This window comes from Nocardia sp. NPDC058633 (assembly GCF_042717045.1).
GTDB lineage: Bacteria > Actinomycetota > Actinomycetes > Mycobacteriales > Mycobacteriaceae > Nocardia.
In genome coordinates, this window is the sequence record NZ_JBHXRA010000008.1 from 115,344 (window position 1) to 171,387 (window position 56,044).

Consider the following 56,044-nt stretch of genomic DNA (forward strand, 5'->3'; position numbering starts at 1 on the left):
GTCGCCGCGGCGCGCACCTCGCCGTGCGCACGCAGATACGTCTGAACCGATACCCGCAGGTCAGCCGCGTGGGCTCGGTCATAGGCATCGAGCGCGGCCAGGCGTGGATCGTGCAGGCGCGGGCGCTCACGGATCAGTTCCATGATCTCGGCCAGCAACACCGCGGTTCTGGCATCGGCCAGCGTGGCGACCCGACTGCCCGAGGGGTCGGCGACCGGACTGTCCAGCACCCGGTCGACCTCCGTGCGCGCCGCGGCCACCGCGGTCAGATCCACGACCGGTGCGGCGATCGCGGCCCGCACGAGGAGTTCGCGCGTCTGTTCGAGCTGGGCGACCAGCTTGCGCACCCACGAGCCGACGCTGCGTTCGGAGTGATAGGCGGGCAGCAGGACATAGACCCGATCTCCGATCGACTCGGTCACCGAGTCGTCGCGGAAAGCACTGGCGTGCAACCGGATCAAGCCACTCGACGCGGTCGGCCCCGCGGCGGGACCGACCGGGGCGAAGCCGATCACCGCGGCCGGGCCGGTGATCGGCAGGTTCAGCGCGGCGGCGACGGATGGCACGTCGACGCCGTCGCCGTGCGCACCGAACAGCCTGCGCACGAGCAATGCCTCGGTCGACGGCGCGTCCAACCGCCGCGCGATGATCCTGGCCGCCACCGCCGACGCGCCACGCAGCACCTGCGCCGCGTCGGGGCGCAGCGGTCCGGCGCCCTGCTGCAACCAGATGGTCCCGAGCATCCTCGAATGCGTGCCGCCGGTGCCACGCCGGATACCGACGACGAGTCTGCGACGGATATCGAGCTCAGGATGTTCCGGCACGTCGACGACCTCGTCGCCGCGACGCACCCGGTCGAACACGCCCCACTCGCGCAGAATCCGCAGGTAGTCGCTCGGACCCTCCCGACCGAGGATGGATTGGATGCGCAACTGATCGGCAGACGCGTCCGAGGCCGAGTAGGCCAGGACGCGCGACTGGGGATCCTCGATCGAGACCATGCCGCCGGTTTCCCTGGCCACCACCTGGGCCAGCCCGAACAGATCGGTGTCGGGAGCGAGGAGGTCGTGCTCGTCGGACGCCGCGCGCTGACCGGGCGAGCGGGCCAACATCCGGCGGATCAGCGAGAACACCTGGTCCCAGCGTGCCTGTCGATGGACGTGCACCAGCGCGACGCCCGCGGCCTCGGCGGCGGCGCGCACCGCGGGAGAGTCGTTGGCACTCTTGGTCATCAGCACGCGCGGCCGCTGCGCGGGGTCGCGATCGCCGATCTCGCGCAACCAGCGCGCGGTCGCGGCGGCATCGACTCCGACGAGCAGGTACACCTCGGGCAGGGCGCCCTCACCGTCGAGGTGTTCGGGCAGGTCGGCAGGCTCGGCCAACGCGACTGTTCGGATTGCGACCTCTTCGCCCGCGGGCGCGTCGACCAGGGTGGCGACGGTGTGGTCCAAGGCGACGAGCAACTGGCGCAGTGTGGTGACCCCGTCGGACATCGAGCACCTCCGGTTTTGGCTGATCGGACAAGCAACCGCCCGATTCTTCATCCGATCAGATGATTATGACCGCTGCGTATCGGTGTTGACTACGTCACATCCCGCTATCCGCCACGACGCAGGAGCCGCACCCATGGACGCCATCGCGACCACCCCGCAGCCGGTCAACGAACCCGTCGGCACCTTCGCTCCGGGAAGCCCGGAACGCAGTCGCCTGCGGACCGCGCTCGCCGAGTTGTCCGCCTCCCCCACCGAGATCACCCATGTGATCGGGGGCCGCCACCTGCCCGGTGAGGGCCCCAGCTTCGACGTGGTCCAACCCCATCGCCACGCCGCCGTCCTCGGCACGCTGCGCGACGCGAGCACCAGCGAAACCGCCGCCGCGGTCGAGGCCGCCTGCGCCGCCGCACCCGCCTGGCAGGCGATGTCGTTCGACGATCGAGCCGCGATCTTCCTGCGCGCCGCCGATTTTCTCTCCGGACCGTGGCGCGAAAAGATCGCGGCCGCGACGATGCTCGGGCAATCCAAGTCCGCCTATCAGGCCGAGATCGACGCACCGTGCGAACTGATCGACTTCTGGCGGTTCAATGTGTCCTTCGCACGCGAGATCCTCGCCGGCCAGCCGATCTCCTCTCCGGGGATGTGGAATCGGATGCAGTACCGCTCGCTCGAGGGGTTCGTCTACGCGGTGACACCGTTCAACTTCAGCGCGATCGCGGGCAACCTGCCCACCGCGCCCGCGCTGATGGGCAACACCGTGGTGTGGAAGCCTGCCCGGAGCCAGGCGGTGGCGGCCTACCTGACCATGCGGCTACTGGAAGCGGCCGGGCTGCCACCCGGGGTGATCAACCTGGTCAACGGACCGGGCCCGGCGATCTCCGATGTCGTGCTGGCCGACCCGCGGTTGGCCGGCGTGCACTTCACCGGGTCGACGGGCACCTTCCAGCATCTGTGGCGCGCGGTGGCACAGCGGTTGGACAGCTACCGCACCTATCCGCGGCTGGTGGGCGAGACCGGTGGCAAGGACTTCGTGCTCGCGCACCCGTCGGCCGATCCGGCGGTGCTCACCACCGCGTTGGTGCGCGGCGCGTTCGACTATCAGGGCCAGAAGTGTTCGGCCGCTTCGCGCGCGTTCATCCCGCGTTCGGTCTGGGCGGCGATGTCGGAGGACCTGATCGAGCGGACGTCGAACCTGCGCTACGGCGACGTCACCGACTTCACGAATTTCGGTGGGGCACTGATCGATCGGCGCGCCTTCGACCGCAACACCGCCGCACTCGAGCGCGCGAAGGCCACGCCGGGCCTGACCGTGGTGGCGGGCGGACACAGCGACGACAGTGTCGGATGGTTCGTCGACCCCACCATCGTGGTCGGTGACGATCCCAGCGACGAGGTCTTTCGCACCGAGTACTTCGGCCCGATCCTGGCGGTGCACGTCTACGACGACAACACCCCGAGCGCCTTCGCCGACGCCATGGACCTCGTCGACACGGGCAGCCCCTACGGCCTCACCGGCTCGGTCATCGCGACGGACCGCACCGCGATCGCCGAAGCGACCGACCGACTCACCTTCGCCGCGGGCAACTTCTACATCAACGACAAACCCTCCGGAGCGGTCGTCGGCCAGCAACCGTTCGGCGGCGCACGCGCATCCGGCACCAACGACAAGGCCGGTTCCCCGCAGAACCTGCTGCGCTGGACCTCCGCGCGCACGATCAAGGAAACCTTCGTTCCACCCACCGAACATCGCTACCCCCACCAGGCGCCGGAGGTCGACTGATGTCCGCGCTGCTGCGTTCGACCATGCTCGCCGCCGCGCGCTCGACGCGCCTGGAACGCACCGTCACCCGGCTGCCGGTCAGTCGAGCGGTGGTGGCCCGTTTCGTCGCGGGCACCAGCACCGAACAGGTGGTGCGCGCCAGCGAAACGCTTTTGCGCTCAGGGCGTTTCGTCAGTATCGACTACCTGGGTGAAGACACCACCGATCTGGCGAGCGCCGAGGCGACCGTCGCGCAATACCGGACGTTGATCACCGCGCTCGGCCGTCTCCCCCAGTCGGACGTGACGACGGGAGCTGTTCGGCCGCTGGAGGTTTCGGTCAAGCTCTCCGCACTGGGGCAAGCCCTGCCGCAGGACGGTCACGCGATCGCCCGCGAGCACGCCCGCCAGATCTGCGCCGCCGCCGCGGCCGCCGGGATCTGGGTCACCGTCGATGCCGAAGACCACACCACCACCGACTCGACGCTGTCGATCGTGCGCGAGTTGCGCACGGACTACCCGTGGCTGGGCGCGGTCCTGCAGGCCTATCTGCGCCGCACCGAGGACGATTGCCACGCCATGGCGGGCCCGGGGTCGCGTATCAGGCTGTGCAAAGGCGCCTACGACGAACCCGAGTCGGTCGCCTTCCGCGACAAGGCCGAGGTCGACGCCTCGTACCGGCGATGCCTCGGCATGCTCACCGCGGGCGCGGGCTATCCGATGATCGCCTCGCACGACCCGGCAGTGATCACCGCCGCCGAGGCGGGCGTCCGCGCGGCGCAGCGCAAGACCGAGGAATACGAGTACCAGATGCTGTACGGCATCCGCGCCGACGAACAGCAGCGACTCGCCGCCGCGGGCAACCATGTTCGCGTGTACGTCCCCTACGGTGACCAGTGGTACGGCTATTTCGTGCGCAGGCTGGCCGAAAGGCCCGCCAACCTCGGGTTCTTCCTCCGCGCTCTGGTGGGCGGGCGCGGAAAGTGACGAGTTTTCGCACCGATCGTCGCCGCTGAACATTATTCACTCTCGATGCCAGGGGCCGTGCGTGGCGGTGTACTCGGATGCGCCCACCGTGACGCGGCGGTGTGCGCCGATGAAAGGAAAACGCGGATGTCTTTCGCAGAGTTGCGCACCCAGGCGTTGCGCCGCAAACCACTGGTCGAGGTCGACGACGAGACCCCGAGTGACGAGCGGCTCGCCAAATCGCTCGGACTCTGGCAGCTCACCGCCATCGGCGTCGGCGGCATCATCGGCGCGGGCATCTTCACCCTGGCGGGCTCGGTCGCGCACTCTGTCACCGGCCCGGCGGTCCTGATCTCGTTCCTGATCGCCGGTGTCGCCAGTGCCGCGGCGGCGCTGTGCTACGCCGAATTCGCGGGCATGGTCCCGAAGGCAGGCTCGGCCTACACCTATGGCTACGTCTCGCTGGGTGAGCTCGCCGGTTGGTTCATCGGCTGGGATCTGCTGCTCGAGTACATCGCGGTGGCGGCGGTGGTCGCGATCGGTGTGTCGGGCTACTTCGGGTTCCTGCTCGACCAGGTCGGACTGACCCTGCCGGAGTGGATGCTCGGCGCCCCCGATACCGGGGACGGCCGAGTGGTCGACCTGTTCGCGGTGCTGTTCTGTCTCGGCACCGCGTGGGTGCTCTCCCGCGGTATCGGCAGCGTCGGTCGATTCGAGACGGTGGCGGTCGGCATCAAGGTCGCCCTGGTGGTACTCATCGTGGTGCTCGGTGTCTTCCACATCGACAGCGCCAACTACGACCCCTACTTCCCCTACGGCACCGGCGCGGTGTGGACGGGCGCGGCGACGGTGTTCTTCGCGGTCTTCGGTTACGACGCGATGAGCACCGCGGCCGAGGAATCCATCGACGGGCGCAAGCATCTGCCGAAGGCGATCATCTACTCCCTCGCGATCGCCATGGTGCTCTACGTGCTGTGCACGCTCGTGCTCACAGGCATGCAGAAATACACCGAAATCAGCCCCACCAGCGGTTTCTCCACCGCTTTCGAGTCGGTGGGGATGCCCGGCGTCGCCAACATCATCGCGGTCGGCGCGATCGTGGGCATCATCACGGTGGTACTCACCTTCATGCTCGGCGTCACCCGGGTGTGGTTCGCGATGAGCCGCGACGGGCTGCTGCCCATCTGGTTCGCCAAGACCCATCCCACCCGCAAGGTGCCGACCAGGGTCACCTGGATCGTCGGCTTCGGCGCGGCGATCCTGGCCGGTGTGCTGCCGATCAACACCGTTGCCGAGCTCACCAATATCGGCATCCTGATGGCCTTCATCGTGGTGTGTATCTCGGTCATCGTGTTGCGGCGAACCAGGCCCGACGCTCCGCGCTCGTTCCGGCTGCCGCTCATGCCCGTGATCCCGCTGATCGGGATCGGCTTCTCGGCCTACCTGATCTGGTCGCTGCCGTCGGAGACCTGGGTGCGGTTCGCCGGTTGGCTGGCAGTCGGCCTGATCGTGTACTTCGCCTATTCGCGTAAGCACTCGGTGATGAACCGGACCGTTGCGGAGCCGAGCAGGTAGTCGTCGACGGATTGTGCTGTGATGGGCCGATGAGATCGGAGCAGGACACCGCAGCGGCGGGCGCGAAGCAGGCGCGCACGCCGCGCCGTCGGGATCCGGCGAAAACGCGCGAAGCCATCATCGATGGTCTGCTCGCCGCCGTCACCGCGGGCGACTTCGCACCGACCGCACGCGAGATCGCCGCCAGGGCGGGCAGTTCCGAGCGCAGTGTTTTCGTCCATTTTCCCGACCGCGAAGCCCTGCTGGTGGCCGCGGCCGAGCGCCAGTCCGAGATGGTCGAGGCATGCCTGGTGACCCCGGACCCGTCGCTTCCGCTGACCGAACGGATCGCGGTCGCGGTCCGGCAGAGCGCCGCGATCTTCGATCTGCAACGCGTACCCCGCCTGCCCGGCCTGCAGGAATCGCGCACGATCGACGCGATCGACGCACGGCTGCGACGTACCGACGCACACATCAGGGCCGTGCTGGCCACGCTGTTCGCGCCCGAACTGTCCCGACCCGGCGGTGCGCTCGACGACGAGCTGCTCGATCTGATCGACGGCGCCCTCGCCTGGCCGATGCGCCACCATCTGCAGGATCGACGCGGGCTGTCGCGCGAGCGAGCCTCGGCGACGATCGAGCGCGCGGTGCGCTCGCTACTCGCTCAGCACTGACCCCGGTACCAACACCCGCTTGAGGATCTTGCCGGTCTCCCCGCGCGGCAGCGCCGTCAGGAACGTGACGTCGCGCGGGACCGAGAATCGGCTCAGGCGGTTGCGGATGTAGGTCCGCACCATGTCCGAATCCAGGCCCGCCCCTTCGCGTTTCACCACGAACGCGGCGAGCCGCTGGCCGAACTCCCGGTCGGGAACGCCCACGACCGCGACCTCGCTGATCTGCGGCAGGTGCGCGAGCGCCTCCTCCACCGGGCGCGGGAAGACGTTCTCACCGCCGGAGATGATCATCTCGTCATCGCGGCCCGCCACGAACAAGCGTCCCCCGGCATCGAGATAGCCGAGGTCGCCGGTATCGAGCATGCCGTCGGCCTCCTCCGGCGGCGCCGCGTTGACGTAGCCGTCGAAGAGCATGTGGTTGGCGACGAAGATGTGCCCGGTGGAACCGACCGGCACCGGACGCAGGTCGGGACCGAGCACCGCGACCCGGGTGCCCAGCGGCGGACGGCCCGCGGTGGTGGGCGATACCCGCAGGTCGTCGGGGGTGGCGACGCTGGCCCACGACACCTCGGTCGAGCCGTACACGTTGTAGAGCACGTCGCCGTAGCTGTCCAGGAATCGCAGTACGGTCGCTCCGGCCAGCGGCGCGCCGCAGCTGATCACGTAGCGCAGACTCGACAGATCCACGCCCGCGCGGACCTCGTCGGGTACCTCGAGCAGACGTTCCACCATCGTCGGAACCACGATCAACGTGGTGATCCGGTGTTCGGCGACCGCGCGCAAACAGTCCATCGCGTCGAAACCGTCGGACAGCACGACAGTGGCGCGCAGGGCGGTGCTGAGCTGCAACCCGGCCAGACCCCAGGTGTGGAACAGCGGCGCCGGGATGAGCATGACCTCCTCCACCCGCAGCGGGATCCGCGAGAGCAGCGCCGCGATGGTGCCGAAGCCCTTGGCGTGCGGGCGGCGCGCGCCCTTCGGCGAACCGCTGGTGCCGGAGGTGAGCACGATCAGCCTGCCGGGGTGCGCGGGCACCGGGAAGTCGGTGTGCGCCTGGGCGATCAGGTCGTCGACCGTCGTGCGATCGGGGTCGGGTGGACAGTCGTCGGTGGTGTAGCGCGGCACCTCGCTGTGCAGGTAGCGGATCAGTTTTTCCAGGGCGCCGTCGACGAAGACCGCGCTCAGCCGGTGCCGCTGCACGATCTCCTCGATCCGCCGCCCCGACAATCCCGCGTTGAGCAGCGCCACGTCGACGCCGAGCTTGCCCGCGGCGACCATCGTTTCGACCATGCCCGCGTGATTGCGCGCCAGCAGGCCGATCGCGTCGCCCTTGCGCAGACCGATCGAGTACATCGCCGCGGCCAACGCGGTGGATCGGGTGTCGATCTCGGCGAAGGTGCGGTGTCCGCCCGCATCGATCAGCGCGAGCCGATCGGGGTCGTACGCCGCTCCCGCCGCATAACCGCCGGCGAGGTTGAAACCCCACTTCGACAGCGAGCGCAGCTGTCGCACCATCGACACCGGCTCGGGCCGCATGAGCCCGGTGGCCGCGATGCTGCGAGCCACCCCGGCATTGCGGCGCACCATCGAGCGTTCGGCGTTGACCACCACCGAGGAACGGGTGCCCGCGATCGAGTCGGCGGTACGGCGCAGTCCGGCCTTCACCCAGTCGGTGACCAGCGAGTTGCCGCCCTGCTCGATCAGCGGATGAACCCGCGCGGTGGCGAAGAGGGTGATATCGAGTCGGGTCCGCTCCTGATCGCCACGCAAGCGGATCGCGGCGAAGCTACCGAGCACCGGGCTGCGCAGTTCGAAACTTTCGTACCAACGGCCGATGACGAGAATGAACTCGTGGGTCCGGATACCGCCGCTCGCCGATCCGACGCGCACCTGCCAGTGGACCGCACCGTCGGGGCGTTCCACCGGTTCGCAGCTGCCGATGCCGGTGAACATCCGTGGATAACTCTGGGGATCGAGCAGCACATCCCACAACGCTTGCCGCGCGATGGTGAAATCCGCGCTCACATCGATGACGTCAGTGACCAAACTCCGTGCTCTTCCCGTCGGCCTGTTCGACCCAGCTGGTCGGCGGGCAAAAATGGGCGCGGCGGCCGTTACCACCTCGCGGGTCGCCACGCTACCCGGCCGCGGCGCCCCGTCATCAAGAATCAGACAAAACCGGTGGTTCGGGGTCGTTTCGGCCGGACTTTGGTTTGTGCGCCACACCTTTCGACATCGTCGATGTGAAACTGTCCAATCACTTGCACACCACCCGAGGATGCCGAAGTATTGCTGGCAGTACCGACCCGATCTGCCCGAGTCGCCGTGACCCACGGCCCGACGAGCGAAAAGGTGTGGACATGACTGCGAGCTGGCCGAGTTCGATGGACTCCTTCGACGACATCTTCCAGCGGTTCTTCGGTTCCGGAATGTCGTCGAAGCCGCCGGTACAACGAATCGATCTGGGCAGGATGATGACCGACAACGCGAAGTTGCTGGTCGGTACCGCCCGCGAGGCGGCCCAGGAATGGGGCAACCCCGAGATCACCCCCGAGCACCTGCTGTACGCGGCCACCGAAGCAGAACCCGGACGCAGCATCGTGGCCGAGCTCAGCCTCGATCCCGACCAGGTCGCCGAGCAGATGCAGGACTATCTCGACACCGGCCTGCCCACCGAGAACGGCCTCGCCGACATCACGCTCAGCCCCGCCACCAAGGTCGCGCTGCGCGCTGCCCAGCGACAAGCGGCCCAGGCCGGCAGCAGCTACCTCGGCCCCGAGCACATTCTGCTCGGCATCGCCTCGCTGTCCGACAGCGTGGCGGCGCAGGCGCTGGTCGCCGGGATCGCGGCCACCCAGAGCGGCGGTGTGCCCGCGCCGGGAACCCCGATGGCGACAGCGCCCTCGAAGCGTCAGCAGCCGGAATCCGGCACCCCCACCCTGGACGAATACGGCCGCGACCTCACCGCCGAAGCCCGCGAGGGCCTGATCGACCCGGTGGTCGGGCGCGCGGAGGAGATCGAGCAGACCATCGAGATCCTGTCACGGCGCCGCAAGAACAACCCGGTGCTGATCGGCGATCCCGGGGTCGGTAAGACCGCGATCGTGGAGGGGCTGGCCCAGCGGATCGTCAACGGGGACGTGCCGCTCACCCTCGCCGACCGCCGCGTGATCGCACTCGATGTGGGTTCCTTGGTCGCGGGCAGCAAGTATCGCGGCGAATTCGAGGAGCGGCTGACCAAGATCCTCGACGAGGTCCGCGCGCACAAAGACGAGCTGATCATCTTCATCGACGAGTTGCACACCATCGTCGGCGCCGGTGGCGGCGGCGAGGGCTCGATGGACGCGAGCAATTTGCTCAAGCCCGCGCTGGCCCGCGGCGATCTGCACGTCGTCGGCGCCACCACCATCGACGAGTACCGCAGGTACATCGAGAAGGACGCCGCGCTGGAACGCCGATTCCAGCCGGTGATGGTGTCGGAACCCTCGGTGCAGGACACCATCGAGATCCTGCGTGGTCTGGCCGATGTGTACGAAGAGCACCACCAGGTGCGCTACCGCGACGAGGCGCTGATCGCGGCTGCGCAACTGTCGGATCGCTACATCACCGACCGCTTCATGCCCGACAAGGCGATCGACCTGATCGACCAGGCGGGCGCGCGGGTCCGGCTTCGTTCGGGCACCCCGGATCCGGAAGTGAGGGCCAGGGACGAGGCGATCGCGCGGTTGTATCGCGAGAAGGACGCCGCGGTCGACAACGAGGACTACGAGAAGGCCAAGGCGCTCAAGGCCGATATCGCTGCCGCCGAGGACGAGCTCGAGGAGTCCGGCGCGACGTCGTCGGAGCCGATCGTCGATGTCGTCGACATCGCCGAAGTGATCTCACGGCGGACCGGGATCCCGGTGGCCGATCTCACCGCCGAGGAGAAGCAGCGTCTGCTCCAGCTCGAAGACGTCCTGCACAAGCGGGTGATCGGCCAGAACGAGGCGATCGTGGCGATCGCCGAGGCCGTGCGCAGGGCCAGGGCCGGGCTCGAGGATCCGAACCGGCCGATCGGGTCGTTCCTGTTCCTCGGACCCACCGGTGTCGGCAAGACCGAGCTCGCCAAGGCTCTGGCCGAGGCGGTCTTCGGCGACGAGGACCGGCTGATCCGGTTCGATATGAGCGAGTTCCAGGAGAAGCACACGGTCTCCCGGCTGGTCGGTGCCCCGCCCGGATACGTCGGCTACGACGACGCCGCGCAGCTCACCGACAAGGTGCGCCGTCAGCCGTATTCGGTGATCCTGTTCGACGAGGTCGAGAAGGCCCACCCCGATGTGTTCAATGTGCTGCTGCAACTGCTCGACGACGGCCGGGTCACCGATTCCAAGGGCCGTACCGTCGACTTCAAGAACACCATCGTGATCATGACGTCCAATATCGGATCGCACGTGATCCTCGAGGCTCCGCCCGGCGACCTCGACTCGGTTGTCCCCGCGCTCGAAGAGCTACTGCGACAACACTTCCGGCCCGAATTCCTCAACCGGATCGACGAGCAGATCGTGTTCCACCGTCTCGACTCCGAGCAGTTGGAACAGATCGTGGAACTGATCCTGGATCGCACACGGCGAAGGCTCGCCGCCCAGGACATCGAGCTCGAGATCAGTCGGTCCGCGGTGGACTGGTTGAGCGAGCGCGGTTTTCGGCCCGAGTACGGTGCGCGACCCTTGCGCCGCACAGTGCAGAAGGAACTCGACAACCGGGTTTCGCGGTTGCTGCTCGACGGCAGCCTCGAACCCGGCGACACGGTGAAGGTCGATACCGCGAACGACGATCTCGTCGTCACCGCGGTGAGCCCGGGAGGCAAGGCCGACACCAACGGCTCGGCGGCCGCGCCGAAGAAGGCGGCGAAGAAGCCCGCCAAGAAATCCGTGGGCAAGAAGGGCGAGAACAAGAAACTCGCGCGCGAGTAGCGGATGGACAAACTGTGGCCGGGTTCGTGCGAACCGGGCCACAGTTCGTCGCGGGATCACCCCCCGGTGACCACGCAGGATTCCCCGAAGCGGAAACCCCGGCCCACCGAGACGTTCGCGCTACTGGCGATGCCGTCCTGGACAGCGGTCAGCGCGTGCGCCCCGGCGTAGGACGGCACCCAACTGAACATGGCGACGCCATCGGTGGGGGCGACCACCGCCAGGAGTTCGCCGTTGTCGTAGAACGCGACAGGAATGATGCCAACGCTGAGCCTGGCCAGCAACTGATGGGTGCATCCGGTGCCGTAGTTGGTTGCCGAGCCGACGCTCAAATTGGGTTTCACGGTCAACTCCGAAACACCGGCCGAAGCCGTGGGTGCGCCGAGGGTCGTGGCCAGCATTGCCGTCCCGATGGCCGCGACGGCGATGGCGAATTTCCTGTCACTCATATTTCTCACGTCCTTGTGGTGCGGGGCCGACCGAACGCGAGGCCGGCGAGTCGGTCCCCATCCTCACCCCATAGCGGGACCGATGGTGGGAGAACACACAAACCGTTTCGCCGACCTCGTCGGCGCCGACTACACCCGAGACCAGAGGGCGGGCGTATTCGGCGGTGTCCAGTTCGGGTCGTGCACTGTGTGCGCCTGCCTGCAGCTATAGGTTGCGCCCTGGTAGGTGACCTTGTCGCCGATGGCGTAGGTGGCGCCGTGGCGCCAGGGTGATCCGGCGGGGGTGGCTGTTGTCGTCGGATGCTCGTGCCCGGGAGTCGTCGTCACCGGCGGCTTCGTGGTCGTAGCAGGTGGTTTCGTGGTCGTAGCAGGCGGCGTGGTGGTGGCGGGCGGGGTACTGGTGGTCGGCTGGGAGGTAGTGGGCTTCGGGGTGGTCGTGGTCGGAGGTGTGCCCCCGCCTGCCCCGACCTCGAGATCGACGCAACTGTAGAAGGCCGCGGCCGTATCACCGATATTCCACACCGCACGCAATTTCTGGCGGCCGGAATATTTCGACAAATCGACGGTATGGGTCACTTCCATGGACGGCTGTTCGTTTCGCCCGTCGAACACCGCGACTCTGGTATTTCCGATGAAGTATTCCCAATTCATCGTCCGATGGTTCGCGGTGTTCTTCCAGGTGAACCTCGCGCTGCCGGAGACTTTTTGCGGAACCCAACCGAGGCTGTCGTCGTCGAGCTCGGGATACTTGTTCGCACTGCAGTTGGTAAGACCCTTCGGCCCCTCGACACTCTGGGGCTCGTATTTCACCGCGCCGCAGGGCACGAGGCCACGGGCGCATTGCTCCTGCCTACTCGCGGGCCCGGTTATCCAACCGTGGGCATTCGCGCTACCGGCAGGCACCAACGCGGTAACGAGGGGCGCCAACGCCATTGCTCCGGCGAAGAACAGAATTCGACTTCTCACTATCAATACTCCTTGGAAACGCACACGGAGGACGACAGGGGCCGGCTTGCCGTCCGAGAAACATTTCGAGCGATGACACTGAACACTTCGATATCGAACTGTGACCCCGAACATTAGGGTGACGAAGATCAACCGTCAACCGTTCCAGTAGCGAAAAATATTGCTACCTGCTGGTATTCACAGGCCGTTTCGCAGCAGTGCGAATTCAGCGAACAACTCCGTTCAGAACCAACCGGTATCGATCCATGGCAAACGATTGGCTAATCTCGCAGCTATTCAGGGTGTACAGATTTGCCAGAAGTTGTCGATAGGTAGCCGTGTCGGAAACAAGCCGTCTTACCGTTCGAGTGTGGGCACCCGTAGCAGAGGCCTGGCGAACTTTGCGCGACTCCTCCAAAATCGGCCGGAGGCCGTCCCGAATCAGCCGAGGAAGGCGAGGATTGCGGAGGTGATCCTGCGTAGCGAGCCCGCCCCTCCGGCGCTCGATGAGCGCGGCGTCGGCGGCCGAGCACAGTTCCCGCATTCGACCAGGGCGCTCGGACGCTCGGCCGGATTGAGCCGTGCCGCGCCCTGCCACGAGGCGACGTCGTCCGCACCGTGTCACGCTCGCAGCGCGAACCCAACTCGAGGCTGCCACCTTCCTGACGCGGCATCGCTCTGCCCGAGACGATGGCTCGCGGCCGACACCGTGGCCGCTGGCCGACGCCACGGCGGAACGCCACCTGGTCGAACGATTCGTCGGGCCCAACCTCCGTGCGGGGTGGCTCCCGGCGAGGACGCGGCTCAGCCGCGGTGATGGCGACTCTCGTAGGCAACGCGCTCGATGTCGGTCCGACGGCGTTCGGCCTCGTTCGCCAGCTCGGGATCGAAGCCATGGCTGACCAGGCGGTGCCGCCGGTACACGTAGACCAGCGCCACGGTGAAGTAGACCAGTGGCAGATACAGCAGCGCCATCATCGACAGCCCTATCCACAGCGGGCCTGGCACCAGCAAGAACAGGCACAGCACCGGTAGCACGGGCACCAGGAAGCGCATCAGGTATCGGCGGGTCGCGCCGGGGCCGGTGAGGTCGGCCAGCACCCAGTCCGCCATCGAGGGCGGCAGGGTGCCGCCGGTGATGTAGCGAACGCGCTGCCAGATATTCGGGGTCGAGTCGCTCATTGCTGCTCCCTCACGTCGGATGCGCGTCGCGCGGCGGCATTCACCCGGCCGAGGACATCGCGCAATTCTTCCAGATCCGCCAGGCTCACACCGAGGCGTGCCACGACGGCAGGCGGGATCCGCTCGGCTTGTTCGCGCAGGTCACGGCCAGCCTCGGTGAGGTCGATGTGCAGCGTGCGCTCGTCGTGTGGATCGCGGCGGCGGGTGAGGAGACCGGCGGATTCGAGCCGCTTGAGCAGCGGTGACAACGTCGCGGAGTCGAGCTGGATCGCCTCGGCGACCGCCTTCACCGACATCGGCGCCTCACCCCACAGGGCGAGCATCACCAGATACTGCGGATGTGTCAGGCCGAGCGGTTCGAGCAGCGGCCGGTAGACCGCGAGCACCGATCGATTGGCCACCGCCAGGGCGAAGCACACCTGCCGGTCGAGCCGCAACGGATCCTCGAGCTCTCGCATCGTCCACCACCTTCCTTGGTCCACACACTATTATGCCACTAATAGTTAGTGCAATAACTATTAGTGGCGTCACAGGTGGGCGGGCGATGCGCGTCAGTCCTCGTCGACGACCAGTGGCTCCCCGGCTGCGGCGCGGCGCACCTTCTCGCGGCCGTTGTCCTCCTCGGTACGGCCCTGACGCCAGTAACCCGTGAAGGTGATCGCGCGCTTGTCGACACCACGGTCGCGGACGAGAGTGCGCCGGGTGAGCTTCACCAACTCGGCCTCACCGGAGATCCACGCGTAGGGCGCGCCCGCGGGGAGCTCGGCGGCGCGGACCGCGTCGACCACCGCGTCGCCGTAGCGACGACCACCTCGATGCACCCACTCGATCCTCACGTCACCACGGGTCTCGAACCGCTGCTCGTCGGCCGGGCCGTCGACCTCGATGAACGCCCGCACCGGCGCACCCGCATCGAGGCGTTCGATGATCGCGCCGATCGCCGGAACGGCGGTCTCGTCACCGACGAGCAGCTGCCAGTCGGAATCACCGGACGGTGCGTAGAGCGCGTGCGGCGGGCAGAGCAGGCCGATCTCGTCGCCCGGCGCCGCGGTCGAAGCCCAGCCCGAGGCAGGGCCCGCGTGCTCGGCGTGCAGGGCGAAGTCGATGTCGAGCTCACCGAGTTCGGGCCGCTGCGCACGGATCGTGTAGGTGCGCATCGGCGGGCGAATCTCATCAGGCATCGCGAGATACCGCTGGTACCAACTCATTACGCTGCCCGAGGCATGCAGGGGCGGCGGGACGAGGGGACGCGGCCGACCCTCGAGCGGGAAGAAGAGCTTCGTGTACTGGTCGGGCCCGACGTCGGCGAGCGCGGCCGGGTCCTGACAGCCGAGGGTTACCCGCACCATGCGCGGCGTCAGCCGTACCGCGCGACGAACCCTCGCCGGCGCGTAGACCATGGCCGGTCGTTTCACAGTCCCAGTCGTCATTAGGCCAGGCTAACCTATTTATGAGCAGAAGAAATAGTCCACTGCCGACAGCAAGGCCCTCATTGAGCTACCCGATTGCCGCGCGGACAGCAACGACATCCTCGCTCGAGGCGCGACCTGCGCCAGATCCGCGTGCGGGCGGATTCAGGGCATCGGCAGTGGCGGTGTCTTCGGGAATGTCACCGGCAACGCCGCGAGCGACCGATGGAACGGGCCTGGCCGCCATACCAGCTCCTCGACGGGCACGGCCAAGGTCAGTTCCGGGAGCGCGTCGAGCAATTGGTCGATCGCGTCCTGCACGATCAAGTAGGCGACCGGTTTGGCCGGACAGCCGTGCGGACCCGCGCTCCAGGCCAGGTGGGCCCGGTTGTCGACGACATCGCGCCCGGCGATGGCCGGATCGTTGTTGCACGCCGACATGCTGATGACGACCGGTTCGTGCGCGGGCAGCCAGGTGTTGTCGACCAGGATCGGCTGACGCGGGTAGGTCATGCAGAAATTAGCCAGCGGCGGGTCGGTGAACAGCACTTCGTCGAGCGCGTCGCGCGTGGACAGGCTGCCGCCGAGCACATCTCCCGCGAACCGGTCATCGGTGAGCATCAGCCGCAAGGTGTTGACCACCAGGTTCAGCATCGGCTCGATACCCGCGCCGTAGAGCACCAGCAGTTGGTGCACCATCTCCTCGTCGGTCAGGGCCGCCTGGTGCTGGAGCAGGCGGGTGGCGACATCGTCGCCGGGCTCGCGCTGACGCAGCCCCACCAGATCCGCCAGCGCGGAGGCGAGCAGGTTGTTACCCGCCTCGGCGTCGTCGCCTTCGAAGATCTGCGCCATTCCGGTGGCGACCTGCTGGCCGATCTCGGGGGTGCACCCGAGCATCGAGTTCAGCGCCTGGAACACCAGCGGAAACGCGTACTGACTCAACAGGTCCGCGGACCCGATTGAGCAGAAGCTGTTGATCAGCGGAATGGCGAATTGTTCGACGGTGCTGTGCATCGCGTACAGATCCACCCCGGCGATCCCTGCGACATTGGCCTGCCGGTACCGGGTGTGCTCGGCGCCGGTGGTGCGCAACGCGGCCGGACGGAATTGCAGCATCGGCAGGACAGGGCAGTCCAGCGGGATATCGCGTTCCCACATCCGTGGGTCGGCCGGGAAGTGCTCCGGATCGTTGAGGATGCGCACGGCGGTGTGATAGCCGATCACCAGCGTGGCCCTGATGCCCGGCGACAGCTCCACCGGCACCACCGAGCCGAACCGGCTCCGCATCCGCTGGTAGGCCGCCTGCGGATCCGCGGCGAACTCGGGTGCCCACATCGCCACCCGTTCGTCGGCGGCGATATCGACCGTCATGACGCTGTTGCTTCCTGTCTGCGAAAAAGGTATTCCGCCAACGTGATCAGTGCGCGCAGGCCCTGATCACGGCGACGTGCGTCGAGTGCGATCACCGGGGTCTCCGGGGCGAGGTCGAGTGCCTCGCGCACTTCTTCGAGTGGGTAGCGGCGGAATCCTTCGAATTCGTTCACCGCCACCGCGTACGGCACACCACGCTGTTCCAGCGCCGAGAGCACGTCGTCGGCCTTCTCGATGCGCCGGGTGTCGACGAGCACCAGCGCGCCGAGGGCGCCGCGAGCCAGTTCCTCCCACAGCGGGGCGAACCGTTCCTGGCCCGGTGTGCCGAACAGGTACAGTGCCAGTTGGGGATTCAGGGTGATGCGGCCGAAATCCAGGGCGACAGTGGTGGAAACCTTGCTGCCCAACCCGGCCATGTCGTCGACACCGATGCTGGCCTCGGTGATCGTCTCTTCCGTCCGCAGCGGCCTGATCTCGGAGACGCCGCACACGAAGGTGGTTTTGCCGACACCGAAATTACCTGCGACCAGGATCTTCACCGACCGTGTCACGGTTTCCGCGACGTAGTCGACCTCATCCCGCGATGGCGCGGAGGCCATGCAGCACCTCCTTGATCAGTGCGAGTTCCGGCTTCACCTGTGCCGGGGTGGGGCAGTGCAGGTGGCCGCTGTCGAGCAGATCGGAGACGATGATCTTCACGACGGAGGCGGGCAGGTCCAGATAGGCCGACAGTTCGGCGATCGAGAGTGCGCCGCGGCGGCTGGTGAGCGCGAGCAGGCGGCGCTCGTCGGGGCGGTGATCGGGACGCGCGTCCTCGACCGCACGGACCAGGGTCACCAGGTCCAGGTCATAGGAGGCACGCACCCGTCCGCCGGTGCGTACATAGGACCGCACCAGGTCGGGATCGCGCCTGCCGCGGCTCAATTCCTCCCGCCTAGGCGGGGTGCGCTACCGATCTCGTGACCGACACGCGAGGCGAGTTCGTTCATCCGATGCGCCACCAGGGCGACGTCGACATCGGCGGTCGTGGCGACGCCGAGCAGGGCGCCCGCACCGGCGGCGGTGATCATGATCATGCCCTCGTCGTACTCGGTCATGTTCTGACGCACCGTGTTCGACGGGCCGCCGCAGAATTCCCCGAGCGCCTTGCCGAGCGAGCGCAGACCGGAGGCGGCCGCGGCGAAGCGTTCGGCGTCGTCCTTGACCACGCCGCGGGAGTGGGCGATGCGCAGCCCGTCCTCGGACAGCAGTACCGCGAAGCGGACCCCGGGGATCTCGAGATCCTCGAGCAGCCACGCCAATCGGTTGGTGCTATCGGCTACCGGTGTGCTCATCGGCTGTTCCTTCCGTGGTTCGCTCGGCCGCAGCGGCGCGACCGCTGCGGGATCCGCTGCGCCAGGCAGCGGCGAGGTCGGGGCGCGCCTGCCCCGACTCGGTCGTTACCCCCGCCGAATCCGGGGCAACTGGTCTGCGGCGGCGCTTGGGCAGCCCGCCGCTGGTGATCTCGTGGACATCGGCGCCCGGCGATTCGATCTCGGCGACCGGAACGGGAATGTGCGCGGGCGCGGCGAGTTCGGGCTCGGGCAGCCGCGGCGCGTCCCCGCTCACCAGCAGCGCCGACGGCACGTACACCATGGCGCGCATACCACCGAAGATATTGGGCCCGTCGACGTGCACGGAGAATCCGTAGCGCCGGGCAAGCGCCGCGATGCCGGGGAAGCCGACCTTCGGCGCGGGACCGAGATCGTGGATATCGACCGGGCGTTCACCGCTGAGCACCAGGCGCGCGTCCTCGAGCTGCTCGGGACTCATTCGCATGCCCGCGTCGTCGATGATGACGGTGACGCCGTGATGGCCCTCCTGGAACCCGATCTCGACGAACGACGACGGCGGCGAATAGCGCAGTGCGTTGTCGAGCAGGGTCGCCATGGTGTGTACGAGCGGCTCGACCGCGCGGCTGATCACGATCCGGTCGGACTGCGCCGCCCGCACGCGCAGGAATTCCCTGACCCGCCCGGTGGCGCCGCCCGCCACGTCGGTGAGCGACTGCTGGGGCCACCGACGACCGGGCAGGCCGCCGGAGACGATGACATAGGACTGCGCCTGCCGGATCATCTGCTGCACGGTGTGGTCGATCCGGGTGAGTGTCTCGTAGATCGCGTCGTCACGATGTTCGCGCAGGGCGGCACTGACGACCTGGCCGAGGTCGGTCCCGAGGCTTACCACCGAGGTACCGAAGGAACGCACCGCGGCGCTGGTGGCCGCCCGCGACGATGCCGAGAGCTCCTCGCGGGTCTGCTCCTGCGCGGCCTGTACCTCGCTCGCGCGGCGCTGCTCGACATAGCGTTCGACCATCGCTCTGGTTTCCTCGGTGACCACACGCAGATCCTCGGCATGCCCGGTCGCGATCCACTGCAGGGCTTGGCCGAACTGCGAATCGCCCAGTTCCACCGGCAGATCCACGGCGACCGACGGGATCTCGTGCCTGCGCACGGCGGCGGTGATCGCGGGCAGCGTGGTCTGCGCGAGCTGCATCAACGCGTTCTCGCAGGCGAGGCGTTCACGGATGGCGGCGTCGGCCCGCTGCCGCTGTCGGCGCTCGTTGCGCATGGCCAAGACACTGACCGCGATCGCGAGCAGTAACAGCGGCGCACCGATGACGAGCAACAGCACCGCGATTCCTGAGTTCATCAGATCTTTCGTCGTCCTCGACCACGCGACGCTGTTGCCGGTGGCCCTCGCCGGCCGGCCCGCCGAGGCATTTCACTGTCGCCGCGGGGCGATTCGGATACCCGATTCACACGCCCCAGTTCCAGCGACCCGCACACATTAGCAGCACGACCGACAATTGCGACGTGGATCATGCTGTCCGGCATCATAATTCCGCCCGAAACGCACCGAACTCCTGGACGGTTGATCTATTCTGGTTTGCTATGCCTCGAGCCGCCTCTTGCGGAACCCCGGGTACCGGATAATATCCCCGGCGTGGCGAAACTGAAGCTCTCCGTCGACGTCCCCGTCCCGCCGGACCAGGCCTGGGCGCACGCGTCCGACCTCCCCCACCTCGGTGATTGGCTCACCATTCACGAAGCGTGGCGCGGCACGCTGCCCGAGGAGCTGACGACGGGCACCGTGGTCATCGGCATCGCGCGCGTGAAAGGCTTCCGCAACAAGGTCACCTGGACGGTGCGCACCGCGGAGCCGCCGCGCAAGCTCGCCCTCACCGGCACCGGTATCGGTGGCACCAAGTTCGGCCTCGGCCTGCTCGTCGAGCCGAGCGGCACCGGATCCAAGGTGAGCGTCGACATCGATCTGGGCGGCGCACCGCTGTTCGGCCCGATCGGCTCCGCCGTCGCGAAAGCGCTGCGCGGCGATATCGAGCGCTCCCTGGAGATGTTCGTCAAACTCTACGGCTGAACCACCACGCGAAAGCCCGGACGGAACACACTGTTGCGCCCGGGCTTTCGACGACAACGGTCAGGCCGGCAGCACGGCTTCGGCGTCGATCGGGGTCTTCGGTGTGGTCCGGGGCAGGAAGAACGCCGGGACCAGGGTCAGCAACGCCAGCACCACGGTGACCCAATAGGTGTTGCTGAACGCCGTCGCCGCCAACTCGAGCCCCTGCTCGATGACCGACGGCGGTAGCTGTGCGGCCAGGTCTGGCCTGGCATTGGCGCCGATCGCGACTTTCGCCTCCGGATGATCGTTGAGCTGGGCAGCCAGCACGACCGACATCGTCGCCGTGCCGATCGACGCCGCGGTCTGGTTGACGATGTTCATCAATGTCGAACCGCGCGCGACCTGTGCGCGAGAGAGAGTCTGGATCGCCGCGGTCATCACCGGCATCATGGTGGCGCCCATGCCCAGACCCATCACGAACAGGGCACCCCCGATGAACAGGTACGAGGTGTCGGCGCCCAACTGCGTGAACCCGGCCAGCCCGAGGGTGATGAAGGTGAGACCGAACATGACGATCTTGCCGGGGCCGATCTTGTCGACCAGGAATCCCGCTATCGGCATCGTCAGCATGGCGCCGATACCCTGTGGCGCCATGAGCAAGCCGGAGTCGAACGCTGTTTCACCACGTACCTGCTGCAGATAGTTCGGCAGCAGGAATCCGGCGCCGAAGAACGCCGTCGCGAACAGCGACATGGTCAGCACGGAATAGCGCAGCGACGGGTTGGCGAACAGCCGCAGGTCGATCAGCGGATGCTCGGTGCGCAGCGCGTGGAACACGAACGCCCCCAGCAACACCACGCCGATGATCGCCGGAATCAGCACGCGCGCGGCCATGACGGTGCCCTTCTCCGGGATGGAGGAGACGCCGAACAGGAACAGCGCGAGGCCGGGCGAGGCCAACAGCATTCCGAGGAAGTCGAACGACTCCGACGGCTTGGGCTTGTCGGGAGCGAAGACGACCCACGCCAGGACCAGCGCGACGATGCCGAGTGGCAGGTTGATCAGGAAGATCCAGTGCCAACTGAACGCGTCGATGAGCCAGCCGCCGAGAATGGGTCCGCAGATCGGGCCGAGCAGCATGGGGACACCGAGCACCGCCATCACGCGCCCGATCCGCTGCGGGCCTGCGGCGTGGGTCATGATCGTCATGCCCAGCGGCATGAGCATGCCGCCGCCGAGGCCCTGGACGACACGGAACGCCACCAGCGACTCGATACTCCACGCCATCGAACACAGCACCGACCCGATGACGAAGAACGTCAGCGCCGCCATATACAGGCGCTTGGTGCCGAAACGGTCAGCGGCCCAGCCCGTCATCGGGATGACCGAGGCCAGCGCCAAGGTGTAGCCGGTCATGGTCCAGGCGACGACCTCGACGGAGGCGTCGAAGTCCTGCATGAATGTCGGGATCGCCACGGTGACCACGGTGATGTCGAGAATCGACATCACGGCACCGAGGACGACGACGCCGGCCACCTTCAGGACGGCGGCATCCAGCTTGTCAGGAGTGCGATCGGGCGCGGCGGCACCGATATCCGGAGGTTTCGTCACCGGTTGACCCAAGCACTTTTCGCTCCCGAAGACCAGTGAGATCTAATGTTCGTGATCACCGTCCGCCGCGACGCGGTCGATGCCGCGAGCGCGGTGTCACACCCGCGTGATCGTGGCCGCTTCGGCGGCCACCAGCGCCGTCCTGGTCGCGGCGTCCGAGGCGGGCAACATCGGCAATCGCACTGCCGGGCTGGAGATCTGGCCGCGCTCGGCGAGCACCGCCTTGATGACGGTGGGGTTGGGCTCGGCGAACAGCGCCGCGCCGAGCGCGTCGAGGCTGTTGCCGATGGCGCGTGCTGTGGCGACGTCACCGGAGCGCCAGGCCTCGACGAGGTCGGTGTATTCGCGGGGCGCGATATTGGCGGCGGCCAGGATCGCGCCGTGCGCGCCGAGAGCCAGGAGAGCGGAGGCGAATCGATCGTCACCGCTGAGCACTGTCGCGGGAGTCCGTGCGGCCATCAATTCGACGCTGGCCGCGTCGATTCCGCCGACGGCGTGCTTGAACCCGGCGATATTGGGGGTGTTCGCGAGACGAATCAGCGTGCTACCGCTCAGCGGGCGCCCCGTGCGGTGCGGCACATCGTAGACCAGCAGCGGCGCCGGACTGACCGCCGCCAGCTGCGTGAAGTGCGCGATCACCCCTTCCTCACTGGGTCGTACGTAGTAGGGCACCACCGCCAGCACGGCCGCGACGGGCCGCCCCAGCGCGGCGATCGCTTTCACCGATTCCGCGGTGGCGTTGCCCCCGGCGCAGGCGATCAGTGGCGCGCCGCGATCAGCACACACGCCCGCGCAGATATCGAGCACCTGCGCGCGCTCGGCGGCGGTGAGCGCGGAGGGCTCGGCGGTGGTGCCGAGCGCGACGAGTCCGGTGGCGCCCGCGTCGAGCACGGCGTGCGCGTGACGTCTCAGCGCGGCGGGCTCGACAGACCCGTCAGCGGTGAACGGGGTGATCAGGGGGACGAAGAGTCCGTGTAGCGATGTCATGATTCCATCGTCGAGCCCGGACTACCATCAGGTCCAGTTCACATTCATGATGATGACCGTAAGCTGAGCTGATGCTCGATGTCCGCAAACTTCGCCTGCTTCGCGAGCTCGCCCACCGCGGCACCATCGCCGCAGTCGCCGAGGCGCTCAGCTACACGCCCTCCGCGGTGTCCCAGCAGCTCACCGCCCTCGAACGCGAAGCGGGTGTCGCACTGCTCGAGCGTTCGGGTCGGCGCGTCACGCTCACCCCGGCCGCCGAACTGCTGGTCGGCCACACCGAGACGATCCTGGCGGCACTCGAACACGCCGACGCCGAATTGTCCGCTACCCGCCATGAGCTGGCAGGAACCCTGCGGATCGGCACCTTCCCGACCGCGGCGCGCACCCTGCTCTCGCCCGCCCTGGTGACCCTGAGCACCGACCACCCGCGCCTGGAACTCACCGTCACCGAGATCGATCCCGCCGACATCCCGAACGCACTACGCGCGGGCACCTTGGACGTCGCGCTCACCCACGACTACGACCTGGTCCCCGCCGACGCTGACCTCTCCCTACACACCGAACCGCTGCATTCCGAAACCGTCTACCTGGCCACCCGATCCCCCGTGCCCGCCGAGGACTCGCTGGCAGCTCACCGCCAATCCCCCTGGATCGCAGGCACTCCCGGCACCCTGTGTCACACCTTGACCATCCGAGCCTGCCAGGCAACAGGTTTCACCCCCCACATCCGCCACCACGCCGACGACTTCGACACCGTCCTCACTCTCGTCGCCGCGGGCGCGGGCACCGCGATCGTCCCCGCCTTGGCCCTGTACGCACCCCCCGACCGCATCACCCTCACCCCACTACCCATCCGCCGCCACACCCAGCTCGTATATCGCAACGGCACCGGGCTACACCCCGCGATCCATGCCGCCCGCACAGCTCTACACGCCGCGGCCCGGGCCGTGGAGGTCGCTCGAGCGTTCCCGTGACGACCGCTGGGCACCCCGCTGTTCAGGCGGTTCTCCCCCGCTGGGGGGCGCGCTGACGGGTACGGGTGGCCGAGACCGGGTCGATGTCGGGCATGGACCACTGCGCGGAGAGGGCGAGGCTGGGTTCGCGGCCGGAGGCTACGTGGCGGTAGGCGATCTCGGCGGCGGCGACGGGGTCGTTGGCGGCGATGGCGGCGTAGAGGGCTTCGTGTTCCTCGCACTGGGTGCCGGGGTCACGTTCCTTCGTCAGGTGGAACAGCCAGCGGACTCGGGACTCCAAGGGACGCAACAGCGACTGCAACAGCGGGTTTCCGGACACTTCGACGATGACCGCGTGAAAGCCGGCGTTGGCGGCGGCGATCGCGGCTTGGTCGCCACGGGCGGTCGCCCGACGGGCCGCGCTCAGCTGCGCGCGAAGCGCGGCGAGGTCGGCCGGTTCGGCGCGTTCGGCGGCGAGGCGGGCCGCCAAGACCTCGAGGCTTTCGCGGACGTCGAAAAGATCGCGCACATCCGTCACCGTGAACGGGGCGACGATCGCGCCCTGCCTCGGCACGATCACGACCAGGCCTTCGCGTTCGAGCATCTGCAGCGCCTCCCGCAGCGGAATCCGCGAGATGGCCAGCTCGGTCGCGAGGTCGCGTTCCACCAGCCGCTGACCAGGGCTCAGTCGCAGATCGATGATCCGATCTCGCAACTCCTCGTAGGCCTGATCCCGTAGCGATTTCTTCACCGGTTCCGCCGCCACCGCGCCGTCCTTCCGCTCCTGCACGCCACCACGGTAGTCCGCTCGCGGCATGCGACCGTTTCTTACGTTTCGGTAATCCGCACGTCATCTACGGGCCGCAGGCTGACATTTAACGGTATACCGCTAAGTGAGCGGTTCGTTCGACCAAGGAGTACCCCGTGCACAAGTCCACACGGCGCGCGATCGCCGCCGGCTCGGCCGCTCTCGTCGCCGCAGCCCTCCTGTCGGCCTGCGGATCCGCCGACACCACCGCGTTGGGCGGCAAGCTGAAGGTCGGCGTGTTCTTCCCCGGCTCACTCTCCGACACCGGCTTCATGGAATCGGGCTACCTCGGCTACCAGCGCATCGCGGACACACTCGGCGACAAGGTGGAACTCAGCAAAGTCGAACAGGTCGCGGCGAGCGACTACCAGCAGGCACTGGTCCGTTTCGCCTCGACCAACGACCTGGTGATCTCCCTCGGCGGCCAGACCGACGCCGACGTGCGCAAAGTGGCTCCGCAGTTCCCGAACGTGAAGTTCGTCGAGATCGGCGGACCGGCCGACGCGAAGCCCCTCGCCAATCTCGCCTACTACGACCCGCAACAGGCCGAGGCCGAATTCCTCAGCGGCGCGGTGTCGGCGGCGGGCTCGAAGTCCGGTGCGGTGGCCTTCATCGGCGGTGTCGAACTGCCCGCGATCGTCAACGCCGCCAACGCTTTCGGCAACGGCGCCCGCTTCGTGAAGCCGGAGGCGAAGGTACTCACCCCGCAGTACGTCGGTGACTTCAACGACCCCGCCAAGGCCAAGCAGGCCGCGCTGGCCGATTACGGCGCGGGCGCGGGGACACTCGGCCAGATCGTGAACCTGGGCAAGGCGGGCATGGAGCAGGCCGCGACCCAGTCCGGCGCCACGATGGTCGGCGGCCCGATCCCCGGCGACTGCACCAACCCCGCGTATCTGGGCTATGTGCACACCGATATCGGCGCCGAGGTCGAGTTCGCGGTGCGTGCCGTTCTCGACAACTCGTGGAAGGCCGAGAACGTGCGATTCGGGCTGACCTCGCCCAACGACGGCACCGACTTCGTGTTGTGCAGCAAGGATGCCGGGGTAGCCGACGCCCTCGCGAAGGCGAAAACGGCCCTGTCCACCGGCGCGGTCGAGCCGTACTGACCGCGATGAGCACTCCCGCCTTGACCCTGCACGGGGTCGGTAAGCGCTTCGGTGACGTCCGAGCACTGCACGATGTGGACCTCACCGTCGGATCCGGCACTGTCCACTGCATTCTCGGTGAGAACGGTGCGGGCAAGTCGACGCTGTGCAATCTCGTCTTCGGTGGCTACCGTCCGGACGCGGGCCGAATGACACTGGGCAGCGACCCCTTCCGGCCCGACTCCCCCGCCGCCGCGATGACCGCGGGCGTCGCCATGGTGCACCAGCATTTCAGCCTGGTCACCACCATGACCGTCGCCGAGAACCTGCTGCTCACCCAGCACGGACGGCGATTACGACGCAAGGACCTGACCGACCGACTCGACGAGATCGCCCAGCGCTACCGCCTGCGCATCGATCTCGATCAGCGGGTGGCGTCGATGCCGGTCGGCGCCCGGCAGAAGGTCGAGATCGTGAAGGCGTTGCTGCGCGATCCGTCGCTGATCCTGCTCGACGAACCGACGGGAGTGCTCGATCCGGCCGAGATCGACGCGCTGATCGACACCTGCCGAGCCATCGCCGCCGACGGCAAAGCGGTGGTGCTGGTGACGCACAAACTCGGCGAGGTGGCCCGGGTCGCCGACGCCGCGACCGTGTTGCGCCGTGGCACGGTCGCCGGTGGCGGGCCGATGTCGAACACCACCATCACCGAATTGCTCACCGCGATGGTCGGGCGCACCGCCGCCGACCTCGATCCGACCGTCGCGGCGACCATCGGGCTCGATCCCGCCGACACGGCCGCACCGAAGACCATCGCGAACCCGAGCTTGCCTGGCGAAACCAGTTCAGCCGCACCAGTTCTCACTGTCGACCGGGTGACCGTGCATCGCGACGACGGCAGTGCCGCGCTCGACGATGCCCACCTGCTGGTGCGGCCCGGCGAGATCGTCGGGATCGCCGGCGTCGAGGGCAACGGGCAGAGCGAGCTCGTCGCGGTGCTGGCCGGCGGCACCCCGGTGAGCAGCGGCACCGTCACCCTCGCCGAGACCGATATCACTACCGCGAGTCCCGCGACCCGAACCGGGCTCGGGCTGGGTGTTGTGCCCGAAGATCGTCACCGCGACGCGATGGTCGCCGAGATGACCCTGGCAGAGAACCTCTTCCTGGGTCGGCTCGGCCGCTTCCGGCGCTTCGGACTGCTCGACAAGCAGGCAATGGGCCGCGCCGCGCAGGCCGAACTCGACCGCTTCGACGTGCGCGCGGCCGGGCCGTGGGTACCGATGGGTTCGCTCTCGGGCGGCAACCAGCAGAAGGTGGTGCTGGCTCGCGAACTGTCCGCCGCGAACCTGCGTTGCCTGGTCGCCGCCCAGCCGACGCGCGGATTGGATATCGGCGCCGTCGATTTCGTGCTCACCCAACTGCGCCGCGCTGCCGCCGACGGCTGCGGGGTGCTGGTGGTGTCGAGCGAGGTACCCGAACTGCTCGCTCTGTGTGACCGGGTTCTCGTCGCCTATCGCGGAGCACTGGCCGGACCCGTGGAGACTTCCGATCCCACAGCGGCACAACAGATCAGCGAATTGATGATGGGAGTCGCGGGATGAGCGCACCGGAGAAGATCATGACGGCGGCGCACGACCCGGCGCCTCGACCGCGGCGCACGTCGCAGATCGTGGGCAGGTTTTCGCCGGCGAACGCGCGGTCTCGACGTGTGTCGGGATCGCGGCGGTGGGCACAGCATCCTGTCACCGTCGCCGCGGCGGCGATGATCGCCGCGGGAGGGATCGGGCTGATCCTGGCCGCCCTCGCGGGTGCGGCCCCCGCCGCTACGATGACCGCGCTGTGGGAGGGCATGTTCGGCAGCGACTACGCCATCGGCGCCTCGCTCAACGTCGCGGCCACCCTCATGCTGGTGGCCGTCGGTTTCACCGTCGCGCATCGCGCCGGGCTGGTCAATGTCGGTGGCGAGGGCCAGATCTGCGCGGGCGGGATCGCCGCCACCGCGATCGGCACCACCCTGACCGGCACACCGGCCGCGATCACCCTGCCCGCCGTACTGATCGGGGCGGCGGGGGCGGGCTGGGCATGGGCGGCGATCGCCGCGTATCTGCGGGTCAGGCGGGGAACCAGCGAGATCATCACCACGCTGCTGCTCAACTTCGTCGGCCTGGCGCTGGTACTGCTCGTGGTACACGAACCCGCGCTGCTGCGTCAGCCGGTGACCTCCTCGGAGACGTTGCCGCAGTCCGAACAGCTCACCGCGGCCGCGCATCTACCGCTTCTCGGCATCGAGCGCTCCCCCGCGACCATCGCACTGTGGATCGCGCTGGTGGCCGCGTTCGGCACCGCGCTCATGGTGCGCCACAGCGCGCTCGGCACCCGCTTGCGCGCGGTCGGGCTCAATCCCGACGCGGCGGCCCGGCTCGGCCTGCCGGTGCAGCGGTTGCGTTTCTTGAGCCTGTCGGCCGCGGGCGCGTTCGCCGGCCTGGCGGGTGGCCTGTTGGTCGCCACGGCGCCGTTCGTCCTCGCCGAGGGGTTCTCCTCCGGATACGGATTCTCCGGCCTGGTGGTCGGTCTGCTGGCGCGCGGCTCACTGGCCGCCGTCGTCGCGGTGTCGCTGCTGCTCGGCTTCCTCGTCTCCGGGGGGATCAACCTGCAGTTGGCCGCCGACGTGCCCGCGTCGACCATCGCGGTCGTGGAGTCGCTGATGATCGTGTTCATCGCGGGCGCGGCCATCTGGACGTTGCGCGGCTCCCGAGCCGAACCCGCCGCACCACCACCCCATTCCGCGGCAGACGCCGCCGAGCCGGCAGGAGCACCGCGATGAGCCTCGACACGGTCACCGATATCGCCACCAGCGGAATCGGTTTCACCCTGCCCATCCTCGTCGCCGCGAGCGGCGAGCTGGTCAGCGAGCGCGCGGGCGTGCTCAATCTGAGCTTGGAGGCGATGATGCTCACCGGCGCGTTCGCCGGCGTGCTCGGCGCCGTCACCACCGGCTCGCCGGTGCTCGGCGCGGCGGCCGCGGTGCTCGCCGCCCTGATCTTCGGTGCGCTCCAGGCGATCTGGAGCGTCGGCCTGCGTGCCGACCAGATCGTCGTCGGCATCGCCAGCAACGCGCTGGCGCTCGGCGCCACCACCTACGGTGCGCGACTGCTGCTCGCCGACGGAAAAGGGCACAGCGTGCCGGGCTTCGACGTGCTGCGGATCCCGCTGCTGCATCGCATCCCGGTCGTCGGGCCTGCCCTGTTCGGGCAGACCGCGCTCGGCTATCTGTGCATCGCGGTCGTCGCCGTCTCGGCGTTCGTGTTCTCCCGCCGCACCAAACTCGGCCTGGTGATCGACGCGATCGGTGAAGACGCCGTCGCCGCCGACCGCACCGGTCTGTCCGTGCGGGCCGTCCGTTACGGCTGCGTGCTGCTGGCCGCGTTCGCGGCCGGCCTCGGTGGTGCGCAACTGGCGCTGTCGGAAGTGCATTCGTTCAGCGACAACATGACCGGCGGCATCGGCTATCTCGCCGTGGTCGCGGTGATCGCCGGGCGCTGGCGCGCACTCGGGGTGATCTGGGCGTCGGTGTTCTTCGGTCTCGCCCAGGCACTGCAGTTCGCGTTGCCCGCACTGGGCGTCGACGTGCCGTTCGCGCTGTTGGTGATGCTGCCCTACCTGATCGCGATCGTCGCCGTGAGCGGCTTGGTCGGCAACAGCCGCTCGCCGCGCGACCTCACCGTCGCCTTCGCCCGAACTTCCTGACCTGCCGCTACTTTCGTAGGAGCCACCCTTGACCCTGATCCTGTCGCACTCCGATGTGGCCGCCGTGCTCGATCGCGGCGAGGTACTGGCCGCCGTCGAGCGCGCGCACGCCGACCTGGCGCTGGGCACCGCGTTCGTGCCCGCACCGCCGGCGATGACCGTGGGTGCGGCGGCCTTCGTGCCGATGGTCGCCGCCGCCGAATCCGCGGGTGCCGCCGCCGTGAAACTGCTCGCCGACCTGCCCGCCAATCGTGAGCGCGGGCTGCCGGTGCAGCGGTCGGTGATCGTGGTGACCTCGGCGGTCGACGGTTCGTGCGAGGCGCTGATCGACGGACGCCTCGTCACCGCCGTACGTACGGCAGCGGCCAGCGCGGTCGCGACGAAATACCTTTCCCGCCAGGGGAGTTCGGTTCTCGGCCTGATCGGCGCGGGCAATCTGGCCATCGAGCACACCCGCGCGATCGCGACAGTGCGTGAGCTCGAGACCGTCCTGGTGTGGTCGCGTACCGCGGCCACGATCGACCGATTCCGCGAGGGCATCGCCGATCTCGGACTCCAAGTACGCGTCCTGGACAACCCGGAGGCCGTCACCCGCGCCGCGGACGTGCTGTGCACCCTCACACCGTCGCGAGAACCGATCGTCCACGGCGCCTGGTTCGGCGCGGGCTTGCATGTCAACGCCGTGGGCGCGCCACCGCGTGCGGATCACCGCGAGGTGGACGGCGAGGCCATGCGGCGGTCCGTCGTCGTCGTAGACTCGATCGGCACCACGCTCACCAAATCCGGGGACACGCTGCTGGCCGTCGCCGAAGGCGCGATCACCCGGGACGCGGTGGGTACCGAGCTGGGCGAGGTGATCGCGGGCCGGGCACCGGGTCGCCACGACGACAGCGACATCACCCTGTTCAATTCGGTGGGTATCGGCCTGCAGGACCTGGTCACCGCCCGCCTGCTCATCGACAAGGCCCGCACCGGCGGCATCGGAACGGAAGTGGATCTCTGCTCATGAGCGAACTGACCGATATCGACATCACCCACCTGCGCCGTGCCATCGACCTCGCCGGGCACGCCGCCGCGCTCGGCGACCGGCCCTTCGGCGCCGTCGCGGTCGCCGCCGACAGCGCAGTGCTCGCCGAGGGAGTGAACGCGGTGCACACCACCGGCGACGTCACCACCCACGCCGAACTGGTCGCGATCACGCTCGCGACCGCCGCGGGCCGCGCTGAGCTACTGCGCGGCGCCACCGTCTACGCCAGCGGGGAGCCGTGCCCGATGTGCGCCGCGGCGATGGTGTGGGCCGGGGTCGGTCGGATCGTCTTCGCCGCGGCGGCAGCCGAATTCGGGCCGATCCTGCCCGCGGGCCCCAGCTTCGAGCTCACCTGCGCCGAGGTCGTCGCGAGCTCGAACGTATCGGTCGAGGTCAGTGGACCGCATCTCGGCGAGGAAGCTCTCGCCGTCTTCCGCGCGGCCGCGCAACACTAGCCCCGAACACACCGAGGGCGCGGCGTCGTGTCGACGCCGCGCCCTCGGTGCGCGGTTCACTTCACCGCGACGACCTCGACGGGTTCGCCCAGTTCACGCTGTTCCTCGATCGCCTCGGGAGTTCCCGGCACCTGTGTGCCGCGCAGCGAGACGCCCTTGGTCTCGATGAGGAAGAAGGAAGCGATCAGGCCGACCGCGCACGCCCCGAACATGTAGTAGGCCGGGATCATGTTGTTGCCGGTCGCGTTGATGATCGCCTCGTTGATCACCGGTGCGGTGCCACCGAACATCGAGGTGGCGACGTTGTAGCCGATCGCCACACCGGCGAATCGCACGATCGTGGGGAACATCGCGGGGAAGGTGGCCGAGATGGTCGCCAGCTGGGGTGCGTAGAGCAGGCCCAGGATCGCGAAGCCGACGATGGCGCCGGTGAGCGAGGATCCGATCAGGTGATAGACCGGGATCACCGCGATCATCATCGCCGCGCACGAGAACATCCACATGGGTTTGCGCCCGACGCGGTCGGAGAGGGCGCCGAGGAACGGCAGGGTGCACAGCATCGCGAGCTGGCCGATCAGCGGCACGAGCAACGCGTCGGATTCCTCCATACCGAGGGTGGAACCGAGGTAGGTGGGGGTGTAGCTGAGCAACGAGTAGTTGACGACGTTCAGCGCGATCACCAGGCCGAACAGGGTCAGCACCGGGCGCAGGTACTTGGTCACCAGATCGCGGTAGACGCCGGAGAGTTCCTCGGTCTCGTCCTTGCGGTCGACCTCGAGGAACACCGGGGTGTCCTCCACCCGGCTGCGCAGGTACATGCCGATCAGGCCCAGCGGCCCGGCGATCATGAACGGGATCCGCCAGCCCCACGAATTCATCGACGCGTCGTCGAGCACATTCACCAGCAACAGCGCGACCAGGTTGCCCAGGGTGAAGCCGGCCAGCGTGCCGACCTCGAGGAAGCTGCCGTAGAATCCGCGCTTGCGATCGGGCGCGTATTCGGCCATGAATGTCGCGGCACCGCCGTATTCACCACCGGCGGAAAGTCCCTGAATCATGCGCAGCACGTACAGCAGAATCGGGGCGGCGATCCCGATCACTTCGAAGCTCGGGATAAGGCCGACGGCCAGTGTCGATCCGGCCATCAGGATAATCGTGGTCGCGAGTACTCGTTTACGGCCGATACGGTCGCCCAGTGGGCCCCAGATCATGCCGCCCACCGGACGGATCAGGAACGATACGGCGAAACCGAGCAGCGTGTAGACCATCCCGGACTCACCATCACCGGGAAACAACGACCTCGCGATATATGTCGCCAGATAGGCATAGACACCATAGTCGAACCATTCGACCGCATTACCGATCGCCGACGCACCGATTGCGCGGTGCAACACCGTTTTCGATTCCCTTGACATCCACACACCCTCTCGTCGTCGCCATCCACGAATACCCGACCTCTTTGCGGGCAAACGTTACGAGCACGCGAAGACCTGCGGTTACAGCCACTACGCTGCGGACGAGCAATTAAACGAGGGCAGCCAGTTTAGCTGCGAGGACGGCCTTTTCACGTTCGTTGCCACAGCGGCTGATCGCCGCGGTGAGCTCCGCCTTGGCTTCGGGGGTGCGACCGAGCCGGGTGAGCAGTTCGCCGCGCACGCTGGGCAGCAGGTGCGAGGCGGACAGGGCGCCGGACGCGACGATCTCGTCGACGATCGGCAGGGCCGCGGCGGGTCCCTTCGCCATCGACACCGCCACCGCCCGGTTGAGTTCCACCACCGGTGAGGGCGCGAGCCTGCCCAGTGCTTCGTAGAGCACCACCACCCGTTCCCAATCGGTCCGCTCGACCGAGGGCGCGACCGCGTGGCATTCGGCGATCGCGGCCTGGAGGCCGTAGGCGCCGAGCCCCTGCCCCACCGCACCGGCTTTCACCAGGGCGGCACGGCCGCGCCGGATCGCCGAGCGGTCCCAGCGACGACGATCCTGTTGTTCGAGCAACACCGGCGCACCGTCGGGGCCGGTGCGGGCCGGGAACCGCGCGGCGGTCAGTTCGAGCAGCGCGAGCAGGCCGTAGACCTCGGGTTCGGCGGGCATCAGCCGCGACAGCACGCGGGCCAGCCGCTGCGCTTCTCCCGCGAGATCGAAGCGGATGAGGTCGTCGCCGGTGCTGGCCGAGGATCCCTCGGTGAAGATCAGGTAGATGACCGCGAGTACCGAACCGAGCCGGGCACGGCGCTCGGCGGCGGGCGGCACTTCGAAGGCGACTTCGGCCGCGCCGAGCGTCTTCTTCGCCCTGGTGATCCTGGCTTGCACGGTCGCGGTGGGCACCAGGCACGCCTTGGCGATCTCGTCGCTGGTGAGACCGCCGACAACGCGCAGCGTCAAGGCCAACCGTGCCTCCCGCGACAGCACCGGGTGGCACGAGATGAACATCAACGCGAGTACGTCGTCATCGATCTGGTCCGGATCCCACAGCACGTCCTCGGCCGTTCGTACGGGATCACCGCCGGTGAGCGCACCGCCCTCGCCGAGGTCGGCGGCGAGGGCGGTGTAGCGGTCGTCGAGGGCGGCGCGGCGCCGGAACGCGTCGATCGCCCGGCGTCTGCCGACGGTGAGCAACCACCCGGCCGGCTGACGGGGCACGCCTTCGCGTGGCCACGTCACCAGTGCCTCGGCCAGCGCTTCCTGGGCGAGATCCTCGGCCATCGCGAAATCGCGGGTGTAGCGCGCGAGCGCGCCGACGATGCGGGCCGATTCGATTCGCCAGACGGCGGCGACGGCCTCGCGGCCGGTGTGGTCACTCATCGTGATTCAGAGCTGGCCGGTGGCTTCACGCCAGGCGCGCTCCTTCTTGATCCAGATATTGTCCTGCGGGAATTCGTCGATGCTGGTGACCCGGCGGATCTCGGTCTTGGTGCCGGGTCCGACATACGGCATCCGCTTGGCCCACTCGATGGCTTCCTCTTTGGAGGCCACGTTGAGGATGTAGTACCCGCCGAACAGTTCCTTCGTCTCACCGTAGGGCCCGTCGGTGACGACCGGGGTCTCCGAGGAGTAGTCGACGACTACGCCCTGGGCGGCGTCGTCGAGCCCCTCGGCGGCGACGAGTACTCCGGCGCTGATCAACTCGTCGTTGAACTTGCCCATGGTTTCGAGAATCTCGTTGAAGTCGACGTCGGCCATCGCGGCCCAGGCTTCGTCGGTGGCGCGCATGATCAGCATGTACTTCATGGTTCGTCTCCTCGGATCGGTGTGGGCCCGCTTGCCGGGCCCTGCGTTCATCCCTAGGTCGAACGGGCACCGGTGCGGATCGACACCCGGGGTGAGAATTCTTTTCGCGAGTCTTCGGCAGCCTACGACGACTGGGGCGTTCACGCGCTGACGGCGGACTCGAATGCCCGAATCGGGTATTCATGATCGTCGGGCGTGATACAGATCGAACAGGTTTGTCATGCAGGCAGGCACCAACAGAAGGAGTCACCCGTGAGTGCGGTTCTCGTCGAGCAACGCGAGCATGTGCTCGTGATCGTGCTGAATCGGCCCCAGGCCATGAACTCGGTCGACGCCGAACTGAGCACCGGTGTCGGCGAGGCGCTCGAGCGCGCCGACGCCGACCCGCAGATTCGCGCGGTCGTGCTCACCGGCGCGGGCGAGCGGGCATTCTGCGCGGGCGCGGATCTCAAGGCGCTCAGCCGAGGCGAGTCGATTTTCGCCGCGGGACACGAGGATTGGGGTCTGGCGGGATATGTCCGGCATCCGATCAGCAAGCCGACCATCGCCGCGGTGAACGGGTTCGCGCTCGGCGGCGGCACCGAACTCGTCCTGGCCAGCGATCTCGCTGTCGCCGCCGAGACCGCCACCTTCGGCCTACCCGAGGTGGCCCGTGGCCTGTTCGCCGCGGCGGGCGGCGCATTCCGCCTGCCCGAACAACTGCCACGCAAGGTCGCGATGGAGATGATCCTCACCGGCGAACCGATCACCGCGGCCCGCGCGCTGGAACTGGGGCTGATCAACCGTGTCGTCCCCGCCGCCGACGTGCTCGATGCCGCGTTGGCCCTGGCCGGTCGGATCGCGGAGAACGCGCCGCTGGCGGTGCAGGCGAGCAAGCGGGTGGCGCTGGGCATCATCGACGGCAAGCTCGCCGACGACGCCGCCTGGGACCAGACCAACCGCGAGATCATGGCGGTCGCGATGACCGAGGACATGCGCGAAGGCGCCATCGCTTTCGCGCAGAAGCGCAAGCCGAACTGGCAGGCACGCTGAGCCGATGCGGATCCTGATCCTCGGCGCCTCCGGTTTCGTCGGCAGCGCGCTGCACGCGCAGTTCGCCGACAGCCACGAGGTCGTCGGGACCAGCCGGAGCGGGCACGGGCTCGCTCCGGTGGATCTCGCCGATACCGACGCCGTGCGAGAACTCGTCGGACAGGGGTTCGACGTGGTGGTCCACACTGCCGGTGTGGTGGATCTCGGTGCCGCGCAACGCGATCCCGCCGCGGCCTACGCGGCCAACGTCGCGCCGATGACCCCCCTGCTCGATGCCGTCGACGACACCGGGGCGAAACTCGTCTACCTGTCGACCGACAACGTCTTCGACGGCACCGCCGACCACTACGACGAAAGCGCGACGCGCACACCGATCAACGTCTACGGGCAGACAAAGGCGGCCGCCGAGGACCTGGTCCTCCACCACCACCGCCACCTGGTCGTGCGCCTGCCCCTCGTCTACGGGCGCAGCCCACTGTCCAACAAATTCCTGGCTCGCTTCGCCGCACCCGAGATCCGGGCACGCACCGACATCGTCTGCAATCCCCTGTATCTGCCGAGCCTGGCCCCCGCGCTCGAGCAACTCGCCGACGAGTCGGGTGTCGTGCACATCGCGGGTGCCGAGACCCTGAGTCGCTACGAACTGATGACCCGGGTCCGCGACCATTTCGCGGCACCAGCGCGCATCGTGCCGACCGATCGGTTCTCTGCCGCCCAGGACTGCCCGCGCCCATTGCGCCTGGTCATGCGCAGTATCCGGCACACCGCGTCCGGCCCCGACGTCGACACCGCCCTCGCGGATCTGCGCTGATCCCACTCGGGCGTTGACGCCCGACGAAGAGTGAGTGTACAGTCACTCACATGAACAAGCGCGGTGCCACCCTCTCCACCTCGGACGTCCGGCGTGACGCGGTCGTCGACGCCGCGATCATCGAGTTCGCCAAGACCGGCTACCACGGCACCCCGATCAACACGGTCGCCGCCCGCGCCGACATCTCCCCCGCCTACGTCTTCAAACTCTTCCCCGGCAAGGTCGCCCTGTTCGTCGCCGCGCTCGATCACTGCTTCGAACTCGTCGAGCGCGCGATGTCGACGGGCGCGGCCGATTCCACCGCGACGGACCCCGCCGAGATCCTGCACGACATGGGCGGCGCCTACGCCGAACTCATCTCCGACAAGAGCCTGCTCATGCTGCAGGTGCACGCCCAGTCCGCCACCGACATCCCGGACATCGCCGACGCGCTGCGCCGTGGCCTGGCCAGGGTGACCACGTTCGTACAACGTCGTTCCGGTGCGAACCCCGAGCAGATCCAGTACTTCATCGCCTACGGCCAGCTCTGCCACCTCGTCACCACTCTCGGACTCGACGGCGACGACAGCGCGTGGGCCACCGCTCTGACCACCGGAATGCGCCACCCGAAGGTCCACTGACCACTCGCTTTACCTTCATCAGGGTGGAGCTTTCTTTTACACCAAGAGTGATTGACCAGTCACACACTAGGAGAGGTTCACCTGATGAACACCACGACCGCCACCGAAATCGTCCTGCCCGGGCGGGTAGACCCCAGCGGCCTGCTCGTCACCCACCGCGAAATCTCCGCACCCGCCCCCGGCCGCGCACTGGTTCGAGTCGATGCCTCCGGGGTGTCGTTCGCCGAGCAGCAGATGCGCCGCGGCAAGTACTTCGATCAGCCGCCGTTCCCGTTCGTCCCCGGCTACGATCTGGTCGGCACGGTGATCGCGGCCGACGACGCGACCCTGATCGGGCAACGGGTCGCGGCGTTGACCAAGACCGGCGGCTGGAGCAGCCATGTCGATCTCGACGCCGCCGACCTGGTCCCCGTGCCGGACACCCTCGACGCCGCCGATGCGGAAACCTTTGTCGTGAACGGTGTTACCGCCTGGCAGATGCTGCACCGAGTCGCCGACGTCGCGTCGGGTGCGACGATCCTCGTCCACGGCGCCAACGGCGGCGTCGGCTCCACACTGGTCCAATTGGCCCGTGCCGCAGGCATTCACGTGATCGGCACCGCGTCGACTCGCCATGCCGGCGCCGTCACCGCACTGGGCGCGACGTGGGTCGACTACCGCGCTGATGTGCCACACCAGGTTCGAGCGCTCGCGCCGAAGGGCGTCGACGCCGTGTTCGATCACATCGGCGGTCCCGGCATCAGCGATTCCTTCGGCCTGCTCGCCGACGGCGGCACGCTCGTGTCCTACGGAACGGCCGCCACCAAGAACGACGAAGGCGACTCACGCCTACCCGTCCTGAAACTGTTCGCCCGCCTGCTGTGGTGGAACATGCTGCCCAACAAGCGAAGTGCGCATTTCTACAATCTCTGGGCCGGCAAGCGCCACATCTCCCGCTTCCGTGCCCGCCTCGCCGAAGACCTGGCCCAGGTTTTCGCCCTCGCGGCCGCGGGCACGGTGACCGCGCAGGTCGCGGCCCGCATCCCCCTCACCGATGTCGCCCGCGCGATGGAGCTCGCCGAATCCGGCACCGTCACCGGCAAAGTCGTCCTCGTCAGCGCCTGACCCGCTCACACCCCCGGAGATCGATCATGTACCAGCAGCTTTCCGATTCCGCTCGCACCGTCCTCGACAATCGCCCGATCTATCTGAGTTTCGGCCTCGCCTGGCTGATCGGCCACGGCTCCTTCGCGGTGAGTCATGGCGCGAATCCCGCGCTCGACCTGCCTGGATACGTACCCACCGCGCTCCTCGGCGGGGGCCTACTGACGGCCATGGTCATCACCATCGCTGTCTCGATGCGAGCCCAGCGAGGCGTGTCGGGTCGTGAAGCGGTGGTGGGCAACCTGCTCGGCGCGTCGTGGGTGGTCGGGTTCGCGGCGCTGTTCTTCCTGATCACCGCACTCGGTTCGACGATGGATCCCGACACCGCCGCAGCCCTCTAGCCGACCGGATCCGGACTGGTCGTCGGGCTGCTCTACCTCGCAGGCGGCGCCGCCTACCGCGACGTTCTGCAATACACGCTCGGCGCTTGGCTGGCCGTCAGTTCCACGGCCGCACTGTTTCTCGACGGCGCGTCACTGTACTGGGCGCTGGCACTGGCCGGCGGCGGCAGCTATCTGCTCGCCGCCGCGATCGAGCCGCGCAGGATCGCCGCGGCGAGCTGAGATTCTCGACGACGGCGTTCAGCCCTTCGGCTGCGCGCCGATCGCGGATCCCATCCATCGGTGCAGGTAGCGACGTAATTCTTCGTCGGACCGGGCCGGGTTGCCCGGCGACAGGAAGAACGACTGCATCGTGCGCAGGACGTATTCGACGAGTTCGCGCAGGGCGGGCTCGTCATAACCGTGGGCGGCCCAGTCGACATCGAAGCGGCGGATCATGGTCATCCCGAAGGCTTGGGCCTCGTCGGAGGTCATACCTTCGGGATGGGCGTTGGAATACGAACTCGACAGCAGAATGCCCAGATGGGGGGTGCGGCGCACGTCGGTGAGGGTGAAGACCACGGCCTCGGTCATCGCGTCCACGGGGTCGCCGATGCCGCTGACCTGACGGGTGAGCCGATCGAGGAAGTCGTCGACCGAGGCGATGGCCGAGGCGGTCATGAGCGCGTCGGCACTGGGGAAATACCGGTAGACCGTCTGACGGATGACACCGAGCGATTCCGCCACATCGGCGATGCTGATCTCCGCACCGGTCCGGCCGATGAGTTCGACTGCGGCAGCGATGATCCGGCGCGTGGCCTCCGCGTCGTCACCCGGCGGACTACCGCCCCACCCACGTCTACGCGCCACCAGGTGGACGCTAGCACAACCGCAGGTCAGAGCGAATTCCTGAAATGTGATCATACACTCGAAGGCCTCATCGTATGATTGCTTTATCCAACAGTGGCCGAACAACGAGGTAACCCACCGTGACCGACCTTCATGTCCGCAAAATGGATTTCGCGTTCTCCGACTACGACGTGCCGTTTCTGTGGAATCCACAGAATCCGGCCTTCTCGTCGATGGCCAACGCCGTCTCGTTCCTGGCGATCGGCTTCGAGAAGATGATCGTGCAGCTGATCACGCAGGCGAAACCGCAGATCACCGACCCCGAAGTGGCCGAGGAGGCAGACGCGTTCATGCGCCAGGAGGGTCAGCATTCGACGGCCCATCGCCAGCACGTGAAGGCGCTGATCCGACGGTATCCGGGCCTTCAGCAGACCCTCGACGCGGTGATCGGTGAGTTCGACAAGCTCACCGCCGAAACCCCGGTGAAGTACCGCCTGGCCTACACCGCCGACCTCGAGGCGACGTTCACTCCGGTGTTCAAGCTGATGCTCGACAACGACAAGAACCTGTTCGCCCCCGGCGACGACCGCGTCGCATCCCTGTTCATCTGGCATTTCGTCGAGGAAGTCGAGCACCGCAGCTCGGCGCTGATCATCTTCAATTCGGTGGTCGACAGCGAGCTGTACCGGATGCGGGTGGCCGCGTCGATCTTCCGGCACGTGCTGAAGGTCATCCGGGTGGCGTGCGAAGGCTTCAACGAGCATGTGCCGCTGGAGGATCGGCAGGTCGATGCGCTGTCGATGTTCGCCAACTACCGTCGGGGTCAAACCCTGCGCCGGTGGCTGCCGTTCCTCCAGCCGGCCGACAACGGCACGATGCCGCGGGCGTTCGACGATCTCGGGCTGGGCGAACAACTCGTGGCACTGGGCGGAATCGTTCGCAGTCAGATGCCACGGCACAACCCGGCACACGAGAAGCTGCCCGCACTCGCCGACGAGTGGTTCCGCCGCTATGACGAGGGCTACGACGTCACCCGCTGGTACACCGCCGATTCCGTCAGCTCGTAGAAGGTAACCCGATGGCCGACCACTGCTCACCCACCTTCGCCGAACTCGCCACCGAGCTCGGCTTCTCCTGCGAGGAGGCGGGCGGACTCGTCGAGTTCCGCAGCCCGTTCGCCCTGGAGAACTGGACCCTGCCGGTCCTCGAACTCACCATCGTCGTCGGTGCGATTCTCGCGCTCTGGTACGCGATCGTGCGGCTGCGCCGCCACGGCGACCCCACCAATCTGGTCCTGTGGTTCGGCGCCACCGCCTATCTGTTCGTCATCGAACCGCCGCTGTACTTCCCGGCCGCGTTCGGTATCGAGGACCACGTCGACACGATGTTCGCGCACAACGTGTTCACCATCGACTTCCTCTGGGGCCGACTGCCCATCTACATCATCGCGATCTATCCGCTGATGGCGACGATGGCATTCGGTATCGTCCGGATGCTCGGCATCTTCCGCCGATACGGCGTCCTGATCGGCGCCACCTGCGTGGGCTTCGTCCACCACGCCTTCTACGAGATCTTCGACCACCTCGGTCCTCAGCTGCGCTGGTGGGAATGGTCGGTGGACAACCCGCTCAACCAGCCGATGTTCGACTCGGTTCCGATGGGCAGCGTGGTGGTGTTCGCGGCACTGTGGCCGATGTCGCTCGCCTTCTGCGTGCAGTACTTCGTCGGCCGTCACGTGGACGACGGCAAGCATTTCTCCGGTCTCGCATTGACCTGGCGCACCGTCGTCATCGGCCTGGTGGCCTCGGTGGGCACCTTCCTGCTGCCCCTGCCCGCGACCGTCATCGGCATGAGCGGCACCACCGTGCGCGGCATCGTCTACGCGCTGGAGCTGGCCGTCCTCGCAGGCGTCGCCGGGTTTGTGATGGTTCGCCAGTGGACAAGACTGCGCCAGGGTTCCGAGACTCCCCCGCGCTACACGGACCCGTTCGTCCAACGATTCAGCATTGTCTACCTCGTCGTCTTCGCTTTCCTCTGGATCGCGTCACTGCCCGCCTTCTTCGACGCCGTCGACGGCCGGACGAGCAACGGCGACCCCATCGGAAACCTGTGGTACACAGCGGCTTGCTTCGTCGTCGCCATCGCGTCGGTCGTGGCCACCTTCACCGTGCCACGCTCACAGACGACTCCGGACGAAACCGTTGCTGCGGCTTCGACGGTAGCCAACTGATCCGATCCCGCGGGCCCGCGGCCGGATTGCTCGCGAGAGCAACCGATCATTCGGAGCGTCGACGGCACAGCGATGGGAAAGTGTGGTGTCCGCGCGCTATTTCGCCGTCCAGTCGCGGATCGCTGCGACGAACTCGTCAGGCGCATCGGATTCCACGTAGGTACCCGCACCCTCGACGATCACGGTCTTGTGATCGGTGAACGTCGCTTCCAGCCGCTCGCGCTCCTGGGAACGGAACGCGATGTCGGCATCACCCCACACGATCAACGTCGGCAGGTGGGCGACGTCGGGCAGCCCGGCCTCGACCTCGGCGAAGAAATCCCGGCTGGCAAGGACCCGCCCCGGAAGCACGGCGCAGGCCTGGCGCCGCTCAGGGGTGTCCAGCGCCCGGCGGTAGTGGGTCATCTCGGCCGCGGTGGGCTTGCGCCGACGGTGGCCGGTGGGGATGAAGCCGTTGACGAGCAAGTTGAGTCGCCGCACCAGAAAGCGCGTCGGGAGACCGCCGATGATGCGGGAGAAGGCCTCGAAGTGCAGAACGCCGTCGACCGGCCATGCCCAGGTGTTGGCGAGAACCAGCCGATCGAATACACCCGGCCGCCGCTGCGCGACCGCCAGGCCGATCGGGCCGCCCCAGTCCTGGCCGACCAGGGTGACCCCGTCGAGGCCGAGCGCGTCGACGAACCCGGTGACCACGTCCGCGTGCTGTTCGGGCAGGTAACGGTAACCGGGTCGCGCCGTCGACAGCCCGAAACCCGGGTAGTCGAGGGCGATGCACCGGAAGTCCTCGCGCATCGCGCGGATCACCTCGCGCCAGAGGAACGACCAGGTCGGATTGCCGTGTAGGAACAGCAGAGTGGGACCTGAGCCCTCGTCGACGTAGTGCACGGTATGTCCGTCGATTTCGACGAACCGGCTCTCGAACGGGAACAGTTCGTCGTCGACCCAGCCGGGCCGCACTCTGTTGGTGGTCTCGGCCATGGCGGCCCCCTCCGGGCTCGGCATCAAGGTAAGCTTGAGCATGTCACGCACACTTTATATTTTCAAGCGCTAAGAGGAAATGATGCGTAGCTACGGTCAGTTCTGCGGGCTCGCCCGATCCCTCGAGGTGGTCGGTGACCGGTGGAACCTCCTCATCGTCCGCGAACTCCTCCTGGCCCCCGCCCGCTACCGCGACCTGATCGACGGCCTGCCCGGCATCGCGACCAACCTCCTCGCGGACCGGCTCCGCGACCTCGAGGCCTCGGGCGTGGTCGAGCGACGCCTGACCGGTGAGGGCAGCGTCGTCGAGTACGCCCTCACGCCATGGGGCGCCGAGCTGCGCCAACCGATCGAGAGCCTGATTCGCTGGTCCACCCCGTTGATGGCCCGCGGTCCCGCCGAAGCCGACTCGTTCCGCCCCGGCTGGCTCGCCCTCGCCGTCCCGGCCCTGCTCCACGCCCGGGTCGAGGTCCACCGCCCAGCGACGGTCGGTCTCGAGATCGGCGACCCACCTTTCCACCTCCACGCGACGCCCGCCGGGTTCGAGGTCGGCGTGTACGACGGCCGCGACCTCGACGCCACCGTCCGCGCCGACCCCCTCTACATCCTCGGCCTCGCCGCCGGCGCCCTCACCCTCAACGACGCCCTCGCCCTCGGCCTCGAGATCGACGGCGAAGAGTCCGTCGTCCGCACCGTCTTCGCCGCCTGACGAACCCGTTAGGCGCCGAGCTCGACGAGGCCTCGCCGTCGCCGATGCCGCACCGACGGGTCTACCTCGGCCCTGGATCCAACCTCGTATCACCGGTTATCGGCGTGGCCGAATTCGCGGATGGCGGTCGAGCGATGCCGGGTAGCGGGAGGGCGGAGTCGGGTGATGGTGCGGGTTGCCAGGCCCGCACCGCGCATGAGCCAGGTGAAGGCTGTGGTCGAGGGGCCCGGGACGATTCCGGCCTGTTGGACGCCGTCGAGCAGGTCGTAAAGCGTTTCGCCTTCGTACATCAGATGATCGGCGTTGAAGTGGTACCGGTCCACGGCGGTGCACTGGATGAACGCGCCGTTGCCCGGGATCGTGGGGGCGTCCGCTCCGTACGGGTGAAGCTTCAGCGGGCCGACGAGGTGTCCGCTTCCGTAGTAGCGCACGACCATTCGCACTTCGCCGTCCGGTGTCAGGTCGATGTAGCCCTGTCCGGGTATCGGGTCGTAGCGCCAGTCCGGGATCGCATCGAAGAACGCGAAGTTGTAGGCCACGAATTCGTCGAGGCCGACCATGGTCGCGCCGAGCGTCGTCACATCTTTGTAGCGCAGATCAGGGGTGTAGAGCTCGTGGTTGTAGCTCATGTCCCGGGCCTGCCAGCTCCACCAGTACTTTTTCGCCCAGTCGAGGGTCCACGCGATATCGAAGCCATGGCCTGCGTAGAACTCGATCTTTCTCTCGTACTCGTCGAACCACGTGTGCGTCATCGCGGTCAGCGCGGCTTCGTCGAGGACCATGACCGGCTCGGCGCGGTTCGTCAGCACTGTCGGGATCGGTTGCGCCAGGCGCGGCTGTCGCAGTGACAGTTGGAACTGCTCGTCGGTGAACATCACCATCCTCCATCCAGAAGCACATGCTTCCCGATGACTGATGGTTCTTGTAAAGTGGTGCCGTGTCAAGAAGTTACGGCGGGCAGACCGCTGAGGGTCGCGCCGCCGAACGGCGGGCGCGCCTGATCGATGTCGGCGTCGAACTGGTTGGCACGCAAGGCGTTTCCGCGCTGGGCATGCGCTCGGTCTGCCGGGCGGCGGGACTCAGTCAGAGATACTTCTACGAAAGCTTCGCCGATACCGACGCGCTGCTGCACGCGGTGTACCGGGCGGCGCTGTCGCGCCTGGAGGAAGCCGTCGCCCCCGCGGTGACATCGGGCGATCTGCACGCGGTGTTCGAGGCCGCCGCCCGCCTCATGGAGACCGATCCTCGTATCTGCCGCATCCTGTTGGTCGAACCGGTCGCGGACGCGCGACTACGACGCCACGTGCGAGAGACCATTCCGGCGATCGCGATGGCCGCGGTCGGCGATCGCATCGCGGGTTCGCCCGATGATCCCGGGGTCCGCATGCACTTCTCCGCGCTCTTCGGCGCGATGATCTCGCTGTTCGTCGAGTGGACAGAAGGCAGCCTCGGCACCGACCGCGACGCCTTCGCCCGGCACGCGACCGCGGTGGCGACACAGCTCATGCGCGAGATCAGCTCCGCCGGAACCTGATTGAGCCGACCTGATACACACGGGCAGCAAGGTCGGACGCATACCTCTGGTTACCGTCGCGACAGGCAAGGTCGGCCGAGATCGTCGATCGATCACAGCAGCGGGCGGGAGGTCCCCTCAGGGGGTCCGCCTGAACTGTTCATGGAGTTCGGGAAGGAATTGCGCCAGATGGTTCATCTCCTGACCGCAGTGCAGCATCAGCTCACGAGCCATGTCCAGATCAGGGACGAGGTCGCCGGGGTCCGCGACCGCGCCGCGCTCGATCGCGCGGGCGATATGCACCGGCTCGGGGGCATGGAGCCCGTAGCGCCCGAGATAGAAGCGACTACGCATCTCGCTACCGCCCGGCACAGGTCGCACCTGGTGGGCGAGCCATCCGAGATCGATCGGGGCGATGCTGCTGCCGACACGACCGAGAACGACGGTGTGGTCGGCGGGGACGACGAAGCCGTGCGCGGCGGGGTCGAGGAAGGCGATGGCGAGCTGTTGGAGTTCGGGTCCGATGTACTCGTCGACATAGGAGATGTTGCCGACGTAGCGAGCTCGGTCCGGCATGGCCACAGCGCCGTGGTCGGTGTGTAGTTCGCTGAACAGGTGCGCGTCGGGGTGCCACAGTTTGTAGCGAGCCGAATCGCTGGAATGCCAGCCGAACCACCAGTCCCACATCGCGGCAGTCACGCGTGGCATCTCGGTCCGCACCGCCACCCACACCGCCCCGGAAGCCGAGTAGCCGTAACCGGTTTCGACCGCGGAATATCCCGTCGGGGCCAAATCCTCGGTCCAGGCAGCGAAGTCGGGTATCCGGTCGGCGGATGTCGGGCCGCTGGAACAGGCGAGGGTCACCGCGTCCTGAGGGGGCGCGGTGTGCTCGGCCATGAAGCGAGAGAACGGTTCAGCCCAATCCTGCGCGGCGTAGCCAGGGTAACGGCGGTTGTCGGCGGCGGGGACGGGCGCGGCCGACGCGGTCACGGGCGCCGCGGCGGCGGTGGCAGCGACGGAGGCTCCCAGGATGAGGGCGCGGCGGCGACTCACCCTTGCTGGTCTCAACATCTGTTGAGAATAGCCGATTCGCCTCCGCTGCGCCGCCCCCTGGGACCGATCTCGAAGCCGCAGCTGTCAGGACACCAGTCCACGGCCGGTGGTGAGGGGAAGGTCGACAGCGGTCAGTAGACCTGGTCGGGCTTCGACCACGGCGGGAACAGCACTCACCAGGCGGGCGGCGGTGCCGACCACACCGGCGAGAGCGTGGTCGCCGTCGCTGGTGAGCTGCAGATCCAGTTGATAGTCCGGCTCGCCCTGGATTTCGACGCGATAGCAACCCGACCCCGTCGGCTGCGGCCACTCAGGAGCCAGGTCGGGGTGCAGGCGGGTGACGTGTTCGAGGGTCAGAACCTCTCGGCCGGCGCGGATGCCGTGGACCTGGAATCGCAAGGCGGCGGCGGTGCCGGGGGCGATGGCCCGACCACCCACAGTGAGTTCACCGATCGCTGGTAGCCGTTCGAAATGCTGGGTCACCGAGTCGAGTTCGATGTCGAGGGCCGCGGCGAGCTGGCGGACGACGCTGCCCCAGGCGAGGGTGAGGACTCCGGGTTGCAGCAACATGGGCAGGGCGTCGAGGTCGCTGCCGAAACCCATGATGTCGAACACGACCTTGGGATTGTCGTAGGTGGAGTAGTCCATGATCTCCGAGCAGATGATGCGGTCGATCCGTTCCGAGCCGCTCGAGAGCAGCAGCGGGAGCCAGTCGTTGGCCCAGCCGGGGTCGATACCGTTCACCCACAGGGACGCACCGCCTTCCTCGGCGGCCTCGACGATCGGGGCGATGGCCTCCTCGGGCAACGTTCCGTAGGGGTACTGCAGGAAGACGGGGCTACTGGAGACCACGTTGATCCCGGCGCGCAGGAACCGTTTCAGGTCTTCGACCGATTCCATCAGCCGGTCGTCGGCCATCGCGGTGTGCACGATGCAGTCGGGTTTCATAGCCAGCAGAGCATCGGCGTCGGTGGTGGCGGTGATGCCGGTGTCGACGGCGAGCCCGGCGAGGTCACCCGCGTCCTTGCCTGCCTTGGCCGAGCTCGACACCCAGACGCCGACAAGTTCCAGCTCGGGCCGGGCGATGATGGAGCGCAGCGCGCGTGCACCGACATTGCCGGTGCTCCATTGGATTACGCGGTAGGTCATAGCAGATCCTTCGTACGGGAGTGGCTCACAGGTCGGGCAGGCCGAGTTCGAGGTTGGGGCTTTCGATTCCGCCGTCGACCTCGAGAATCTTGCCGGTGATATAGCCGCCCGCGGGTGAGCTGAGATAGACGATGGCGGCGGCGATTTCCCAGGGTTCACCGAGCCGACCCAGCGGGGTCGCGGCCTCCATGGTTGCTCGGATTTCCGGTTGCCGCGCAACGACATCCAGCGCGGAGGTGAGTACCGAGCCGACCGCGATGGCGTTGACGCGGATGCGCGGGGACAGGTCGGTGGCGGCCATTCTGGTCCAGTGCGCGAGCGCGGCTTTGGCAGTGCCGTAGGCAAGGAAACCGCGGCCGGCGGTTCGACCCATCATCGAGGAGATGTTGACGACCGAGCCGCCCTCCGACGCCAGCAGGTGCGGTACCGCGGCCTGGGTGAGGGCATGCGCGGTGGACACGTTGAAGCGAAAGGCGTCTTCGAGAAACTCCGGGGTGGTGGTCATGAAGGTGTTGGGCATGGTGCCGCCGACATTGTTGACCACGATGTCGATGCGGCCGAGTTCGGCGGCAGCGGTGTCGGCGAAGCCTTTCACCGCGGCCAGATCGGAGAGGTCGGCCGGGACGGTGATCGCACGGCGGCCGAGAGCGCGGATCTTCGCGGCGACATCGTCGAGTTGCTCGGCGGTGCGGGCGGCGATGGCGACATCGGCGCCGGCTTCGGCGAGCGCGAGCGCGGTGGCCGCGCCGATGCCGCGGCCCGCGCCGGTGACGATGGCGACGCGGCCGTCGAGCCGGAAGGTGTCCAGGATCATGGCGAAAATTCCTCTCCGAGAGAACCGCTGGTGGCCGCGGTCACAAGCAGTTTTAAGCCACAACGCTTAACTGTCAAGGCGAAGTTCTCAATCGTGCCGCTGAGCGGCTATTGTGCAGACTGTGGCAGCAACACAGGCGCGGGAACGCATCATCGTCGCGGCGGAGCGGCTGATCGCGCAGCAGGGGCAGGCGGTACCACTGCGCGATATCGCCGCCGCCGCAGGTCAGCGCAATAATTCAGCGATCCAGTACCACTTCGGGTCCCGCGACGGACTCATCGAAGCGGTGGTCGAGCACCGGCTGGCGATCTTGGAGGTGCGGCGGCTGGAATTGCTCGCCGAACAAGCGGGCTCGGGCCGGCCACCAGGCGTGCACGGACTACTCGAAGCACTGGTGGTGCCGATGTTCGAGCTCGGCGAACGGCACGGGATTCGGTATTACGCGCGGTTTCTGGAACAGATCCACGCCCATCCGGCGGTCACCGACGCCGCCAATCTCGGTGATGCGGGGCGCACGTCGGTGCGCGTCATCATGCAGGGGCTGGACCGCGAACTCACCACCTTGCCCCCGCGGTTGCGGGTGCGGCGGTTGCGGGCGTCGACGACTATGCTTTTCGCGCTCCTGGCCGATCATGAACGCGCGCTCGAGGCGGGCGATGCCCGGGCGTCGGACGCACGAGTGTGGGCAGAGATCATCGATATGCTCGCGGGCGCACTCACCGCACCCGTCGGTACACGTGGCGTGGTATCGCGCGACGCTCGGGCCCACTGACTCAGCCTCGACGGCCGCGGCCGCAGGCTGTTCTCAGTGGCCGGGTTCGTCCGGCCTCGACGGATCGGCGTCGCCCTCGCCCCGCGCACTCGCGGTAGGCCCGATCCTGCGCGGCTTCACCATCCGCCGAGCGCCCCGGGACCGACTACCCCCGTCGCCACGTTGGCGACGCGATGCGTCGAGATCGATCAGGTTCGCCTCGTGCCCGGCGTTTCCGCTCGCTTCGCTCCCGGCCCACGCCGCCTCGTCGACCGGCAACGATCCGAATTCACGCTGCAGTTCCGCTCGGGTCACCGGGCGGGTAGCCGCCGAATCGTAGCCGTCATCGGGAACCGGAGGCAGGCGCCGAGCCGCATCGGCCTCCTCCGGGCGTCGCCGCGGCCGTCTCGGCAGCCGCACGACATTGGTTGTCGCGTCGTCGGGCTCTCGACGGTCCGTCTCGGGAGACCTCGTCTCCGCCGTCCTCCGACGCAACCGCTCGACCACATCGAATTGACTCTCACCGGGTCGTCGCGCGAACCCCGGCCCTTTTTCCTGGTCCGACATCGAACTAACCGCAGGCAGGCGCCGCGACACCCGCCGACAACACAGCGTCCAGCGCCCCGAACCTCGGCCAACTTCTCTCGATCACCTTCACATTCTGCCTCACGTCCCCGTCGTCGGTCTCAGCCCGTCGCACCCGCCACCGGTGACGGGTCGACTCGGCGAGGACCGGCCAAGCCCTCGATGTATTCCGCACCCCACCGGTTCAACTCGGTAACGAAGCCGCGCAGGGCTTCTCCGGTCGGTGTGAGCGAATACTCTACGCGCGGTGGGACTTCGGCGAAGGCGTGTCGGTGGACTATGCCGTCTTGTTCCAGCTCGCGGAGTTGACGGGTGAGCACCCGCGGGGTCACTTCGCCTACCTTGCGGCGCAATTCGCCGTAGCGCAGCGGCTCGTCGAGGAGGTATTTGACGATCGTCATCTTCCAGGCGCCGCCGAGCACGGCGATGCTCACTTCAACGGGGCAGCTCCGCATCGCTCGCACGATCGGTGCCCTGACTTCGTCCGCGATGGTCATACGATCGATGATATCCAATCAGTCCATATGGACAATATTGTGCATACTGTCGATCTCGATCGCCGATTGATAGAAACGAGAGTGAGGACGTCGACCAACGCGAAGGGTTCCGGTGAGTATTTCCGCAGTCGATATCGGTCAGCACGCCCTCCGGCGGACGCCACGAATTCATCCAGCGTGGACGATGGTGGCCGTCGCCGCCCTCGCGCTGATCGCGGCGGGAAGCTTCACCACTATCGCGGGCCTGATCACCGAACCGCTGGTCGAGACCAAGGGGTGGAGCCGCACCGGAATCGGTGCCGCGGTGGCGGTGAACATGGTGCTCTACGGGGTGGTCGGACCGTTCGCCGCGGCCATGATGGATCGCTACGGCCTCCGCCGCGTCACCTCGTACGCGCTGCTCGCGCTGATCGCGAGTTCGGGCCTCACCGCGATGTTCACCCCGTCGGTGTTCTGGTTCGTGCTGTGGTTCGGCTTGGCCGTCGGTGTCGGCACCGGGTCGATCACCACGGTGTTCGCCGCGACGGTGGCGAACCGATGGTTTTATCGCAGGATCGGCCTGGCCACCGGATTGCTCACCGCGGCAGGCGTCTTCGGGCAGTTCGCGATGCTGCCGCTGCTCTCGGTGCTGCTCGAGCGGGCCGACTGGCGCGCGCCCGTGCTCGCGTGCGGCGCCCTGGCGACCGCGGCGTTGCTCGGGGTGCTGCTGTTGCTGCGCGAGAGCCCCGCCGCGGTCGGCGCGGTCAGGTACGGCGCGGATCACGGCACCGAACCAGCCGACACCGATGGTCGAGTCAACCCGTTCGCCCGCACCGCCACCGCCGTGCGCGATGCCCGGTTCTGGGTCCTGGCCTCGATGTTCGCCCTGTGTGGAGCTACCACGAACGGTCTGATGTGGAGCCATTTCACGCCCGCCGCGCACGATCACGGCATGGCCGCCACCACCGCGTCGGGCCTGCTGGCCGTCATCGGCGTCGCCAATATTCTCGGCACCGTTTCCGCGGGGTGGCTCAGCGACCGGATCGAACCGCGGCTGCTACTGGCCGTGTTCTTTCTCGGCCGCGGCGTGTCGCTCGCCCTGCTTCCGGTGCTGTTCACCAGCGGATGGTCACCCGACCTCGTCGCCTTCGCCGTGGTGTTCGGCATTCTCGACGTCGCGACGGTGCCGCCGACCCTGACCCTGTGCCGCCGCTACTTCGGCGTCGACAGCGCCCTCACCTTCGGCTGGATCAGCGTCTTCCACCAGCTCGGGGCAGGCGCGATGGCCCTCACCGGCGGTCTGATCCGCGACATCAACGGCTCCTACACTCCCCTCTGGATCACCGCCGCCCTCGCCTGCCTCATCGCCGCCGCCCTGGGCACCATCGGATCCCGAATCAGATGAGCGCCTTCTGCTTCCGGATTCGGCGACGCACATCGCGGATCATCGCGTAGGTGCCCGCGAACCTGATGAACTTCGGGATGAAGCGGTTGACGAAACCGACGAACAGGAACAGGTGCTCGAAGCGTCGCTGGTCGGAATCGGTCCACTCGATCCCCATCTGGTCGCGGAAATGGGGCGGGAGGAAGCCCGCGGTCAGGAACTGCAGGAGGCTGCCCAACGTCACCCGCAGAGACCAGTGGATCATCCGCAGGTGGAGCAGATCGTCGATGTAGGCACGGAATTCGTCGTCGCAGACGACGTGTTCGCAGGCATCGAGCCAGTAGTCGTCGAATTCCGCGCGCGTTGTCGGCCACATGTCGGGATGGACCTGGAGAGTGGTGCCGAAGGTGTCGGCGCCCTGAAAGAATGCCTCGAGTTCATCGGGGGTCATCTTGCCGTGCAGGAGCTGGTGCGAATCCTCGAAACCGATGTAGATCGCCGCCGCGACATACATCTGCAGGTTCCGGTCGAAGGCGTTGTACTTCACCTTCGAGTCCGGTCGTGACCTGACCTGACGGTGTGCGACATCGACCGCCTCACGCATCGCCTTCTTGTCCTCGTCGGTTCCGAGCACGGCGACCGCGAGGTAGGCGGAGGTGGTCCGCAGCCGCTTCCACGGATGCACCATCAACGCACCGGATTCGACCTGGCTCTCCATCACACCGGCCGCGACACCTTGGTGCGCGAACTGCATCGCCACGTTCGCCGCCGCACCGGCGAACATCCAGAAGTCCAGCGCGTCGGCCAGTTGCGCCGGCTTCTTGCGCGGTGACCGGTAGGTGTCGGGAATGTGGAGGCGCACCCGCTCGAGAGTCAGCGTGGGCTCGGCACCCGGTTCCGTGGACGGGCGCCGAGCGGTGCGCCATTGCGGTGCGGGCCCCTCCTCGACGTACCCCGCGCTGTTCGGGTTTCCGTAGTCGGGTTCGCCGGGCCTGGTTGCCGTGCTCATCGTCGTCCTTCCCAGAGGTGCCCGCCCTGGATCTCGCGAACGCGGATCGACGCCATGAGCGACCCTCCAGCACCCTATGTTACTGATAATTCTCTCCGCCGGTTCATGGAATCACCCAAGATCGCCGACCAGATGTCGATGCTTGTTCACGAGCGGTCCACTCCCCCCGCGAGCGGACCGCTCAATGCCCACACGAGATGCGACCCTCCCTCGACACCTGTACAGATGAGCAGGGCGACACGCAAAGAGCTGCATGCGGACACAGGTGAGCGCGGTCAGGCCGCGCTCGACGTCCCACAGTGAACCACAGGGCGCCGGATGGAGCGGGTCGGCTCATCCGGCGACTCCCGACAGTAAGTTACTTCCTATTCTCTCAAGCGCTATGATCGCCAGTGATGCGTCGGCACTCATACCGACCGCTAGTCCCCATCGACCCACTTCTCGGAGGTATCCGTGCCGTCCGCCCTTTCCCCCGCGCCGACCGCGGTCGTACGAGCCGTCGCCGACGCTCTGTCCGCCGCCGTCGTCCTGTACCGGCGGGGCGCGATCGAGCTCAGGCATCCGATCGAACTGGTCCGCACAGCACGCGAGGCGACCGCCCTCGGCCCGGTGGCGACGACGCTGGCGCACGCGACCCGCGGCGCGAGCTCGGCTGTCGCGCTGATCGACGATCGCGGACCGATCACCTTCGAACAGCTCGATCAGGCATCCAACCGGTTGGCCAACGGACTGGCCGCACAGGCCATCACGGCCGGCACCGTGCTCGGCGCGCTGTGCCGCGATCACCGCGGCTTCGTCTTGACCATGCTGGCGGCGGGCAAGCTCGGCGCGCGCATCGTGCTGCTCGACACCGGCATCTCCGGTCCGCGGCTGACCGCGACTCTGGAGCGCGAGCAGATCGACATGCTGCTGGCCGACGCGGAGTTCGTCGACCGGTTCGACGAACTCCCGGCCCAGATGCCGATCGTTCTCACCCGCGCGGGGGCCACCAATCGGCGCGGGCTGCCGACGATCCACGGTATCGCCGCATGGCGCTCGGCCCTGCCGCTGCCCGTCCCGGTCGACCCCGGCGGCATCGTGATACTCGCCGAGGGCGCCGAAACACCGAAAGGTGCTCCGAGCGGCAAGGTTTCGCCGCTGCAGTCGGCCCAGTTCCTGGACCGCATCCCGCTGCCGAAGGCGAACACGATCGTGCTCGCCGCGCCCCTGTCGCACGGCATCGGCCTGTCCCAGCTGATCCTGGGCTGGGCACTGGGCAATACCGTGGTGGTGCTCGCGGATCGATTCGACGCCCGCCGCACCTTGGCCGCCGTAGCCCGACATCACGCGAGCGCGCTGGTCCTGGTTCCGACCATGCTGCGACAGATCGTCGACCTGGGCCCGACGGTGCTCGCCGAGTACGACACCTCCACCCTGACGGTGATCTTCTCGGCAGGCTCGGCGCTGCCCCCGGATCTGAGTCGGCGCACCGCGCTGCATTTCGGCGATGCGCTCTACCACCTCTACACCTGCGCCGATGTCACCGTCGCGGCGGTCGCGACACCGCAGGATCTGCGCGAGGCGCCGGGCACCGTCGGCCGCCCGCCGGTCGGCTGCCGGGTCGCGGTCTACGACGAGCAGCGCCGCCGGATCACCACCCCGGGTGTGGTCGGCACCCTGTTCGTCGCCGGGGGACTCAGCTTCCTCGGTTTCACCGACGGGACGGACAAGGAGGTCGTCGACGGCATGCACTCCAGTGGCGATCTCGGCCATTTCGACGATGCGGGACGCTTGTTCATCGACGGCCCCGACGACGCCATGATCGGCGAACCGCTGCCTGCGCCTGCACACTCCGAATAGCCCCGCCGCGTGGCGCCGACGCCCGACTTGCCGGTGGAATTGCCTGCGGTGCAGGCTCTGCCACCGGCTGAGCGTCAGAGCCGTTCGATGATGGTCGCGTTGGCCAGCCCGCCGGCCTCGCACATGGTCTGCAGACCGTAACGGCCACCGGTTTGTTCGAGGTGGTTGACCATCGTGGCGAGTAGCCGCGTACCCGAGGCGCCCAGCGGATGCCCGAGCGCGATCGCGCCACCGCGCGGGTTCACCCGCTCCGGATCGGCGCCGAGTTCGCGCTGCCAGACCAGCGGGACGGGCGCGAACGCCTCGTTCACCTCGAAAGTGTCGATGTCGTCGACGGTCAGCGAGACGCGCTCGAGCGCTTTGCGGGTTGCCGGGATCACGGCGGTCAGCATCAGCGTCGGGTCGTCGCCCAGGACGGCGAAGGAGTGGAAGCGGGCACGCGGGGTCAGGCCGAGCTTCGCCGCCATCGGCTCGCTCATGATCAGCGCGGCCGAGGCGCCGTCGGTCAGCGGCGAGGAGTTGCCCGCGGTCACCGACCAGTCGATCTCCGGAAAGCGTTGCGACATCGCGGGATCGGTGAACGCCGGGCGCAGGCCACCCAAGCCTTCCACGGTGGTGGCGGTCCGGATCGTCTCGTCGGCGGTGAGCTCACCGGCGGCCACCAGCTCGGCATCGAAGCCACCCGTCGCGGCGGTGGCGGCGGCGAGGCGGTGCGAGCGCGCGGCGAACTCGTCGAGGGTCCCCCGGTCCAGCTTCCAGCGCGCAGCCAGAATCTCCGCGGCGATACCCTGGCCGATGAGGCCGTCCGGGTAGCGCGCGGCGAGGGGGGCGCGCAGGGAATCCTTGCCCTGGGTGTTGGAGAACATCGGTGCCCGGCTCATCGACTCGACACCGCAGGCGATCGCCACGTCGTAAGCGCCGGCGAGCACGCCTTGGGCGGCGAAATGTACGGCCTGCTGGCTCGATCCGCACTGCCGGTCGACTGTGGTGGCCGGCACCGACTCGGGAAAACCGGCGGCCAGAACCGCTGTGCGGGAGATGTTGTTGGCCTGTTCGCCGCTCTGGGTGACGCAGCCACCGATCACGTCGTCGACCAGGGCCGGATCGATCCCGGTGCGCGCGACCAGCTCGGCCAGCACGCCGGCCAACAGAGTAGCCGGATGCACGGCCGACAGCCCCCCGCCGGCCTTGCCCCGGCCCGAGGGTGTGCGAACCACATCAACGATGACTGCGGACATTGTGTTCCTCCTGCACAGTCGCCGACCCTCGGCAACCTCGCAATAAGTTACTCACGATTCTCGCAGGTGACAACCGTCGTCATTTTTCCGGGGGCGGCCTATAGGCAATCCCCGATACATGAGCTATGTTACCGGTAATTCTCGTCACATCGACGAGAACTAGTAGTAACTTAGACCAGGTGCTCGCCGCGATTGCCCGCAGGCAACACTGAATCGAACCCGAGATCACGGGGATGATCCACGGGCGTCAAGCACCATTCCCCAAGAATGCTCGACAACATCATCCGGACCGTAAGCGATGCTGGCTCGCGCCGCACGCCCGGCGCGGTCCCCCGCAGGAAGGAATACCGGTACCGCCATGTTGCGACGGCTGGACAGGTTTCTCAGTTACGAGATGAAGGTGTCGGAGTTCATCGGCACGTTCATCATCATCGGCATCCCCTACGGTCTCGTCGGAGTCTTCTGGGCTTTCACCCACACGAGCCACCTGCGTGGTCTACACGGCGTCGACCTGGTCATCTCGTTTCTCGGGGCCATCGTGTGCTGGCCGGTACTCACCTTCGCGAATGTGACGATGACCTGATGATGGCGGTGGTCTGGTTCATCGACATCGTGGTGATCGTCGTCAAGATCCTGGGCGGGCGTACGCAGGTCAATCCGGTTCTCCGCGTCGGCATGTGGATCGTTGCGCTCTGTGCTGTCGTCCTCGGCGTCGCCGCGATCGGCGCACTTCTGGTCCTCCTCGAACATTGGCTGAGCGCATGACGCGACCCGCTACCGAGCCGTCGGAGCTCGACAAGATCGTCGACAGTGCCACCGGCCTCTGGCGACGCCACCCCCAGCAGTCGATCGAGACCCTGGGCAGGCAGGTCCTGCTCGCCAGGGCCACGATCACGCAGTTGTTCCTCTCCCTCGTGCAGCGGCGCTTTCCGTTCCAGGAGTTCATCAAGCAGTGCGCTTTCATGGCCAATGTCTCCGCGCTGCCGACCGTGTTCGTCGCGATCCCGGTCGCGGTCGTGGTGTCGATCCAGGTGGGCGCCCTGGTGAATCAGGTCGGTGCGACCACCTTCATCGGCGCCGTGGCCGGGCTGGGCATCATCCGCCAGGGCGCGCCGCTGGTCACCTCGCTGATGATCGCGGGCGCGGTGGGTTCGGCCATCTGCGCCGATCTGGGTTCGCGCACCATCCGCGAGGAGATCGACGCGATGCGGGTGATGGGCGTGGACCCGGTCCGCAGGCTCGTCGCCCCGCGACTGGCCGCCGCCGTCCTGGTCAGCATGCTGCTGTGCGGGTTCATCGTGTTCGTCGGCTTCGCGACCGCGTACCTGTTCAATGTCTACGCCCAGCACGGCACACCCGGGTCGTTCATCGGCTCGTTCGCCTCGTTCGCGGTAGCCAACGATCTGATCGTCGCGCTGGTCAAGGCAGCCATCTTCGGCGTGCTCACCGCGATCATCGCCTGCGACATCGGTCTGCACACCAAAG

At 67.5% G+C, this 56,044-nt stretch carries 55 protein-coding genes (2 of these 55 only partly in view); 28 read left to right on the forward strand and 27 right to left on the reverse strand.

Features of this window, described 5'->3' with window-relative positions; genetic code table 11:
* A protein-coding gene (locus tag ACFWUR_RS12340; RefSeq protein ID WP_378905989.1) for a PucR family transcriptional regulator crosses the window boundary here: on the reverse strand, positions 1–1,493 show its 5' portion. The gene continues 148 nt to the left of window position 1, outside the view; 1,493 of the gene's 1,641 nt are visible here — the first part of the coding sequence; the start codon lies at positions 1,491–1,493; its stop codon lies beyond the left edge, outside the window.
* A gap of 133 nt (positions 1,494–1,626) precedes the next feature.
* Between ACFWUR_RS12340 and pruA the strand changes: the two genes are divergently transcribed.
* From pruA to ACFWUR_RS12360, 4 genes are all read left to right on the forward strand, one after another.
* Positions 1,627–3,273 carry an L-glutamate gamma-semialdehyde dehydrogenase gene (pruA, locus tag ACFWUR_RS12345; protein ID WP_378905991.1) on the forward strand — a complete coding sequence of 549 codons (1,647 nt, stop codon included), beginning with the start codon at positions 1,627–1,629 and terminating at the stop codon, positions 3,271–3,273.
* Positions 3,273–4,238, forward strand: coding sequence for a proline dehydrogenase family protein (locus tag ACFWUR_RS12350; protein WP_378905993.1), 966 nt, complete (start codon positions 3,273–3,275; stop codon positions 4,236–4,238). Before pruA ends, ACFWUR_RS12350 begins: the two co-directional genes overlap by 1 nt.
* Before the next feature lie 126 nt (positions 4,239–4,364).
* Positions 4,365–5,792 (forward strand): amino acid permease, encoded by a 1,428-nt coding sequence (locus ACFWUR_RS12355; protein WP_378905995.1) that lies wholly within the window; start codon positions 4,365–4,367, stop codon positions 5,790–5,792.
* Between the two features lie 29 nt (positions 5,793–5,821).
* Positions 5,822–6,445 carry a TetR/AcrR family transcriptional regulator gene (locus tag ACFWUR_RS12360; RefSeq protein WP_378905997.1) on the forward strand — a complete coding sequence of 208 codons (624 nt, stop codon included), beginning with the start codon at positions 5,822–5,824 and terminating at the stop codon, positions 6,443–6,445.
* On the opposite strand, the gene ACFWUR_RS12365 is transcribed toward ACFWUR_RS12360, so the two are convergent.
* Positions 6,428–8,491 carry an AMP-binding protein gene (locus ACFWUR_RS12365; RefSeq protein WP_378905999.1) on the reverse strand — a complete coding sequence of 688 codons (2,064 nt, stop codon included), beginning with the start codon at positions 8,489–8,491 and terminating at the stop codon, positions 6,428–6,430. The genes ACFWUR_RS12360 and ACFWUR_RS12365 overlap by 18 nt on opposite strands.
* A 314-nt stretch (positions 8,492–8,805) precedes the next feature.
* Here ACFWUR_RS12365 and ACFWUR_RS12370 point away from each other — a divergent pair, with 314 nt between their 5' ends.
* Positions 8,806–11,397: an ATP-dependent Clp protease ATP-binding subunit gene (locus ACFWUR_RS12370; RefSeq protein ID WP_378906001.1), complete on the forward strand. Its 2,592-nt coding sequence runs from the start codon at positions 8,806–8,808 to the stop codon at positions 11,395–11,397.
* A gap of 56 nt (positions 11,398–11,453) precedes the next feature.
* Here ACFWUR_RS12370 and ACFWUR_RS12375 read toward each other — a convergent pair whose 3' ends face one another.
* From ACFWUR_RS12375 to ACFWUR_RS12420, 10 genes are all read right to left on the reverse strand, one after another.
* Positions 11,454–11,846, reverse strand: coding sequence for a hypothetical protein (locus tag ACFWUR_RS12375; protein WP_378906003.1), 393 nt, complete (start codon positions 11,844–11,846; stop codon positions 11,454–11,456).
* 129 nt (positions 11,847–11,975) lie between these two features.
* Positions 11,976–12,926, reverse strand: a complete 951-nt coding sequence (locus ACFWUR_RS12380; RefSeq protein WP_378906366.1) for a carbohydrate-binding protein — start codon at positions 12,924–12,926, stop codon at positions 11,976–11,978.
* A gap of 669 nt (positions 12,927–13,595) precedes the next feature.
* Positions 13,596–13,973: a DUF5313 family protein gene (locus ACFWUR_RS12385; RefSeq protein WP_378906004.1), complete on the reverse strand. Its 378-nt coding sequence runs from the start codon at positions 13,971–13,973 to the stop codon at positions 13,596–13,598.
* Positions 13,970–14,431, reverse strand: coding sequence for a MarR family winged helix-turn-helix transcriptional regulator (locus ACFWUR_RS12390; RefSeq protein WP_378906006.1), 462 nt, complete (start codon positions 14,429–14,431; stop codon positions 13,970–13,972). Before ACFWUR_RS12390 ends, ACFWUR_RS12385 begins: the two co-directional genes overlap by 4 nt.
* A gap of 93 nt (positions 14,432–14,524) precedes the next feature.
* On the reverse strand, positions 14,525–15,403 hold the full coding sequence (locus ACFWUR_RS12395) for a siderophore-interacting protein (RefSeq protein ID WP_378906008.1): 879 nt from the start codon (positions 15,401–15,403) through the stop codon (positions 14,525–14,527).
* Between the two features lie 144 nt (positions 15,404–15,547).
* On the reverse strand, positions 15,548–16,753 hold the full coding sequence (locus ACFWUR_RS12400; RefSeq protein WP_378906010.1) for a cytochrome P450: 1,206 nt from the start codon (positions 16,751–16,753) through the stop codon (positions 15,548–15,550).
* Positions 16,750–17,352, reverse strand: a complete 603-nt coding sequence (locus tag ACFWUR_RS12405; protein ID WP_266289261.1) for an ATP/GTP-binding protein — start codon at positions 17,350–17,352, stop codon at positions 16,750–16,752. The genes ACFWUR_RS12400 and ACFWUR_RS12405 overlap by 4 nt, the downstream gene beginning before the upstream one ends.
* The gene (locus tag ACFWUR_RS12410) at positions 17,327–17,677 is read right to left on the reverse strand and encodes a DUF742 domain-containing protein (protein ID WP_378906012.1); all 351 of its coding nucleotides are present in this window, start codon (positions 17,675–17,677) and stop codon (positions 17,327–17,329) included. The genes ACFWUR_RS12405 and ACFWUR_RS12410 overlap by 26 nt, the downstream gene beginning before the upstream one ends.
* Positions 17,674–18,087: a roadblock/LC7 domain-containing protein gene (locus tag ACFWUR_RS12415; RefSeq protein ID WP_378906014.1), complete on the reverse strand. Its 414-nt coding sequence runs from the start codon at positions 18,085–18,087 to the stop codon at positions 17,674–17,676. The genes ACFWUR_RS12410 and ACFWUR_RS12415 overlap by 4 nt, the downstream gene beginning before the upstream one ends.
* Positions 18,065–19,444, reverse strand: coding sequence for a sensor histidine kinase (locus tag ACFWUR_RS12420; protein WP_378906016.1), 1,380 nt, complete (start codon positions 19,442–19,444; stop codon positions 18,065–18,067). The genes ACFWUR_RS12415 and ACFWUR_RS12420 overlap by 23 nt, the downstream gene beginning before the upstream one ends.
* Before the next feature lie 294 nt (positions 19,445–19,738).
* On the opposite strand from ACFWUR_RS12420, the gene ACFWUR_RS12425 reads away from it, so the two are divergent.
* Positions 19,739–20,170 carry an SRPBCC family protein gene (locus tag ACFWUR_RS12425; RefSeq protein ID WP_378906018.1) on the forward strand — a complete coding sequence of 144 codons (432 nt, stop codon included), beginning with the start codon at positions 19,739–19,741 and terminating at the stop codon, positions 20,168–20,170.
* A 60-nt stretch (positions 20,171–20,230) separates the two neighbouring features.
* On the opposite strand, the gene ACFWUR_RS12430 is transcribed toward ACFWUR_RS12425, so the two are convergent.
* The gene (locus ACFWUR_RS12430; RefSeq protein WP_378906020.1) at positions 20,231–21,763 is read right to left on the reverse strand and encodes a DHA2 family efflux MFS transporter permease subunit; all 1,533 of its coding nucleotides are present in this window, start codon (positions 21,761–21,763) and stop codon (positions 20,231–20,233) included.
* 96 nt (positions 21,764–21,859) lie between these two features.
* The gene (gene dapA, locus ACFWUR_RS12435) at positions 21,860–22,750 is read right to left on the reverse strand and encodes a 4-hydroxy-tetrahydrodipicolinate synthase (protein ID WP_378906022.1); all 891 of its coding nucleotides are present in this window, start codon (positions 22,748–22,750) and stop codon (positions 21,860–21,862) included.
* A gap of 71 nt (positions 22,751–22,821) precedes the next feature.
* On the opposite strand from dapA, the gene ACFWUR_RS12440 reads away from it, so the two are divergent.
* Positions 22,822–23,724, forward strand: a complete 903-nt coding sequence (locus tag ACFWUR_RS12440) for a LysR family transcriptional regulator (protein ID WP_378906024.1) — start codon at positions 22,822–22,824, stop codon at positions 23,722–23,724.
* 22 nt (positions 23,725–23,746) lie between these two features.
* On the opposite strand, the gene ACFWUR_RS12445 is transcribed toward ACFWUR_RS12440, so the two are convergent.
* Positions 23,747–24,493, reverse strand: coding sequence for a GntR family transcriptional regulator (locus tag ACFWUR_RS12445; RefSeq protein WP_378906026.1), 747 nt, complete (start codon positions 24,491–24,493; stop codon positions 23,747–23,749).
* Between the two features lie 134 nt (positions 24,494–24,627).
* Between ACFWUR_RS12445 and ACFWUR_RS12450 the strand changes: the two genes are divergently transcribed.
* The 6 genes from ACFWUR_RS12450 to ACFWUR_RS12475 all read left to right on the forward strand — a co-directional run bounded on the left by ACFWUR_RS12450 (position 24,628) and on the right by ACFWUR_RS12475 (position 30,828).
* Positions 24,628–25,620 (forward strand): BMP family protein, encoded by a 993-nt coding sequence (locus ACFWUR_RS12450; RefSeq protein ID WP_378906028.1) that lies wholly within the window; start codon positions 24,628–24,630, stop codon positions 25,618–25,620.
* 5 nt (positions 25,621–25,625) lie between these two features.
* Positions 25,626–27,200 carry an ABC transporter ATP-binding protein gene (locus tag ACFWUR_RS12455; protein ID WP_378906030.1) on the forward strand — a complete coding sequence of 525 codons (1,575 nt, stop codon included), beginning with the start codon at positions 25,626–25,628 and terminating at the stop codon, positions 27,198–27,200.
* A 161-nt stretch (positions 27,201–27,361) separates the two neighbouring features.
* Positions 27,362–28,423: an ABC transporter permease gene (locus tag ACFWUR_RS12460; RefSeq protein WP_378906368.1), complete on the forward strand. Its 1,062-nt coding sequence runs from the start codon at positions 27,362–27,364 to the stop codon at positions 28,421–28,423.
* Positions 28,420–29,346: an ABC transporter permease gene (locus ACFWUR_RS12465; protein WP_378906032.1), complete on the forward strand. Its 927-nt coding sequence runs from the start codon at positions 28,420–28,422 to the stop codon at positions 29,344–29,346. The genes ACFWUR_RS12460 and ACFWUR_RS12465 overlap by 4 nt, the downstream gene beginning before the upstream one ends.
* A 28-nt stretch (positions 29,347–29,374) precedes the next feature.
* On the forward strand, positions 29,375–30,355 hold the full coding sequence (locus tag ACFWUR_RS12470) for an ornithine cyclodeaminase family protein (protein WP_378906034.1): 981 nt from the start codon (positions 29,375–29,377) through the stop codon (positions 30,353–30,355).
* Entirely contained in the window at positions 30,352–30,828 is a 477-nt protein-coding gene (locus ACFWUR_RS12475; RefSeq protein WP_378906036.1) for a nucleoside deaminase, read from the forward strand. Before ACFWUR_RS12470 ends, ACFWUR_RS12475 begins: the two co-directional genes overlap by 4 nt.
* 56 nt (positions 30,829–30,884) lie before the next feature.
* On the opposite strand, the gene ACFWUR_RS12480 is transcribed toward ACFWUR_RS12475, so the two are convergent.
* The 3 genes from ACFWUR_RS12480 to ACFWUR_RS12490 all read right to left on the reverse strand — a co-directional run bounded on the left by ACFWUR_RS12480 (position 30,885) and on the right by ACFWUR_RS12490 (position 34,056).
* Entirely contained in the window at positions 30,885–32,243 is a 1,359-nt protein-coding gene (locus tag ACFWUR_RS12480) for an MFS transporter (RefSeq protein ID WP_378906038.1), read from the reverse strand.
* Positions 32,244–32,352: 109 nt separating this feature from the next.
* The gene (locus ACFWUR_RS12485) at positions 32,353–33,630 is read right to left on the reverse strand and encodes an RNA polymerase sigma factor (RefSeq protein ID WP_378906039.1); all 1,278 of its coding nucleotides are present in this window, start codon (positions 33,628–33,630) and stop codon (positions 32,353–32,355) included.
* A 6-nt stretch (positions 33,631–33,636) separates the two neighbouring features.
* A complete protein-coding gene (locus ACFWUR_RS12490) occupies positions 33,637–34,056 on the reverse strand; it encodes a YciI family protein (protein WP_378906040.1) in 420 nt (139 codons plus the stop codon).
* A 252-nt stretch (positions 34,057–34,308) separates the two neighbouring features.
* On the opposite strand from ACFWUR_RS12490, the gene ACFWUR_RS12495 reads away from it, so the two are divergent.
* The 5 genes from ACFWUR_RS12495 (at position 34,309) to ACFWUR_RS12515 (ending at position 38,003) form a co-directional block, all read left to right on the forward strand.
* Positions 34,309–35,088, forward strand: coding sequence for a crotonase/enoyl-CoA hydratase family protein (locus tag ACFWUR_RS12495; RefSeq protein WP_378906042.1), 780 nt, complete (start codon positions 34,309–34,311; stop codon positions 35,086–35,088).
* A gap of 4 nt (positions 35,089–35,092) precedes the next feature.
* Positions 35,093–35,899: an SDR family oxidoreductase gene (locus ACFWUR_RS12500; RefSeq protein ID WP_378906044.1), complete on the forward strand. Its 807-nt coding sequence runs from the start codon at positions 35,093–35,095 to the stop codon at positions 35,897–35,899.
* A gap of 50 nt (positions 35,900–35,949) precedes the next feature.
* Positions 35,950–36,519, forward strand: coding sequence for a TetR/AcrR family transcriptional regulator (locus ACFWUR_RS12505; protein ID WP_378906046.1), 570 nt, complete (start codon positions 35,950–35,952; stop codon positions 36,517–36,519).
* A gap of 84 nt (positions 36,520–36,603) precedes the next feature.
* A complete protein-coding gene (locus ACFWUR_RS12510) occupies positions 36,604–37,623 on the forward strand; it encodes a medium chain dehydrogenase/reductase family protein (RefSeq protein WP_378906048.1) in 1,020 nt (339 codons plus the stop codon).
* A gap of 26 nt (positions 37,624–37,649) precedes the next feature.
* Positions 37,650–38,003 (forward strand): hypothetical protein, encoded by a 354-nt coding sequence (locus ACFWUR_RS12515; RefSeq protein ID WP_378906050.1) that lies wholly within the window; start codon positions 37,650–37,652, stop codon positions 38,001–38,003.
* 240 nt (positions 38,004–38,243) lie between these two features.
* On the opposite strand, the gene ACFWUR_RS12520 is transcribed toward ACFWUR_RS12515, so the two are convergent.
* Complete coding sequence (locus ACFWUR_RS12520) at positions 38,244–38,852, reverse strand: TetR/AcrR family transcriptional regulator (protein ID WP_378906052.1); 609 nt, start codon at positions 38,850–38,852, stop codon at positions 38,244–38,246.
* A 119-nt stretch (positions 38,853–38,971) separates the two neighbouring features.
* On the opposite strand from ACFWUR_RS12520, the gene ACFWUR_RS12525 reads away from it, so the two are divergent.
* Positions 38,972–39,898: a metal-dependent hydrolase gene (locus tag ACFWUR_RS12525; RefSeq protein ID WP_378906054.1), complete on the forward strand. Its 927-nt coding sequence runs from the start codon at positions 38,972–38,974 to the stop codon at positions 39,896–39,898.
* A gap of 11 nt (positions 39,899–39,909) precedes the next feature.
* A complete protein-coding gene (locus tag ACFWUR_RS12530; RefSeq protein ID WP_378906056.1) occupies positions 39,910–41,061 on the forward strand; it encodes a hypothetical protein in 1,152 nt (383 codons plus the stop codon).
* A 96-nt stretch (positions 41,062–41,157) separates the two neighbouring features.
* On the opposite strand, the gene ACFWUR_RS12535 is transcribed toward ACFWUR_RS12530, so the two are convergent.
* Positions 41,158–42,081: an alpha/beta fold hydrolase gene (locus ACFWUR_RS12535; protein WP_378906058.1), complete on the reverse strand. Its 924-nt coding sequence runs from the start codon at positions 42,079–42,081 to the stop codon at positions 41,158–41,160.
* Between the two features lie 40 nt (positions 42,082–42,121).
* Here ACFWUR_RS12535 and ACFWUR_RS12540 point away from each other — a divergent pair, with 40 nt between their 5' ends.
* Positions 42,122–42,748: a winged helix-turn-helix transcriptional regulator gene (locus ACFWUR_RS12540; RefSeq protein WP_378906059.1), complete on the forward strand. Its 627-nt coding sequence runs from the start codon at positions 42,122–42,124 to the stop codon at positions 42,746–42,748.
* Between the two features lie 89 nt (positions 42,749–42,837).
* Here the strand turns inward: ACFWUR_RS12540 and ACFWUR_RS12545 are convergent, their stop codons facing one another.
* Positions 42,838–43,623 (reverse strand): nuclear transport factor 2 family protein, encoded by a 786-nt coding sequence (locus ACFWUR_RS12545; protein ID WP_378906061.1) that lies wholly within the window; start codon positions 43,621–43,623, stop codon positions 42,838–42,840.
* Positions 43,624–43,685: 62 nt separating this feature from the next.
* Here ACFWUR_RS12545 and ACFWUR_RS12550 point away from each other — a divergent pair, with 62 nt between their 5' ends.
* Positions 43,686–44,282, forward strand: coding sequence for a TetR/AcrR family transcriptional regulator (locus tag ACFWUR_RS12550; RefSeq protein ID WP_378906063.1), 597 nt, complete (start codon positions 43,686–43,688; stop codon positions 44,280–44,282).
* Between the two features lie 117 nt (positions 44,283–44,399).
* On the opposite strand, the gene ACFWUR_RS12555 is transcribed toward ACFWUR_RS12550, so the two are convergent.
* From ACFWUR_RS12555 to ACFWUR_RS12565, 3 genes are all read right to left on the reverse strand, one after another.
* The gene (locus ACFWUR_RS12555) at positions 44,400–45,332 is read right to left on the reverse strand and encodes a DAPG hydrolase family protein (protein ID WP_378906065.1); all 933 of its coding nucleotides are present in this window, start codon (positions 45,330–45,332) and stop codon (positions 44,400–44,402) included.
* Between the two features lie 66 nt (positions 45,333–45,398).
* Positions 45,399–46,463 carry a diacylglycerol kinase gene (locus ACFWUR_RS12560; protein WP_378906067.1) on the reverse strand — a complete coding sequence of 355 codons (1,065 nt, stop codon included), beginning with the start codon at positions 46,461–46,463 and terminating at the stop codon, positions 45,399–45,401.
* Between the two features lie 25 nt (positions 46,464–46,488).
* On the reverse strand, positions 46,489–47,277 hold the full coding sequence (locus ACFWUR_RS12565; protein WP_378906069.1) for an SDR family oxidoreductase: 789 nt from the start codon (positions 47,275–47,277) through the stop codon (positions 46,489–46,491).
* A gap of 121 nt (positions 47,278–47,398) precedes the next feature.
* Here ACFWUR_RS12565 and ACFWUR_RS12570 point away from each other — a divergent pair, with 121 nt between their 5' ends.
* Positions 47,399–48,049, forward strand: a complete 651-nt coding sequence (locus ACFWUR_RS12570) for a TetR family transcriptional regulator (protein WP_378906071.1) — start codon at positions 47,399–47,401, stop codon at positions 48,047–48,049.
* 665 nt (positions 48,050–48,714) lie between these two features.
* Here the strand turns inward: ACFWUR_RS12570 and ACFWUR_RS12575 are convergent.
* On the reverse strand, positions 48,715–49,110 hold the full coding sequence (locus ACFWUR_RS12575; protein WP_378906073.1) for a winged helix-turn-helix transcriptional regulator: 396 nt from the start codon (positions 49,108–49,110) through the stop codon (positions 48,715–48,717).
* Between the two features lie 112 nt (positions 49,111–49,222).
* On the opposite strand from ACFWUR_RS12575, the gene ACFWUR_RS12580 reads away from it, so the two are divergent.
* Positions 49,223–50,494, forward strand: a complete 1,272-nt coding sequence (locus ACFWUR_RS12580) for an MFS transporter (protein WP_378906074.1) — start codon at positions 49,223–49,225, stop codon at positions 50,492–50,494.
* Here the strand turns inward: ACFWUR_RS12580 and ACFWUR_RS12585 are convergent.
* The gene (locus tag ACFWUR_RS12585) at positions 50,487–51,482 is read right to left on the reverse strand and encodes an oxygenase MpaB family protein (protein ID WP_378906076.1); all 996 of its coding nucleotides are present in this window, start codon (positions 51,480–51,482) and stop codon (positions 50,487–50,489) included. The two genes, ACFWUR_RS12580 and ACFWUR_RS12585, sit on opposite strands and share 8 nt — an antisense overlap.
* Positions 51,483–51,935: 453 nt before the next feature.
* On the opposite strand from ACFWUR_RS12585, the gene ACFWUR_RS12590 reads away from it, so the two are divergent.
* Complete coding sequence (locus ACFWUR_RS12590; protein ID WP_378906078.1) at positions 51,936–53,321, forward strand: AMP-binding protein; 1,386 nt, start codon at positions 51,936–51,938, stop codon at positions 53,319–53,321.
* A gap of 74 nt (positions 53,322–53,395) precedes the next feature.
* On the opposite strand, the gene ACFWUR_RS12595 is transcribed toward ACFWUR_RS12590, so the two are convergent.
* A complete protein-coding gene (locus ACFWUR_RS12595) occupies positions 53,396–54,559 on the reverse strand; it encodes a thiolase family protein (protein WP_378906080.1) in 1,164 nt (387 codons plus the stop codon).
* Between the two features lie 358 nt (positions 54,560–54,917).
* Here ACFWUR_RS12595 and ACFWUR_RS12600 point away from each other — a divergent pair, with 358 nt between their 5' ends.
* The 3 genes in view from ACFWUR_RS12600 to ACFWUR_RS12610 are tightly spaced (each overlapping or abutting the next) and all read left to right on the forward strand, a layout consistent with a single transcriptional unit that may run on beyond the window.
* Positions 54,918–55,142 carry a hypothetical protein gene (locus ACFWUR_RS12600; RefSeq protein ID WP_378906082.1) on the forward strand — a complete coding sequence of 75 codons (225 nt, stop codon included), beginning with the start codon at positions 54,918–54,920 and terminating at the stop codon, positions 55,140–55,142.
* Positions 55,142–55,324: a hypothetical protein gene (locus ACFWUR_RS12605; RefSeq protein WP_378906084.1), complete on the forward strand. Its 183-nt coding sequence runs from the start codon at positions 55,142–55,144 to the stop codon at positions 55,322–55,324. The genes ACFWUR_RS12600 and ACFWUR_RS12605 overlap by 1 nt, the downstream gene beginning before the upstream one ends.
* Positions 55,321–56,044, forward strand: the 5' portion of a protein-coding gene (locus ACFWUR_RS12610) for an MlaE family ABC transporter permease (protein WP_378906086.1). 125 nt of this gene lie beyond the right edge of the window; only the first 724 of its 849 coding nucleotides appear in the window; it begins with the start codon at positions 55,321–55,323; the stop codon falls past the right edge of the window. Before ACFWUR_RS12605 ends, ACFWUR_RS12610 begins: the two co-directional genes overlap by 4 nt.

Excerpts from the sequence above, each read along its gene's own strand:
- pruA (WP_378905991.1), top strand. The coding sequence starts at position 1,627 with ATGGACGCCATCGCGACCACCCCGCAGCCGGTCAACGAACCCGTCGGC.
- ACFWUR_RS12350 (WP_378905993.1), top strand. The coding sequence starts at position 3,273 with ATGTCCGCGCTGCTGCGTTCGACCATGCTCGCCGCCGCGCGCTCGACG.
- ACFWUR_RS12355 (WP_378905995.1), top strand. The coding sequence starts at position 4,365 with ATGTCTTTCGCAGAGTTGCGCACCCAGGCGTTGCGCCGCAAACCACTG.
- ACFWUR_RS12360 (WP_378905997.1), top strand. The coding sequence starts at position 5,822 with ATGAGATCGGAGCAGGACACCGCAGCGGCGGGCGCGAAGCAGGCGCGC.
- ACFWUR_RS12370 (WP_378906001.1), top strand. The coding sequence starts at position 8,806 with ATGACTGCGAGCTGGCCGAGTTCGATGGACTCCTTCGACGACATCTTC.
- ACFWUR_RS12375 (WP_378906003.1), bottom strand. The coding sequence starts at position 11,846 with ATGAGTGACAGGAAATTCGCCATCGCCGTCGCGGCCATCGGGACGGCA.
- ACFWUR_RS12380 (WP_378906366.1), bottom strand. The coding sequence starts at position 12,926 with ATGTTCGGGGTCACAGTTCGATATCGAAGTGTTCAGTGTCATCGCTCG.
- ACFWUR_RS12385 (WP_378906004.1), bottom strand. The coding sequence starts at position 13,973 with ATGAGCGACTCGACCCCGAATATCTGGCAGCGCGTTCGCTACATCACC.
- ACFWUR_RS12390 (WP_378906006.1), bottom strand. The coding sequence starts at position 14,431 with ATGCGAGAGCTCGAGGATCCGTTGCGGCTCGACCGGCAGGTGTGCTTC.
- ACFWUR_RS12395 (WP_378906008.1), bottom strand. The coding sequence starts at position 15,403 with ATGACGACTGGGACTGTGAAACGACCGGCCATGGTCTACGCGCCGGCG.
- ACFWUR_RS12400 (WP_378906010.1), bottom strand. The coding sequence starts at position 16,753 with ATGACGGTCGATATCGCCGCCGACGAACGGGTGGCGATGTGGGCACCC.
- ACFWUR_RS12405 (WP_266289261.1), bottom strand. The coding sequence starts at position 17,352 with ATGGCCTCCGCGCCATCGCGGGATGAGGTCGACTACGTCGCGGAAACC.
- ACFWUR_RS12415 (WP_378906014.1), bottom strand. The coding sequence starts at position 18,087 with ATGAGCACACCGGTAGCCGATAGCACCAACCGATTGGCGTGGCTGCTC.
- ACFWUR_RS12420 (WP_378906016.1), bottom strand. The coding sequence starts at position 19,444 with ATGAACTCAGGAATCGCGGTGCTGTTGCTCGTCATCGGTGCGCCGCTG.
- dapA (WP_378906022.1), bottom strand. The coding sequence starts at position 22,750 with ATGACATCGCTACACGGACTCTTCGTCCCCCTGATCACCCCGTTCACC.
- ACFWUR_RS12440 (WP_378906024.1), top strand. The coding sequence starts at position 22,822 with ATGCTCGATGTCCGCAAACTTCGCCTGCTTCGCGAGCTCGCCCACCGC.
- ACFWUR_RS12455 (WP_378906030.1), top strand. The coding sequence starts at position 25,626 with ATGAGCACTCCCGCCTTGACCCTGCACGGGGTCGGTAAGCGCTTCGGT.
- ACFWUR_RS12460 (WP_378906368.1), top strand. The coding sequence starts at position 27,362 with ATGATCGCCGCGGGAGGGATCGGGCTGATCCTGGCCGCCCTCGCGGGT.
- ACFWUR_RS12465 (WP_378906032.1), top strand. The coding sequence starts at position 28,420 with ATGAGCCTCGACACGGTCACCGATATCGCCACCAGCGGAATCGGTTTC.
- ACFWUR_RS12475 (WP_378906036.1), top strand. The coding sequence starts at position 30,352 with ATGAGCGAACTGACCGATATCGACATCACCCACCTGCGCCGTGCCATC.
- ACFWUR_RS12480 (WP_378906038.1), bottom strand. The coding sequence starts at position 32,243 with ATGTCAAGGGAATCGAAAACGGTGTTGCACCGCGCAATCGGTGCGTCG.
- ACFWUR_RS12485 (WP_378906039.1), bottom strand. The coding sequence starts at position 33,630 with ATGAGTGACCACACCGGCCGCGAGGCCGTCGCCGCCGTCTGGCGAATC.
- ACFWUR_RS12490 (WP_378906040.1), bottom strand. The coding sequence starts at position 34,056 with ATGAAGTACATGCTGATCATGCGCGCCACCGACGAAGCCTGGGCCGCG.
- ACFWUR_RS12500 (WP_378906044.1), top strand. The coding sequence starts at position 35,093 with ATGCGGATCCTGATCCTCGGCGCCTCCGGTTTCGTCGGCAGCGCGCTG.
- ACFWUR_RS12505 (WP_378906046.1), top strand. The coding sequence starts at position 35,950 with ATGAACAAGCGCGGTGCCACCCTCTCCACCTCGGACGTCCGGCGTGAC.
- ACFWUR_RS12510 (WP_378906048.1), top strand. The coding sequence starts at position 36,604 with ATGAACACCACGACCGCCACCGAAATCGTCCTGCCCGGGCGGGTAGAC.
- ACFWUR_RS12515 (WP_378906050.1), top strand. The coding sequence starts at position 37,650 with ATGTACCAGCAGCTTTCCGATTCCGCTCGCACCGTCCTCGACAATCGC.
- ACFWUR_RS12530 (WP_378906056.1), top strand. The coding sequence starts at position 39,910 with ATGGCCGACCACTGCTCACCCACCTTCGCCGAACTCGCCACCGAGCTC.
- ACFWUR_RS12535 (WP_378906058.1), bottom strand. The coding sequence starts at position 42,081 with ATGCTCAAGCTTACCTTGATGCCGAGCCCGGAGGGGGCCGCCATGGCC.
- ACFWUR_RS12540 (WP_378906059.1), top strand. The coding sequence starts at position 42,122 with ATGCGTAGCTACGGTCAGTTCTGCGGGCTCGCCCGATCCCTCGAGGTG.
- ACFWUR_RS12545 (WP_378906061.1), bottom strand. The coding sequence starts at position 43,623 with ATGTTCACCGACGAGCAGTTCCAACTGTCACTGCGACAGCCGCGCCTG.
- ACFWUR_RS12555 (WP_378906065.1), bottom strand. The coding sequence starts at position 45,332 with ATGTTGAGACCAGCAAGGGTGAGTCGCCGCCGCGCCCTCATCCTGGGA.
- ACFWUR_RS12560 (WP_378906067.1), bottom strand. The coding sequence starts at position 46,463 with ATGACCTACCGCGTAATCCAATGGAGCACCGGCAATGTCGGTGCACGC.
- ACFWUR_RS12565 (WP_378906069.1), bottom strand. The coding sequence starts at position 47,277 with ATGATCCTGGACACCTTCCGGCTCGACGGCCGCGTCGCCATCGTCACC.
- ACFWUR_RS12575 (WP_378906073.1), bottom strand. The coding sequence starts at position 49,110 with ATGACCATCGCGGACGAAGTCAGGGCACCGATCGTGCGAGCGATGCGG.
- ACFWUR_RS12585 (WP_378906076.1), bottom strand. The coding sequence starts at position 51,482 with ATGAGCACGGCAACCAGGCCCGGCGAACCCGACTACGGAAACCCGAAC.
- ACFWUR_RS12595 (WP_378906080.1), bottom strand. The coding sequence starts at position 54,559 with ATGTCCGCAGTCATCGTTGATGTGGTTCGCACACCCTCGGGCCGGGGC.
- ACFWUR_RS12600 (WP_378906082.1), top strand. The coding sequence starts at position 54,918 with ATGTTGCGACGGCTGGACAGGTTTCTCAGTTACGAGATGAAGGTGTCG.
- ACFWUR_RS12605 (WP_378906084.1), top strand. The coding sequence starts at position 55,142 with ATGATGGCGGTGGTCTGGTTCATCGACATCGTGGTGATCGTCGTCAAG.